At 45.0% G+C, this 41,346-nt stretch carries 40 protein-coding genes (1 of these 40 cut by a window edge); 16 read left to right on the top strand and 24 right to left on the bottom strand.

Features of this window, described 5'->3' with window-relative positions:
- The 10 genes from ACLHG7_RS14065 to ACLHG7_RS14020 form a co-directional block, all read right to left on the bottom strand.
- A partial coding sequence (locus ACLHG7_RS14065) for a sigma-54 interaction domain-containing protein (protein ID WP_410211607.1) occupies positions 1-821 on the bottom strand: 821 nt, incomplete at its 3' end.
- 163 nt (positions 822-984) lie between these two features.
- Positions 985-1,749, bottom strand: a complete 765-nt coding sequence (locus ACLHG7_RS14060) for an ABC transporter ATP-binding protein (protein ID WP_410211606.1) — start codon at positions 1,747-1,749, stop codon at positions 985-987.
- Between the two features lie 12 nt (positions 1,750-1,761).
- Entirely contained in the window at positions 1,762-3,087 is a 1,326-nt protein-coding gene (locus ACLHG7_RS14055) for an ABC transporter substrate-binding protein (protein ID WP_410211605.1), read from the bottom strand.
- Between the two features lie 60 nt (positions 3,088-3,147).
- On the bottom strand, positions 3,148-4,218 hold the full coding sequence (locus tag ACLHG7_RS14050; protein WP_410211604.1) for a branched-chain amino acid ABC transporter permease: 1,071 nt from the start codon (positions 4,216-4,218) through the stop codon (positions 3,148-3,150).
- Between the two features lie 3 nt (positions 4,219-4,221).
- Positions 4,222-5,103: a branched-chain amino acid ABC transporter permease gene (locus ACLHG7_RS14045; protein WP_410211603.1), complete on the bottom strand. Its 882-nt coding sequence runs from the start codon at positions 5,101-5,103 to the stop codon at positions 4,222-4,224.
- Between the two features lie 20 nt (positions 5,104-5,123).
- A complete protein-coding gene (locus tag ACLHG7_RS14040; protein ID WP_410211602.1) occupies positions 5,124-5,930 on the bottom strand; it encodes an ABC transporter ATP-binding protein in 807 nt (268 codons plus the stop codon).
- A gap of 4 nt (positions 5,931-5,934) precedes the next feature.
- The gene (locus ACLHG7_RS14035; RefSeq protein WP_410211601.1) at positions 5,935-7,119 is read right to left on the bottom strand and encodes an AMP-binding protein; all 1,185 of its coding nucleotides are present in this window, start codon (positions 7,117-7,119) and stop codon (positions 5,935-5,937) included.
- A 50-nt stretch (positions 7,120-7,169) separates the two neighbouring features.
- Positions 7,170-8,282 (bottom strand): dimethylsulfone monooxygenase SfnG, encoded by a 1,113-nt coding sequence (gene sfnG / locus ACLHG7_RS14030; RefSeq protein WP_410211600.1) that lies wholly within the window; start codon positions 8,280-8,282, stop codon positions 7,170-7,172.
- 27 nt (positions 8,283-8,309) lie between these two features.
- Positions 8,310-8,897 carry an FMN reductase gene (gene msuE, locus ACLHG7_RS14025; RefSeq protein WP_410211599.1) on the bottom strand — a complete coding sequence of 196 codons (588 nt, stop codon included), beginning with the start codon at positions 8,895-8,897 and terminating at the stop codon, positions 8,310-8,312.
- Between the two features lie 87 nt (positions 8,898-8,984).
- Positions 8,985-10,181 (bottom strand): acyl-CoA dehydrogenase family protein, encoded by a 1,197-nt coding sequence (locus tag ACLHG7_RS14020; RefSeq protein WP_410211598.1) that lies wholly within the window; start codon positions 10,179-10,181, stop codon positions 8,985-8,987.
- 283 nt (positions 10,182-10,464) lie between these two features.
- Between ACLHG7_RS14020 and ACLHG7_RS14015 the strand changes: the two genes are divergently transcribed.
- Positions 10,465-11,568 carry a DUF6670 family protein gene (locus ACLHG7_RS14015; RefSeq protein WP_410211597.1) on the top strand — a complete coding sequence of 368 codons (1,104 nt, stop codon included), beginning with the start codon at positions 10,465-10,467 and terminating at the stop codon, positions 11,566-11,568.
- A gap of 70 nt (positions 11,569-11,638) precedes the next feature.
- On the opposite strand, the gene ACLHG7_RS14010 is transcribed toward ACLHG7_RS14015, so the two are convergent.
- A complete protein-coding gene (locus ACLHG7_RS14010; RefSeq protein WP_410211596.1) occupies positions 11,639-12,502 on the bottom strand; it encodes a LysR family transcriptional regulator in 864 nt (287 codons plus the stop codon).
- Between the two features lie 207 nt (positions 12,503-12,709).
- Between ACLHG7_RS14010 and ACLHG7_RS14005 the strand changes: the two genes are divergently transcribed.
- A complete protein-coding gene (locus ACLHG7_RS14005; RefSeq protein WP_410211595.1) occupies positions 12,710-14,269 on the top strand; it encodes an MFS transporter in 1,560 nt (519 codons plus the stop codon).
- Positions 14,270-14,328: 59 nt separating this feature from the next.
- On the opposite strand, the gene ACLHG7_RS14000 is transcribed toward ACLHG7_RS14005, so the two are convergent.
- Positions 14,329-15,198 carry a transporter gene (locus ACLHG7_RS14000; RefSeq protein ID WP_410211594.1) on the bottom strand — a complete coding sequence of 290 codons (870 nt, stop codon included), beginning with the start codon at positions 15,196-15,198 and terminating at the stop codon, positions 14,329-14,331.
- 54 nt (positions 15,199-15,252) lie between these two features.
- Entirely contained in the window at positions 15,253-16,431 is a 1,179-nt protein-coding gene (locus ACLHG7_RS13995; protein ID WP_410211593.1) for an acyl-CoA dehydrogenase family protein, read from the bottom strand.
- Positions 16,432-16,976: 545 nt separating this feature from the next.
- Here ACLHG7_RS13995 and ACLHG7_RS13990 point away from each other — a divergent pair.
- Both ACLHG7_RS13990 and ACLHG7_RS13985 read left to right on the top strand, forming a co-directional pair.
- A complete protein-coding gene (locus tag ACLHG7_RS13990; RefSeq protein ID WP_410211592.1) occupies positions 16,977-17,387 on the top strand; it encodes a cupin domain-containing protein in 411 nt (136 codons plus the stop codon).
- Between the two features lie 158 nt (positions 17,388-17,545).
- Positions 17,546-18,166, top strand: coding sequence for a LysE family translocator (locus tag ACLHG7_RS13985; protein ID WP_410211591.1), 621 nt, complete (start codon positions 17,546-17,548; stop codon positions 18,164-18,166).
- Positions 18,167-18,201: 35 nt separating this feature from the next.
- On the opposite strand, the gene ACLHG7_RS13980 is transcribed toward ACLHG7_RS13985, so the two are convergent.
- Positions 18,202-19,539 carry a solute carrier family 23 protein gene (locus ACLHG7_RS13980; protein WP_410211590.1) on the bottom strand — a complete coding sequence of 446 codons (1,338 nt, stop codon included), beginning with the start codon at positions 19,537-19,539 and terminating at the stop codon, positions 18,202-18,204.
- Between the two features lie 541 nt (positions 19,540-20,080).
- Between ACLHG7_RS13980 and rutR the strand changes: the two genes are divergently transcribed.
- The gene (gene rutR / locus ACLHG7_RS13975; protein ID WP_410211589.1) at positions 20,081-20,836 is read left to right on the top strand and encodes an HTH-type transcriptional regulator RutR; all 756 of its coding nucleotides are present in this window, start codon (positions 20,081-20,083) and stop codon (positions 20,834-20,836) included.
- 51 nt (positions 20,837-20,887) lie between these two features.
- Here rutR and ACLHG7_RS13970 read toward each other — a convergent pair whose 3' ends face one another.
- The 7 genes from ACLHG7_RS13970 to ACLHG7_RS13940 all read right to left on the bottom strand — a co-directional run bounded on the left by ACLHG7_RS13970 (position 20,888) and on the right by ACLHG7_RS13940 (position 28,444).
- On the bottom strand, positions 20,888-22,231 hold the full coding sequence (locus ACLHG7_RS13970; protein WP_410211588.1) for a DUF3108 domain-containing protein: 1,344 nt from the start codon (positions 22,229-22,231) through the stop codon (positions 20,888-20,890).
- A 115-nt stretch (positions 22,232-22,346) separates the two neighbouring features.
- Entirely contained in the window at positions 22,347-22,898 is a 552-nt protein-coding gene (locus ACLHG7_RS13965; RefSeq protein WP_410211587.1) for a DUF2799 domain-containing protein, read from the bottom strand.
- A gap of 66 nt (positions 22,899-22,964) precedes the next feature.
- Positions 22,965-23,981, bottom strand: a complete 1,017-nt coding sequence (gene holA / locus ACLHG7_RS13960) for a DNA polymerase III subunit delta (protein ID WP_410211586.1) — start codon at positions 23,979-23,981, stop codon at positions 22,965-22,967.
- A 60-nt stretch (positions 23,982-24,041) separates the two neighbouring features.
- On the bottom strand, positions 24,042-24,560 hold the full coding sequence (gene lptE / locus ACLHG7_RS13955; RefSeq protein WP_410211585.1) for an LPS assembly lipoprotein LptE: 519 nt from the start codon (positions 24,558-24,560) through the stop codon (positions 24,042-24,044).
- A gap of 120 nt (positions 24,561-24,680) precedes the next feature.
- Positions 24,681-27,323, bottom strand: coding sequence for a leucine--tRNA ligase (gene leuS, locus ACLHG7_RS13950; RefSeq protein WP_410211584.1), 2,643 nt, complete (start codon positions 27,321-27,323; stop codon positions 24,681-24,683).
- A 166-nt stretch (positions 27,324-27,489) separates the two neighbouring features.
- Positions 27,490-27,963, bottom strand: a complete 474-nt coding sequence (locus ACLHG7_RS13945) for a DUF4124 domain-containing protein (protein ID WP_410211583.1) — start codon at positions 27,961-27,963, stop codon at positions 27,490-27,492.
- A 112-nt stretch (positions 27,964-28,075) separates the two neighbouring features.
- Positions 28,076-28,444 (bottom strand): hypothetical protein, encoded by a 369-nt coding sequence (locus tag ACLHG7_RS13940; RefSeq protein ID WP_410211582.1) that lies wholly within the window; start codon positions 28,442-28,444, stop codon positions 28,076-28,078.
- Positions 28,445-28,923: 479 nt separating this feature from the next.
- Between ACLHG7_RS13940 and ACLHG7_RS13935 the strand changes: the two genes are divergently transcribed.
- From ACLHG7_RS13935 to ACLHG7_RS13895, 9 genes are all read left to right on the top strand, one after another.
- Positions 28,924-30,705 (top strand): acetolactate synthase 3 large subunit, encoded by a 1,782-nt coding sequence (locus ACLHG7_RS13935; RefSeq protein ID WP_410211581.1) that lies wholly within the window; start codon positions 28,924-28,926, stop codon positions 30,703-30,705.
- Positions 30,705-31,196, top strand: coding sequence for an acetolactate synthase small subunit (gene ilvN / locus ACLHG7_RS13930; RefSeq protein WP_114898347.1), 492 nt, complete (start codon positions 30,705-30,707; stop codon positions 31,194-31,196). Before ACLHG7_RS13935 ends, ilvN begins: the two co-directional genes overlap by 1 nt.
- Before the next feature lie 280 nt (positions 31,197-31,476).
- Complete coding sequence (gene ilvC, locus ACLHG7_RS13925) at positions 31,477-32,493, top strand: ketol-acid reductoisomerase (protein ID WP_114898348.1); 1,017 nt, start codon at positions 31,477-31,479, stop codon at positions 32,491-32,493.
- A 194-nt stretch (positions 32,494-32,687) separates the two neighbouring features.
- Positions 32,688-33,359, top strand: coding sequence for a head GIN domain-containing protein (locus tag ACLHG7_RS13920; RefSeq protein ID WP_410211580.1), 672 nt, complete (start codon positions 32,688-32,690; stop codon positions 33,357-33,359).
- A 46-nt stretch (positions 33,360-33,405) separates the two neighbouring features.
- A complete protein-coding gene (locus ACLHG7_RS13915) occupies positions 33,406-34,083 on the top strand; it encodes a head GIN domain-containing protein (protein ID WP_410211579.1) in 678 nt (225 codons plus the stop codon).
- A 184-nt stretch (positions 34,084-34,267) separates the two neighbouring features.
- Positions 34,268-35,041, top strand: a complete 774-nt coding sequence (locus ACLHG7_RS13910) for a DUF4282 domain-containing protein (protein WP_410211578.1) — start codon at positions 34,268-34,270, stop codon at positions 35,039-35,041.
- A gap of 195 nt (positions 35,042-35,236) precedes the next feature.
- Positions 35,237-36,646: a glycosyltransferase family 4 protein gene (locus tag ACLHG7_RS13905; RefSeq protein WP_410211577.1), complete on the top strand. Its 1,410-nt coding sequence runs from the start codon at positions 35,237-35,239 to the stop codon at positions 36,644-36,646.
- Positions 36,643-37,179, top strand: coding sequence for a phosphatase PAP2 family protein (locus ACLHG7_RS13900; RefSeq protein ID WP_410211576.1), 537 nt, complete (start codon positions 36,643-36,645; stop codon positions 37,177-37,179). Before ACLHG7_RS13905 ends, ACLHG7_RS13900 begins: the two co-directional genes overlap by 4 nt.
- Positions 37,180-37,320: 141 nt before the next feature.
- The gene (locus ACLHG7_RS13895; RefSeq protein WP_410211575.1) at positions 37,321-37,818 is read left to right on the top strand and encodes a hypothetical protein; all 498 of its coding nucleotides are present in this window, start codon (positions 37,321-37,323) and stop codon (positions 37,816-37,818) included.
- 38 nt (positions 37,819-37,856) lie between these two features.
- Here the strand turns inward: ACLHG7_RS13895 and ACLHG7_RS13890 are convergent, their stop codons facing one another.
- From ACLHG7_RS13890 to crcB, 3 genes are all read right to left on the bottom strand, one after another.
- Positions 37,857-39,101: a Bcr/CflA family multidrug efflux MFS transporter gene (locus tag ACLHG7_RS13890; protein WP_410211574.1), complete on the bottom strand. Its 1,245-nt coding sequence runs from the start codon at positions 39,099-39,101 to the stop codon at positions 37,857-37,859.
- Between the two features lie 148 nt (positions 39,102-39,249).
- Complete coding sequence (locus ACLHG7_RS13885) at positions 39,250-39,525, bottom strand: hypothetical protein (protein ID WP_410211573.1); 276 nt, start codon at positions 39,523-39,525, stop codon at positions 39,250-39,252.
- A 192-nt stretch (positions 39,526-39,717) separates the two neighbouring features.
- Positions 39,718-40,086 (bottom strand): fluoride efflux transporter CrcB, encoded by a 369-nt coding sequence (gene crcB, locus ACLHG7_RS13880; RefSeq protein WP_410211572.1) that lies wholly within the window; start codon positions 40,084-40,086, stop codon positions 39,718-39,720.
- A gap of 158 nt (positions 40,087-40,244) precedes the next feature.
- Here crcB and gcvH point away from each other — a divergent pair, with 158 nt between their 5' ends.
- Together gcvH and ACLHG7_RS13870 are read left to right on the top strand one after the other, a co-directional pair.
- Positions 40,245-40,622, top strand: a complete 378-nt coding sequence (gcvH, locus tag ACLHG7_RS13875; protein WP_114898359.1) for a glycine cleavage system protein GcvH — start codon at positions 40,245-40,247, stop codon at positions 40,620-40,622.
- Between the two features lie 185 nt (positions 40,623-40,807).
- Positions 40,808-41,346, top strand: the 5' portion of a protein-coding gene (locus tag ACLHG7_RS13870) for a PLP-dependent transferase (protein ID WP_410211571.1). Its footprint extends 688 nt past the window's final position; only the first 539 of its 1,227 coding nucleotides appear in the window; it begins with the start codon at positions 40,808-40,810; its stop codon lies off the right edge, out of view.

Here is a 41,346-nt window from a genome sequence, read left to right as displayed (position 1 = left end):
GACTGCTGGGTGCGTAGCTCGGAGCTACCCATTTGCAAATCTTCGGGTTTGATGACGGAATCTTGGCAGACGAGGAGGGCATAGTGAATGACATTCTCTAACTCACGAATATTTCCTGGCCAATTATGTGATAGCAGCGCTTTATTCGAACTTTCAGAGAAGGTCGCTGGGGCATAGTGTAGACGGCTGGTATAGTCGCGTAGAAAGAATTCAGCCAGCGGTAAAATGTCCCCTGGACGTTCACGTAGTGGAGAGAGTTCGATTGAGGCTACGCGCAAGCGATAATATAAATCTTCGCGGAACTTGCCTGCAGCTACGGCGTTCTCCAAGTGTATATTGGTTGCTGCCACCACTCGGACATTTACAGGCTTTGCCTTACGTGAGCCCAAGCGGACAACTTCACGTTCCTGAAGGACGCGCAGAAGTTTTACTTGCATGTTTAAAGGAAGGTCACCAATTTCATCCAAGAATAAAGTACCGCCATCGGCTGCTTCAAACCAACCTGCTTTCGCATCGGTTGCGCCAGTAAACGCACCGCGTTCATGACCAAAAAGTTCGCTTTCGACCAATGTTTCTGAGAAAGCGCCACAGTTGACCGCAAGAAAAGGCCCTTGGTTACGCCGACTTAAAGTGTGGATATGACGTGCAACCAGTTCTTTTCCTGTTCCTGTTTCACTCATAATCAGGACATTGGCTTCACTGGGGGCAAGTCTTTCAATTTTCGCTAAAATTGCACGCGATTTTGCATCTTCAAAGACCAGCGCCTTTGCGCGAATTGAAGTATTGAGCGAACGTGCATTGGGATAGGTGAGCAATGCCATGAAGTGCGGCCTTATCTTAAGTATTTTCTAAGATACCAAATAACCTTTTATAGCTGAACCAAGAATATATGATTACCTTATGAGGTTATTGGTAAGGAGATTAAAGGATATTTACCAGTAGTGTTCATCATCGCAAGCTATCGTGTTTAGGGTTGCTCTCATCTTAAACGTGCGCTTTTTTAGACGATCTAGCGCCTCCAAGATAAGCAGCTTGAAGATGATCTTGTTGATTGAGTGTCGCTGCTTGACCCGAATGACGGACTTCACCATTTTCAATAAGATATGCAAAATCCGCATACTGTAGAGCCAAACGTGCATTTTGTTCAGCAATTAAAAAGCTAATGCCTTGTTGCTGATTGAGTGTATGCACAATTGCAAAAATTTCCTCGACAATCTTCGGTGCCAAACCCATTGAGGGTTCATCCAGAAGAATTAATTTGGGGTGGGTCATAAGCGCGCGACCGATTGCAATCATCTGTTGTTCACCGCCAGAGGTATAGCCTGCCTGGGTATCTCGCCGCTCCTTAAGGCGCGGGAAGTATTGATAGATCTTTTCAATACCCGTACGAATATCACTACGCGAAGGATTATTGACAAAGGTCCCTGAGCGAAGATTTTCTTCAACGGTAAGATGAGGAAAACAGCGGCGTCCTTCGAGAACTTGCACGAGACCGCGTTTAACTAAAGCTGCAGCATCTGTATGGGTGATATCTTGGTTTTGATAACGAATCTGCCCGCGTGTTAAGCTCCCGCGTTCAGATTTAACGAGCCGGGAGATGGTTTTCAATGTCGTGCTTTTACCGGCACCATTGGCACCGAGTAGAGCAACAATTGAACCCTCTGTAACATTGATGGAAATATCACGGACAGCCAAAATGGCTTGATCGTAAACTACTTCAATCTGTTGCACTTCGAGCAGATTCGTCATCAGATTGCTCCTTTATTTTTCAATCTTGCAATTGCGAGGAGTGATGCCTTTTTCCTTCGCGTATTGCTGAGCCGACGTTTCAATAATTGGACGCAGTAATGCACGATCCGCTTGAATCCAGTTACTGATCACATTCCACTTGCTACCATCCCATTGCTGGAAGCGTACGGCACCACCCCCTTCATGATCGGAGCATGACAGTTTGAGGGGTTGTACAAGTCCTAAGGCACCGAGTTCAGTCAAGCGTTTGTTATCGATATTCAAGTGTTCAAAACCCCAGCGGACTTCTTCGCCAGTCAGAGGACGCTTGCCATATTTTGCTTGTGCCACACGAACCGCTTCAACATTCAGGATTCCGTTCACCACACCCAGATTGTAATAGACTGTGCCAAAACGTTTAGGATCGCTCAAGTTACCTTTACCAGCATCTACTACATTTTTCTTGATGTCTTGCAGGACAGGGAAATTGGTGCCTGATGGATGGGTAGTAATGGAGATGAAACCTTTCGCGGCATCGCCTGCTGGGGCTGCGTCTTCTTCGGAGTTACTCCAAATATTGCCGATAATATGGTTAGCAGGGAAGCCAACCTTCTTAGCTGTTTTTAAGGCGACAGGATTCATTACACCCCAACCACGTAAGATGACCCAATCCGGTTGAATACGGCGGATGTTCAGCCATTGTGATTGTTGTTCATTGCCCGGGTGGGGAACTTCGATCTGAGTGGCTTCAAAACCGTATTTTTTGGCGAGGATATCAATGACTGGAATGGTTTCTTTGCCATAGGGCGAGCCGTGATATAGCACAACAATTTTCTTGCCTTTAAGCTTGGCTAAGCCGCCAGACTGCTGCCCAATATAGTTTACGATCGCAGAGACTTCGCTATACGGGTTGAGCTGTAGCGGGAAGACATAAGGAAAAACGCTGCCATCTGTTGAATCGGTACGACCGTGATTGATGGTAATCAGTGGGATTTTATCTGCAGTGGAGCGTTCAAGCGTTGCATAAGCAATACCTACGGATAACGGATTGGTCGCAGCGACAGGTGCACCATTAAGCCCTTTTTTTAAGCGTTCGTAGCATTCCACACCTTTTTCAACGACATATTCGGTTTCACATTCTGACCATGTGAGTTTGACGCCATTGACGCCACCATGTGCGTTGACATCTTGTAGATAGTCAATAAATCCGCCAAAAAATCCGCTACCCCCAGCAGCATAAGGACCGACCCGATAGCTTTGCAGCGGAAAGTATTGCTCATTGGCCGCATGCGCTGCTTGACCTGCTAATAGGCCGACAGCAACGGTCAGGGCCGCGAGTTGAAGACGTGAAGATGACATTATAGACTCCTGATTAATAATGAAATTTTAGGTTAGTGTTGATTGTTATGACGTAAAGCTTTAATAACGCAAAGGCCACAGCTTGAGGCGTTCTCTTAAATGGCGCCAAAGCCGTGCGAGACCATCTGGTTCTTTGATCAGAAAGAAAATGATCAAACTCCCAAAAATGATTTTTTGTAGATTTTGTAATAGCGCTTGATCAGCCCCCTGCCCGAATAAGGCGGTGCTGCCCAGACTCAACGTAATGGGTAAAAGAACGATGAACGCAGCACCTAAAAAGCTGCCAGAAATGCTACCCAGCCCCCCAATAATGATGATGAACAAAATTTGAAAAGATCGACTAAGGTCAAAACCATCCGGTTCGACAGTGCCGAGGTAGGCGAATGCCCAAAGTGCTCCTGCGATGCCGAGATAAAACGAACTGATTGCGAATGCCAGTAATTTGGTTCGTAAAATGGGAATACCAATACTTGCCGCTGCGGTATCCATATCACGAACCGCCATCCAGTTGCGCCCCAAAGGACTGTGAATGAGGCGATGGGCTGCAAAGCCGAGCAGAATAACGATGCCGAGGGTTAATACATATCGACCTGAAGGGGTATTGAAATCCTGCCCAAAAATCTCAAGTTTCGGGGCACCAATCACACCTGATGCGCTGTAATTCGAAAACCAGCCATATTGTGTCAACAGCCAAGGAACAAAGAATTGTGCCGCAAGGGTAGAAACGATGAGATAAAAACCTTTGATTCGAAGACTGGGTAGCCCAATCAATACGCCAAAGAGTGCTGTCACGATACCACCTAGGAAGAAGCTCACGAGTAGTGCAATTCCAGGAATACGCAGTTGAAAGTTATAAGCTGCAAATGCGCCAACGGCCATAAGAGCGGCAGAGCCCAGAGACAACTGCCCTGCATAACCGGTCAGAATATTGAGTCCTAATCCTGCAAGTCCCAGCACTAAAAAAGGAACTAGAATGGCGCTAAACCAGTAGTCTGTGCCAATGTGTGGAACTACGATCAAGGCAAATGCCAGTACCGCCCAAAACAACCAACGATCCTGTTTAAGGCGAAATAAACGATGCTCAGAACGGTAATCAGTAGTGATCTGTCTGGCTTGATTAAAGAAAATCATGGTTTAGACTCTCGCTACCGTTTTTTCACCAAACAAACCGGATGGTCTGATGAGCAGGAAAATGATCGCAAGGGCATAGGGAAACCAGTTCTCAAGCCCTCCACCGATGATGCCGCCCAGATAAATTTCTGCGAGTTTTTCTGAAGCACCAACAATAAGACCACCCACAATGGCACCGCTGATCGAGGTAAAGCCACCGATGATGAGGACGGGGAGAGCTTTAAGGACGATCAATGATAAGGAGAATTGCACGCCTAAACGGGCGCCCCAGAGTAAACCCGCAACCAGCGCAACAAATCCTGCCACCGTCCAGACGATAATCCAGATGTGGTTGAGGCGAATACCAATGGACTGTGCGGCAAGGGGATCATCAGCAACCGCACGTAGAGATAAACCAAAGCGTGTTTTGCTAAACAGCAGTGACAATGCGATCACCAGAAGTCCTGCGACCACGGCTGAAAACAAATCCAGCTTGCTGATCAGGATGCCAAAAAACTCAATGGGTTCATCGGGTATACCCAGCTCTAGACCATGAACTTGTGTTCCCCATACTGTTTGGGCTAAGCCTTCAATGATGTAGCTTAAGCCCAGTGTGGCCATGAAGAGCGTGATTACAGAGCGATTGATTAAATGCCGTAATACTAAGCGCTCAATTAAAACTGCAAGGATAAAGAGAACAACTACGGTAATGGCAAAGGCTTGCCAAAATGCAAGTCCCCGTTCAACTAAACTGACAAAGGTCAGCGCCGAGAACAGTACTAAGGCACCTTGTGCAAAATTGAAGACTCCCGAAGCACGGTAGATCAATACAAAGCCGATGGCGACCAAGGAATACATAATCCCTGCAAGCAGTCCACCAACTAGTACCTCTATAAAGAAATTCATAAACCCCTCAAACGATTTAATTAATGTCTGGTTTCTAACTGTTGTTTTTCGATAGGACTCTGGCCGAGATAGGCAGCAAGAACGTCAGGGTTCTGCCGAATTTCATCTGCGGTGCCATCACCGATTTTTCGGCCATAATCCAGAACAATGATGTGATCTGAAAGCGCCATCACGATGCCGATATCATGTTCAATAATGACAACCGTCGTTCCCAGCTCTCGATTCACATCACGGATTAAACGCGCCATATCCTGTTTTTCATCGCTATTCATCCCTGCCATGGGTTCATCAAGAAGTAGCAAACTCGGTTCTGCTGCAAGTGCGCGCGCAAGTTCAACACGCTTTTGTAAACCGTACGAGAGCGTACTGACGATGCTGTGCCGCCAAGGTTCAAGATGTAAGAACGCAATGATTTCTTCTGCACTTTGACGCTGAGCGTTTGCTTCTCGTTTTGCACGGGGGAGCCCTAGGAGGTATTCAGGCCATGTTGCGCTGATCTTTAGAGTGCGACCTGTCAGCACGTTGTCTAGTACGCTCATTTTTTTGAATAAGGCAAGATTCTGAAAGGTTCTGGAAATCCCAAGTTTGGCCGCGAGTTGTGGTCGATGGGACTTAAGATGTTGACCGTCCAGCGTAATTTTTCCACGATGCGGCTGATAGATTCCATTGATGATATTGAGCAGTGAGCTTTTCCCAGCACCATTCGGACCGATCAGTGAGCAGATCTCGCCACGAGCCACGGCGATGTCTAAATCTTGAATGACTTGAAGTCCGCCAAAGGTCAGAGAAATTCCTTCAAGTTTTAATAGAGGAGTTTGCTGGGTCACGACATCATCTCAACAATGGATTGCTTGGGTTGGGTTCAGATTGCTGTTTGTTTTTTTGTAGTTCGGATTGCAGCGTCTGTACGGGTGATGTTTGAGCTGGATGAGACTGTGTAACCCCTGTGGCGGCGAGTCTTTTGATACGAATGCCGAGACTGGCATAAAAATCTGCATGAGCTTTTGCTAACGGCTCACCGATTAATAACGCAGTCCTAAGACGTGCAAAACCAAGGTTCTCTCGTAAGACCCGGCGAATTAATCGCGTTAATATCCATGCCAGTGGGTTGTGAGTTTCTTGATTCCACGCCCATGTATAAATACGATAGGCTAGCGTTCCTGTCGTTGGTAGTTTCTGTTCAGCTAAATGAGCGACGCGTGCAAAGGTCGCATTTGTACCGAGCACGAGAGATGGGGATAGTTCTCGGCGATCATTGTCGCGTGTGGCAAGATTTTCCGGAAAGTTCAAGCGAAATCCGGCGACAAGCCATGGCGCAACTAAATAGCGTGCTTGTCCAGCGGTCGCAAATGCTCTGGCTGCAAGAGCATCTTCTTTATGAGTCAGCCCAGTTTGCTCAATCAGATGCTTTGCTTCATTAATCAGACGTTGATGGCTAAGTTTTTGATGAATAAGGCTGCCTTCGCTATCGAGTCCATAAAATACAAATGCAAATGCCTCTGGTTTGATTTGAACGCTTGGCAGCTCGACATAACTTGTTAACAGCTGATCGACTGATAATAAGCTGGGGAGCTTGTAGTGACTCAGTCCACGGGAATTTGCGTAAAGAATCAGTTGAGGTGAAATCTGACTTTCAATAAGCTGATCGACTTCAGCTTGACCTTCACTGAAGATAAATTTGGGGTTGATCCCTTTGAGTAGTACTTGCAGCTCATCATGGGTGAGATCTGGATCCAGAGGTTGTACTGTTCCTCCGAGTGACTGCACAGCAAGCGCCAATAGCAAAGCCTCTACACGAGGTCGGCTTAGCAGCAGCAAGCTTGAGTCGGCACTAAATCCCAAGCTGGCAAGAGCACTTGCGTAGCGCTGTGTTTGATTCAATAAATCTTGCCATGTCCATTCTTGCCAGATTCCAAGTCGTTTATGACGCAGGGCAACATGACGAGGCCGCAGAATGACCTGATTGCGCAAAAGCTCAGGAAGCGTTTGCGGCAGCTTTGGTGTGATTTCAGGCATTCTGGATTCCTCCCTACTCAGATTCATTGAGCAGTTGTGTGGTGACAGTTTTAGGCAGATTTACGTTGTTCTTCAGCCGCTTCCAGTTCACGAATTAAGGGCAGTACGTTTTTGCCAAAGTACTCAACTTCTTCATGAAAATGCAGGAATGCAGACAACACTAAGTCGACTCCAGCGGCTTTTAGGGCAATAATCCGTTCCGCAATCTGCAGTGGTGTTCCAATCAAATTGGTTTTGAAGCCGTCGTTGTATTGCACTAAGTCTTCAAAACTCGATTTAGCCCAGTTTCCTTCGCCTTCAGGGGATGACTTTCCAGCCTGTTTGGCGGCATCACCAAAAGCATTAACCGCCTCAGGATCTGCTTTTTCGATGATTTCAGCGAGCACTGCGCGTGCTTCTTCTTCCGTATCTCGAGCAATGATGAACGCATTGACACCCACCTTAACGCTATGGTTGTTTGCGGCAGCTTTTGCACGAATATCATCGACTTGAGTTTTGATGCCTTCAACGGTATTACCATTGGTGAAGTACCAGTCGGATACACGAGACGCCATATCGCGCGCAGCGCGTGAGCTCCCGCCCTGAAAGATTTCAGGATGCGGATGTTGTTGGAGTGGTTTAGGTTTTAAGGTGTAGTTATTAAAGCGATAGAAGTCGCCACTAAAGCTGAAGTTATCCGTAGTCCAAATGCCTTTTAGTGCACGGATAAACTCTTCAGAACGGCGATAACGCTCATCATGCTCTAGCCAATGCTCACCGATAGCCGTGAATTCACCTTTAAACCAACCACTGACGATATTGACGGCGATACGGCCATTGGTCAGTTGGTCGATGGTGGCAAGTTGCTTGGCTGCAACAGCTGGATTCCATGGGCCAGGTAGCAAGGCTGCGATCACTTTGAGTTTTTTGGTCGCAGCAAGCAGTGCGTGGCTAAAGGCGACGGGTTCGTGCTGAAAGTCGGCACCATAACCCGCTGTAAAGCGGATTTGCGAAAGGGCATATTCGAAGCCATTTTCTTCCGCGAGTTGTGCCAGTTTGATGTTGTAATCAATGTCCCAACTGGTACGTTGTTCGATTTTACTGACAACGAGTCCACCGCTGACATTAGGAACCCAATAGGCAAATTTAATCGGATCGGCTTGAGTAGTGTTATGAGTGCTCATGATGAATTTCCTTTTAAAAATAATTTGTTAAAGTTGGGCGAGAAAGGGTTGACGTAACACCGCTTGCTTACGTGGGTCGGGCTGGAGTAACCAAGGCAAAGCACGGTTGACTGCAAGTTCAATACGGTTTTGCAGTGCATCGTTATTGATTCGATAGTCGGTAAAGTCTTTGTCTGTGCCATAGACACCGATCGGCAGCGTCAATGATTGGAAGAAGCTGAATAGCGGTCGTAGTTGATGATCGATGACCAAGGCGTGCCGCTCACTGCCGCCTGTTGCTGCGAGTAAAATAGGGGTATCGATCAACGACTCATGGTCAACAAAATCAAAGAAATGTTTGAACAGCCCTGTATATGACCCACGGTAAACGGGTGAGCCTACAACTAAGAAGTCTGCGACCTCGATGGCTTGGATTTGAGCATAGATATGAGTAGGCAGATCTGTACGTGATACCACATTGGCCAGTTGTGGCGCGATATCGCTTAATTTGACAAACTGGACTTCGATTGGCAGCGCAACGGATAGTTCACTGACAATGGCTTCGACCAAGGCATCGGTTTTTGAAGGTTTATGCAGTGCGCCTGATACTGCGACGACTTTAAGGGGCTTGCTCATTTTGTTACTCCGTACATATTAAAAATTCAGTTAAAACAAACAAAAAGCATGAATGAAATTCCATAATCGCTGCTAAATCAGCAACCACTACGAGTAAAAGGTTGGTCTGGGTGGTTGATCATTGAGTGTCCAATCCCCAAGTTCGCGAATCTTGTAATCAATGGGATCATGGAGGGTATAAGTCCGTAGGTTGCGCCAGAATCGATCGAAGCCGAGTTCTGCTGCTGTTGATCGTGCGCCCATGATGTCGAAGATACGGGTTGTGATATCGAGGCCACCACGTCCTGAAACGACTTTTGCGGTTGCAATCGCGATGGCAACTTCGGCGCGTTCACTTTCGGTTAGGCGGGTATCGCGTGCCCATGCACGATCAAGTAGTTCTGCCGCACGATTATTTAAGGCTCTGGCGGATTCCAGCGTCACCCAGAACTCGCCACTGCGCTCAAGCGCATAAGGATCATTGGGTTGACGGTCCGCAGTGGATAGAAGCCAACGACGTGCTTGGGTTTGGGTGTAGTGTTTGGCCGAGTTAAATGCACCCTCAGCAATGCCTAAGTAGACATTGGAGAGGATCAACTGGGCAATCAGTGGGCGAAGCGTGGCAAAGGTATTACCCAGTGGACCAGGATTAACCAGAATTTCATTTTCTTCTACGCGTACTCGATTGAAATCAGCACTACCACTGTCAGTTTGGCGCTGACCAATATTGCTCCAGTCTTCGTAGAGGGTGATCCCTGCGCGTTGCGTTGGGATTGCGGCAATGACAAGGCGGTCTAGGCCATCCTGGCGTGCTGAAGCGATTAGCATGTCTGAGTCAAGAGCACCTGAGCAAAAGCTCTTTTTACCGGTAAAGTCGCGCCATCCTTCGTGTTGGACACTGACGGTTCGGGTATCAAGAGGGTTGAGAGCATTACCCCAAAACCAGTTTTGAGACACTGTTTGCTCAAAGAGATATTCCCACTGTTCAGGACTGCCAAAGAGGCGAACCGTGGCAAGCATGAGATGCTGGAAGGCATAAACATGTGCAATGGAACTATCGGCACGGGCAATAATCCGGACGGTCTCTAGCGTCTCTGCCCAGCTACCACCCAGACCACCGTATTGAGTCGGGATACTGAGCGTGAGTAAGCTACTGTCACGGATGATGTCTCGTTCAGCTTTAGGGGTACCGCCGATACGATCACGTTCGATCGCAGTTTGCGCTAACCATTCAGATAGAGATGTCGCAATCAAAATTGGACTATCCGTCACGACAGTAGGTTTCTTGGGTTGGTTAACAGACATGAAATGCTCCACAGCAAAAACAACGGTGCTTAGTTGTCTTTACTATTGCAGAGAGCGTGCCAGTTTTAATATATTGATTTTATTGATATAAAATATTAAATGTTGCTGAGGAAACAGCGATTATTGTTGAAGAGGTGTTGCTTTGGCAACAGTTGGTCTGCTGATTATTTTGCTTTATAGGTAGACCCTACAGACTTTGATGAGATGGCGTTCTGGTCAAAAGCTTCGTGTTTAAGTGCGATATGCTGCATATTCCTGATCAATAATGTATGGAGAGCTGCACGTGAATCAAAATTTAGAGCCTGTCTTGGGCACGCATAAAGCCATGGTACTACTGGCGAATGCATTGACTAAAGTAGGCTTGCCATTACTAGACAGTGCTGTGAAAGCATCTACGGTTCCTTTTACAACTCCTGAAATGATCCGCCCAAATATCCATTCCAAATATTATGGCTGGACACACTATGGTATCTTCTTTCCTGATTTGCCAACGCCTCATAAATATTGCAATATCATGACTTTGCTAGGGGCTACGGGAGCTACTATTTTTGATAATGATTATTTGATTAAGACTGACCCTCGGGATACGGCAACGTTTTTTTCTTCAACGGCAGCTAAAGGTGTTTACCATTATCAAGCCTACTCAATCGCAAATGAATGCCAGATAGTTGAAGAGGGCTCGCTGATTCAGTTTGGAGATCATCTCACCATTTCGGGGACTTATCCTGAATATCACGTTCGTGCGACCTATGGTGATTTTCAGCTAGATGTCGCTATCCAGTGTACGGATCAGGTGGGGTGGTTTTTACGTAATGTGATCTATGATCATTTCAGCTTACTCGCCAAATGCTCTGGAACGATGACGTATGCAGGTGTCACGACACCCATTGAGCGTCTATGCACATTTGAATATGCACGCTGTGTCAGTCCACATTCCGTGACCAAAAAGATTCTGCCAGATTCATGGAAACTGCCGATTGATTTCTTCACTTATCAGATTATTAATGCAGATGAATCAACGCAGATTTTGCTGACGGACGCACGTTCGCTTGGGACATCCGCTTTCAAGGGGATTCATATCCGTAGCCTGACGGGAGATGCACAGATTCATGTCAATGATGTCGACTTTAAGATCACTGCATATCAAGATAAGCCAGCTATCGACTCTGAAGGTCGAACCATGCGTTTACCAAAGACATTCTCATGGGTTGTCAGAGATAAAGGTCAAGCCATTTTAAGCATTAACTGTACGATTGATGCGGAATGGCGATATGGGCATGGGCGAGGCTATGCCAGTTGTTATCGTTTTACAGGAGAGTTCAATGGCAAGTCGTTTGACGGTCAAGGGTATATTGAATATATCGATTGTGAAACGTTGAGTCAGTGAATGTAGAAATAGCCATCTTGTTTCACTTACGGAGTCATCAATGTCCAATTGCACGCGATGACTCTGTTTACTATTTTAATGGCAAGCGATTGGTGCTTCCTCGAAAAGAGGCGACCAGGGTCTGGAGCGCGCCGCGGACTGATGGATCCACTAGACGAGAGTGCAGAACGACTTCCGAGTCTGGAAGTGCAGGAAAACCATATAGATGCCCCACTTCGACCGTATCTGCGGGTGCAACACTATGAGCAACGGCAGCTACGGCCAGACCGGCTGAAATGGCGGTTCCAATCGCCGTCATACCCCCTCCAATAAACACTTCAGTCCAAGCAATCTCAGCTTGATCAAGGATTTGTGTCACTAGAGTCCTGACTCGGCAGGAACGATCTAAAGAGGCAAGTCGTAAAGGCTTACCGACACAATACTCCCAGTGCGGAGCAGCGAACCAGCCAAAACGTTCTCGAATCAATAATTCTCCTTCTCGAGGATCATCCTCGCGGCGCACGATAACTGCGTCCAATTCCCGTTTATCGTAAGCATTCATGAGATTACAAGGGGAATCAATATGGATTTTAATGATTAATGAGGGATTGTAGTCATTCAGGTGGGCAAGCAATGTGGGGAGGCCAGGGCTAGTGACTTGGTCACTGATACCCAATGAAAGGGGTCTTAAGCCTGTCGATAGGCTGGATAAGGCAAGCTCATGAGCGCGAATGAAGTTGCGTGCAGGATTAAGGAAAGCACTGCCATGCATAGACAACTGAACTCGTCTGGGGGTTCGCTCCAAGAGGCGATAACCTAGGCTATCCTCTAAACGTTTAACCTTAACGCTGATCGCTGCTTGAGATGTCCCAATAGCCTGGGCAGCCTTGGTAAAGCTCCCTAGATCCGCGACCAATACAAAAGCTTGAACAGCCTCAACGTCCAGTACACTCACAGTTAGTTATCCATATTTGTTATGACTGAAATAGCTATACATATGTTTATATTATTATCCATTCTTTGCATACTAGCGTCAACACCGCGGCAACTGAAAACGGCTGTTGAATATATGGCAGAGCAAAGCATTGTTGTTTCTTTAATAGATGCTCTTTTCTATGCGTATTCTTCGAATAAAGTTCACTTTAAAATAGGTAGAAGCGCTATGACTTTTTCCTCCTCAAAAATGAGTACACATGCTCATCCACGTCAAAATATGATTGCACTCGTTGCGATTTGTTTAGCAACGTTGATGTTTTCTTTAGAAATTTCCAGCGTGCCCGTGATCTTGCCGACACTTGAGGTTTTATGGCATGCAGAATTTAAAGATATGCAATGGATTATGAATGCCTACACGATTGGTTGTACGACAATCCTGATGGCAGCAGGAACTTTGGCTGATCGTTTTGGGCGAAAGCGTATTTTAATCATCACATTAATTTTATTTGGGATCGCTTCGCTCATTTGTGGCTTGGCTCAGAATGTCAACGTATTGATCTGGGGACGATTCTTCCAAGGTATTAGTGGCGGCGCAATGCTCATTTGCCAGATTGCAGCGCTCTCTCATCAGTTTCAGGAAGGAGCAGAACGTAGCCGCGCATTTGCCATATGGGGAGTGATCTTAGGTATAGGCTTAGGGTTTGGCCCCATCATCGGTAGCATGATCATTGCGCTACTCAATTGGCAGTGGGTATTGTTGATCCATGTGCCGATAGCTGCTATTGCTGTCTTACTTGTCTCCACTCATGTGATTGAGTCCAAAGATCCTGATGCCAAAAAACTGGATATCTGGGGAGTTGTGACGTTATCTCTTTCTGTATTCGGCTTTGCCTACTTTATCACTCAGGGGCCAGAACTTGGTTTTGGCAGTACTACAGCGCTTGCCATATTCGTTGCATCAATCTTTGGTTTGTTTCTCTTCTGGACGGTTGAACAGAAGAATCCTTATCCGATGTTTGATTTCTCTGTCTTTAGAGCTCGTAATTTCTCGGGTGCGATTATGGGATCAATCGGCATGAATTTTAGTTTCTGGCCATTTATCATCTATTTACCGATTTATTTTCAGAGCGGGCTTGGATATGACGTTGTATCAACTGGCCTTTCATTACTAGCCTATACGCTTCCAACGCTGGTGATCCCTCCAGTGGCAGAGAGACTATCACTGCGTTATCAATCCGGAATCATTATTCCATTGGGGTTGTTCACTATCGGGCTTGGTTTTATGTTGATGTGGTTTGGTGCGAGTGTGACCCATGTCAGTTGGCTCACTATGCTGCCAGGTTGTGCCTTGGCTGGAGTGGGATTAGGTCTAACCAATACTCCGGTTACTAATACTGCCACAGCTGCTGTATCAAGCTCTCGTGCAGGAATGGCATCAGGAATCGACATGAGTGCACGCTTGATCACCTTAGCGATTAACATTGCATTGATGGGGTTCATTTTGCAAGTTGGTGTGATGTCCTATCTCAAGAGTGCATTAAATACGGCCTTTAACCCCACACAATTGCTGTTATTGTCCACAAAAATAGCATCGGGGAGTTTAACGTCGCTTACACAGAGCTTTCCTGCGTTGTCTGTATTGGATTCAACAGGAGTGATAGCGCATGCTGCATTAAACAGAGGCTTTACGCTGGTTATGCTGTATGGTGGACTCGGCGTCTGGATATTAGCTTTTCTAAGCTTCTTGATCTTTAATGTTAAGAGACGTCAGGTTGTTATCAACTGATGATATAAAAAAGAGCATGAAATGCTCTTTTTTATATATATGCACTTCTCAATAAGATTTTAAAAGATTTGCAGCAATCTGAAGTTCAGACGATTGTCTTCTTTAAAGCCGTTCTCAACTTTAATATCACGGCCATAGGTCAAGATAAATTGCGTTTTAGGCGCGACCCAAAAGGCACTGCCGAGCCAAAATTTACTTTGAGTCGTTGCATCACTTTTAATACCATTTTGTTTGGTCTCACCGGCATCCGCATAGGAGATCCCGGCACGGAGGTCTGCTTTAGGGCTCAAGAAATAGCGTGCATTGGTTTGAACCTGATAACCCAAATCCTGTTTTAACGTACCGCCAACGGCATCAGAGTTATCGCCATAAACAGTGACATCCCCTGCAACATCCCAGGCAATATCCGGTGTTAGACGGGTAGAGTAGGCAACTTGTAGTGTCCCTTTATAGCGATTTTCGCCCAAATTTAAGGCTTTGTTACGGTCATAGCTGCCTGTTGGCAAGTAGAGATAGGGGGCGATTGCAAAGTAAGTGTGATTGACCGTGTCATTCACCAGCCACGTTGGAATCGCCAGAATCGCGTCACCAAATCCGCTGGCTTTGCCTAGTCCACTGGCATCGTCTTTGGCTTTAAGTTGGCCAAAAGGCAGTAGGATTTGAGGCAGTGTTAATATGCCACCAATATCGGTGTAATGCACCAGACGCGCAATACCGATATTCGAGTCGAGTTCATTATGTCCTGCAACTTTGTCACTACCGCTATAAAGACTGCCGCGCTCTGCATGCTGAAGATAGAGTAGTCCTGCGGTCGTGCCCGCAGGCGCAGTGTCATAGTCCCCCGCATCAAGATCAATGGCTTGAGCGAAAGGTGAGATTGCCGCAGTAATGGTGAGTAACGCAATGCTGAGTTGTTTAGTCTGAATCATGATTGTTTGTCCCCAAGACAAAATTAAAAAAAAGGAAATGGTTTAGTTAAGAATTTATTCGCCGCCAGCTTCAAATAGCTCAAGTGGTAAGCCAACCTGACCTTTGCCAATCCACTCACGGGCGATGTTGTTGGATGGACCCATGCCAATACCAGCGCGTGCATCCCGGAAGAGACGTTCGAGCAGGCCACGCTTGTAGCCATAACCGCCACTGATATCGAGCGCGAGACGTGCAACTTTGTTGGCAACCTCAGCCGCATGAACCTTGAATTCTGTGAGCGGTAGTAGGATTTCACCTTGAGGGCGTCCTGCTGCTTCAAGTTCATTGAGTTGACGTGCAAGGTCTGCTTGCCATGGGCCTAAGCTTGAAACAAGAATTTTGGCTTCGCCGATTTGTTGGCGGAGAACTTGATAATCTGACAGGCTGCGATTGAAGTCTTGATGGGTGGTACGGGTTGCATACTTGACCACTTCTTCCAGTGCTGCTCTAGCAACGCCATGCCAAACTGCGCCTAAGCCGATTAAATAAACAGGCGAAACACCGTGATAGATGATGTCTTTGCCTTGGTTTTCTTCTCCTAGGCGATCTTTTTGCGGTACGTTGACGTTTTCATAGCGGATCGGACCACTGTGATTACCATGAACGCCCAGCGCTTCCCATACACCTGATTTGATGCCCGGATGCTTACCATCTGCGATAAAGAATGAAATCTCTGTTGGTCCTTTTGCTCCAGGGGTACGCGTTTGTACAAGATAATAATCTGCTTGACCTGAACTCGTGGTAAAGGATTTTTCAGCATTTAAAAGATAGTCATCACCATCTCGCGAGGCTTCACTAAAGTTGTACCACCAGTGACCACCAGATGCTTTTTCACTGGTTGAGTAGGTGCCGACTAGACCATCACGCGCAGTTTTGAGCCAGCGTGTCTTCTGATCTTCATTGCCGTAGAGCTGAATAGTTTTAAATGCGCCTGAGTGCATAACATAAACCAAACCAGTTGATGCACAGGCATGTCCAATTTCTTCAGAGGCTATCGCAAAAGAAACAAAATCGAGTCCAAGTCCACCGTCTTGTTTAGATAAAAAAATGCTATTCCAACCTGCTTTTGCCAAAGCATTTAAGTTTTGGCGAGGGTAGGTATAGGTTTCATCGATATGCGCTGCATTCGGGCGGATGGATTCATCTGCCAGTTTGCGAATATCAGTACGTACGCTGTTGTAATCGATCGTCATGGTTATCTCCGTTGAGTTTAAAAAATAAGGGATGAAATGCTGGTCATTTCGGGGAGGGGATAACCAGCACGCCATGCACTACGGATAGAGCAATCGATATGCCAAATTTAATTCATTGTTTTTAATAGTTTATTTTTAGTGACTAGGATGAGTTGCTGATCAACATGCAATAGTTTGTTGAAATGATGCTGCTGTGGAAGCAAATTGAAAAATTACGGGTGTTGGCTGAGCAACAATACGGACTGCTTGCCAAAAATTTAGCCAAAAAACGATCTATATTGCTTTTGAGTCTTAATTTATCGTTATATTTTCGGAGGATCTGCGCAGAGGTGTTGCTACAGCAACAGATTCGAGAAAGTGATGGGCGCTAGTTGCTGCTCCGATGGCACGTCAAGTGATTCAACAATATCTTTTTATCCATATATTCCCTATCGAATAAATGGATTGACCTTAAAAAAATTACTGTTTAGTTTGTTCATAACAGATTGATCTACCGATGAGAGGGCGTAATGAAAGTATTTCCCATCTTCATGATATTGATTTCTATGAGGGTAAGCGCAGAGCCCTTAGTGCTGCATCCTGATCAGTTGTCGGCAATTACCGTCTCTCCAGGTGTGACTCTCAAAGAGCTAACGGGACGTAGTGCTCCAGACACAGCAAAAAGTGATCTTAATAGCGTTGCTTTATTTCATCTAGAACCCGGTAGAGCCAGCGCATGGAGCTATAACAAAATTGGAGAAGAGTCCTTTTTCATTTTAAAGGGTCATGGCATGATTTGGACTGGCAACTACTCGCAGGCAGTGAAAGCAGGCTCATTTATCTTGGTTCCACCCAGCACAGTGCGCTCCATCCGAGCTGCCCAGAATGAGTCATTAGAGTTTTATGCGATCACTTCACCCGCATGGAGTAAAGAGGATGATGTCTTGACCTCTGCACCTGAGGGTGCACCTCAGTAGCCGCACTTTTTTGAGCACGGCCCTAATGCCAATTGATAATATAACCATATGTGAATTTGTACCTTCAGTTGACAGAGCTCCGCATGTGTTTATTCTTTTCATTGACTGAAAGTGCAAATGGTCTTGCTTTGCATCATTAATTTATAAAAGAAAAATTTATGTTCGACATTCAAAACTATGGCAGCTTTATTGCCGCAATCATGATTTTCCAATTGATCCCTGGTCCTGCCACATTCGCTATCTTAAACGCAACATCCAAAAATGGACTAAGCGCAGGGTTTGCGGCCGTTGTTGGGACGCTGCTGGGTGATTTATGTTTTATGGTTGCCGCAGTGGTTGGTTTAGCCGCAATCATGCAAGCCAATCCAATCATCTTTCAAGGGCTCCAGTGGTTTGGTGCTGGTTATTTGTTGTGGATGGGGTTTCAGCTTATAAGCACGAAAGTGCAAAGTCTATCAACTCGTCCTGAGCCTGTTAAATCGGCTTGGGTCTATTTTAGACAAGCATTTGCCGTGTGCATGACAAATCCCAAAGCAGTTTTGTTCTTCGTTGCCTTTTTTCCTCTTTTTTTGCATCCTGAATCATCACGTTTGACATTATTGATCATGATGCTACATGTAACAATTTTGAGTTTTCTTTATCAGGCAGGTTTGGTGCTGATTGGCAATCAAATTTCGATTCGTTTGAAGTCCGTTCCTTCAGCAGGCAAAATCGCCAGCAGGGTTGCTGGCGGTGCGCTGATTTGTTTTGCCGTGAAACTAGCGATTCATAATCTATAATTCGCCAAGAAACACTGACTAAAACAGAGCAGTCTTTATGAGATCACGGGGTGATTAGATGTTGCATTACTTTTATGACTGCTATTGGAGCGCCAATTCAATAGGGCGTATAAGGCGATGGCAATAAACGTCGCCGTACCAATTCCACCGAGATTGAAATGACCGATGTGAAATGCAAAATTACCAGCACCGCAAACCAGAGTCACTGCGGCGACAAGGAGATTACAGTTATCACTAAAATCAACCTTATTCTGAATCCAAATTCGGGCACCCGCAACTGCGATTAAACCAAACACCACAATTGCAGTCCCCCCTAGAATAGATGCAGGGATGGTATGAATAAGGGCGCCAAATTTAGGGGAGAGTCCCAGAAAAATCGCTACTCCAGCAGCGGCGACAAAGACCAGGCTTGAGTAGACGCGCGTAGCCGCCATAACGCCTATATTTTCTGCATAGGTGGTCATCGCTGTACCTCCAACCGAGCCGGAAAGAGTCGTTGATAAACCATCTGCAAAAAAAGCACGACCAATATAGGGATCGAGATTTTGTCCCGTCATCGCGCTAACCGCTTTGATGTGACCAAGATTTTCCGCAACCAGAATAATCGCAACCGGCGCAATCATGATCATGGCATTGAGATCAAAGACAGGTTGGCTAAATTGCGGAATCCCAAACCAAGCCGCATGGGCTACACCAGTGAAGTCTATGGGTTGACCAAAGCCAAGCCCATTGGTTAATACGATATAAACAATATAAGAGGCAATGAGTCCCAGTAGAATGAGCAATCGCTGCACTAGCCCGCGAGTGAAGATCGCGATACCGCTGATGGACAGCACGGTAATCAGCGCGATGATGGTATCAAAGTCCGACCCAGAAACATCCTTTACTGCAATCGGTGCTAAATTTAAACCGATTGCCATCACGACAGCACCAGTCACAACAGGTGGCATGAGACGCTCGACCCAACGGGTACCGATTGCCATCACTACGAGACCGATGAATGCATACAGGAGCCCGCAAGCTATTGTTCCGCCTAATGCAATGCCGAGATTAGGGTTCGTACCTTGTCCAGCGTATCCGGTGACCGTAATGACTGCACCAATTACAGCGAAGCTTGATCCTAAATAACTTGGAACACGGCCACCAACCAATAAAAAAAATAATAAAGTGCCGAAACCAGAGATAAAGATCATGAGATTAGGGTCAAATCCCATCAGCAAGGGGGCAAGTACTGTTGCACCAAACATTGCAAAGGTGTGTTGTAGTCCCATAAGAAGGGTTTGTGGCCATGGCAAACGTTCATCTGTAGCGATGACTTGACCATCTTGATGCGTTCGACGGATGCTCCAATCAGGGAACCATTTTGTTGCCATTGTTTTCTCCAATGATACGAGCCGTAATAGATGATTACATTGTGGCTCATGATGGGGTTTATGCTAAAAGCGGGTATCGCCTATGCATAAAACTTAAATCACTCAAACATTTAGGAAAAAATAAAATGGCGATCAGCCATATTTAATTTATCCATATCCTAAAAAGTTGATATTTCAACCCTTTGGGTAAAGCAGCAGTTTGATCTACCGTATTTCGATACGACAATAATGCTAAGACTCATAAAAAAGTGCTATAGCACATCATCAGTTCGAAACGACATATGAGTATCGTCGCCAGCTTTGGTCAAATCATAGCGAATTAATCTTGACCAAATGGACTATTTTTTAAGTGTGAAAAGTCGATGGACGATCAGATGAAAATGTAATGTTGATTTGAAAATTTTAATTAGATTGTTTTTTGACCAAACATTAAATGAAATGACAAAAAAAAGAATTATTATTTGATCAATATTGTAGAAAAGTGATCGAAAGTGCGCAGTTTATGGCATCATGCGGTTTTAAGCTGGGGAGCCTAAATATAATGGACAATAATGAGTTAAACGAATCGCAATCTGGTGTGACTGCTGCTAAACCGATACGCGCCATGACCAAAAAAAAATTAGTAAAGGCTGATAGTTCAGTCCAAGCGGATGGTACAGAGTCGAGCTCTTTATCACCGTCTCGTCGTCAACGTTCAGTTGAACTGAAGACGAAAGCGATTAAAGATTCTGCGTTAGCTGTTTTTTCCATGTATGGATTCCATGGGAGTAGCCTTGAACAGATCGCTGAACTCGCAGGCGTTTCCAAAGCAAATCTGCTGTATTACTTCTCATCAAAAGATGATCTATACCTGTACGTACTTAGAGACATTTTATCGGTTTGGATGGCGCCTTTTGAAGCGCTATCTGCAGATCAGGATGCAGTATCATCCATTAAAGAATATATCAAACAAAAACTTGAAGTTTCTCGTGACTATCCACAAGCTTCACGTTTGTTTTGTTTAGAAATGATCCAAGGCGCACCACTTCTGAAATCACTGCTTGAAGGTAAGTTGCGCAAGCAAGTTCGCGAGAAAGCCAAAGTGATCAAGGCTTGGAGTGATGCTGGTCAAATTGCGCCGATTGACCCATTCCATTTGATTTTTACCTTATGGGCAACCACGCAGCATTATGCAGATTTTCATGTTCAAATCGAAGCGATTACTGGAAAAACACTCGATAATGATCGTTTTCTGAAAAGTACGGTAGAGAATATTCAATCTTTAATCATTAATGGTTTACGTCCGCGTAGCGAGTAAACCCGAATGGTTAAGTCAAAAAACCCGCTATGTTAAGCGGGTTTTTTTAGCTCAAAATTCCTCAGTCGTTTTAATAGCATCAGGTAGTTCTGCAGGTGCTTTCGTTTCTGCTTCACTTGCGGCTGCATCAATTTCAGCTTGGCGTTTTTTACCAAAAATGACGGTACCCTCAATCGCAAGCGAGCTCAAACTTTGTTCTATAACTTCACTGCCACGAGTCACTTTGACTTTGACCGGCATATTACGGTAGTCCGGTGCAAGCCATATGTCGGTTGTTATCGGTGAACCGCTGGTGTTGACACCATGAATATGCAAGGTCCGGACCTTCCCGACAGGGAGTTTAAGCAGTTCTTCATCAAGGAGTTCAAAGTGTAGGTTATAAATTCCCGTTCCCAATGTCAGTTGCATGTCTTGTGATTTATCACCATATGCCAAAGCCATTTGAAAACCGATGCTAGCAACATCTTGAATCTTCGTATTGAAGGGAAGCTGTTTTAAATTGCTGGGCTTGCCATAATTGATTATTTTTGCATTGTGGTCAAAATCGACCATACGAATGACATTGCTATTCAGCAGAACACGGAACTGATTGGGCTGTAGTCCTTGTTCTGTTATGGCACCATCACTGGTTACACGAACCTTGAAGCCTAAAGCACTGGCCTTATCCGTAATGCTATAACGTCGACCTTCCATACGCCATTCACTATTCATATTCAGGCTAAAACCATAGCCCGAGGTCTTATAGTTGGCTTGAATTTCCACTGGAAAGGGTGGGGGGGCATCCGATGGTAAGTTTGGCTTAGCTACTGGTTGAGCCGGCGCAACAGAAGGTTCTACATGGACTGTAGTATTGTCGATAAGGGTATTTTTTTGTAAGTCATAGGTTTGTTCACTGTCGTCGTCGTCAAGTGATACAGGACCACTAGGTGATGTCTCAGGTGTTGCGATTAATTTGTCATATAAATCATAATCAGGTTTTGTTTCACCCTTATGGGTCCCTTTAGCCGTTACTTTTTTTGTTTTGCTTGCAGTCGTAGCCTTTGGAACTTCTGAGCGAACCTTTTCTTTAGGGGGCTTTGCAGGTGCGGTAGGCTGATCTTGAATCAGTCTGATGGTCATGATCTCAGAACGTTTTGTTGGTTCGTTATTAGATTTTTGGCCGAGGTTAAGGCTTACTTTAGGTACAGCTTTGGCTTTTTTGCGTGCAAGAACTTCATCTGGGGTTTCTGGATGAATCAATTGAGTGATTTTTTCTCGCAAAGTGTTAATAATATCTTGCCATGACATATCCAAGACTACAGGGATTCCGACGATCAGATGCAGCACAAGCGAAAGTATCAGTGCACTGATGACTAAAAGTCTTCTTTTAGGTGTACGTCTAGCGGAGGTCAGCATATGTCAGCGTTTAGATGAGTATCTATCATGGAGTCTGGTTGCAGAGTGTAGCAAACGTAAATCGTATTTGTGTTGTCTTCATTTAAGTGCCTTACAATTCTCGCGTTAGATATTCTTATAGGGCACCTAACATAATACGTGCCTGCCGAAGTTCAATCACGGCATCTTGAAGTTCATTGGTGAGTTGATATTGTCGCCGTCTAATTTCCTTACTCCGTGTTTCACTTGTTTTTTTGTCTTGTAGTTCATTGCTTAATGAGTTTTGTTCACTATGGAGTTGATCAATTTTCTGATTCGCCTGGTAAACACGTTGTCCCGCCTGGGCAAAGGGGTAGAGGCCGTTTTGCAGCGGCAATGGACAGACATCAAGATGATTACGCCCAGCCAGTGCATCATCTAGGATCCGATGAGGCTGACAATAGTAGCCGACTCCTTGTGCATAACCGAGGCGATAGGCATGGATATTATTGGGGGTGACGACGACTGTATTTTTGCTGCAACTATCCACGCGATCACCAATATTATCAACTCGACCAGCATTTCCGTCTTGTTGACCAATTTTGTTCCAATCAGCAGTTTGGCATTCACCCGCGCTCATCGTTTGGCATCCTGTTAATAAGGCGCTAGAAATAATTACCGTAATCGTCAACTGTTGTTGAATATTCATTATTCGATTTACTCCTCTCACAAATCCTTATTGTTGAGAAACTTTTAGAGATTACGTGCATTGTTTTTATATGGTTTGTCGTGCACTTATTTTTGCGTCAAATAACTGGAGTCCAGCCAAAGCCAGACTGGCTTGCAAGAGCAAATCTTTAGGTTTTTCTAGACCAACGCCCTTAATGGACTGATCACAGCGCAGGAGTAACTCGAGCCAACTTGTCGTCTGTGTACGTTTAATCCGGCGCATGGTTTTTTGATAAAGACTTTGACGGTTAGACCAAATGCCTAAAGACTGATAATTCGGATTGGGGTTATCCAGCAACTGAAGAATAAGACGCATTTCTTTAGAGATCGTCCATAGAATCAAAGATTCAGCTTCGCCAGATTCAAATAAGTAATTTAGAATTTTGACCGTACGTTCGATATCACCCAGTAATGCTGCATCGGATAAATCAAATAAGCTGTAACGTGATTGATCCGAGAGGGCTGGAAGTAGTTTTTCAATATCAATTTGTTCATCAGGCTCACTTAAAAACGATAGGCGAATGAGCGCTTGATGTGCCGCGAGTAGATTATTTTCGGTTTGGGAAATCAGCATCTTCCATGCTTCAGATGTGAGCTCAACCTTCAATGTTTTGGCTTGCGTTGCCAGAAAGTCTTGTCGCTCTCGATCATTTTGTAGTGCGAGAGAAACGACCAATCCGTTGGCATCTAGCAATTGAAAGAATTTCGTTTTTTGAGCCGTGTGATCCTGTTTAGGCATATTGATGATCAGAATGTTGTCACCTGGCGATTGAATAAATCGCTCCAGTGCAGCCATTCCTGCCGCATCTGGCTTATGGTTTCCGTGTATTTCAAGTGCCATGGTACTTGAAAATAGCGACAAATTATCGAGCTGGCCCAGCGCTTCACGCCAGTCTGCACTACTGGTTAAATCCACACGTTGGCGCTCTATATTCTGTTCACGCCAATATTTTCTGCATTGATCAAGCAGACTTTGCGCAAGCAAGGGCTCATCGCCATGCATCAGCCATGCGCCAGAAGCACCGCTGATGCGTTTGCTTGCATTGAGATAGTCTGCTTTCATACAGTTACCATCAAGAGATTATTCCAGCCCAAAACACAAGGTTAGGCGTCTGACGAATCATCAACTCGCTGCTTGCAATGCTGGCAAGCGGCCCGTGGATACTTGTCTGACGATTTGTCGGGCAGCATCTTGGTAAAGCTCAGTTTGTAGCATGGTCGATTGCTGATCTGAGATACTGACCGTGTTGCGATTATACTGATAGCTACGGCGCGAAGTGACTGTTCTGGTTGCTGTAATCGCTTCACCTTGTGCATTTTCCAGGCGATAGTCTGCTTCGACACCAATTTGAATTTCAGTCAATGAACCTGTGAGTTCTTGGCGAGTTGGTCTTACGGCGAGTACATGTAAACGCGGTGAACCTGAATCATCCAGTTTAACATTGAGCGCCGTGAGCTCTGCGCGGATCCACGCTTTCAGTTGTGTACCTTCAGGAACAATGACTTGTAAGTTACGATAGGCTTCGGGCATTGCAAAGTTGCCACTGCCGCGTAGATGAAAGCCGCATGCACCAAGTAATATAGCCATCGAAAATACGATGATGACTCGAAGGTTGTGTTGAACACTGTGCGTGATCGTCATGGCTTTGCTCATCATTGTTGTATTCATATCCACTTAAAGTGGCGAGAATCCAGTTTTTAGACGCTCACCGTTAAATATTAATATTGCAGCGAGTCTAATCGCTGCAGCAGATTAAAACGATTACAGTACCAGATTCACCAGGCGGTTTTTAACGACAATTTCTTTTTTTGGTGTACTGGTTAAAAATTTTTGAATGTCAGGCAATGCTTTTGCCAAAGCCTTTAGTTCCTCATCGCCGATATCTAGTGCGACATCGAGCTTACCGCGTAGTTTCCCATTGATTTGTACCATAATCGTTTGGTTGGCACGAACTAAAGCGCTTTCATCAACCTCAGGAAATAATGCAGTAGTCACATCAATGTTGAATTTTGATAATAAATCTTGGGCAAGATGTGGAGCAAAAGGGGCAAGCATAATCAACAGACCGATCAGCGCCTCGCGCTCAACAATCTGTTCATTCTGATTTTTTGCTTCAAATTTGCCAATCGCATTCGACAGTTCCATTAAAGCTGCAATTGCGGTGTTAAAGGACTGACGACGTTCAATATCATCAGCGATTTTTTGAATTGTTTCATGTAACTTTCTGCGTAAATCACGCGTTGATTCAGAGAAGGCCACATCACGACTGAGAGTAAGCGAAGAAAGATCAGTTTGAACAGATTCTAAATGCTGTGTGGTTTGACGCCAAACACGTTTTAGGAAACGGTTTGAACCTTCAACTCCCGCATCTGACCATTCTAAAGACTGATCAGGTGGAGCCGCAAACATCATAAAGATACGCGCAGTGTCGGCACCAAACTTATCAATAATTGCCTGAGGATCTACGCCATTATTTTTGGATTTGGACATTTTTTCCATACCACCAATAATGACTGACTGACCATCAGCAGTGAGCGTCGCTGACAAAATACGACTACGCTCATCTTTCTCAAGTGTTACATCGGCAGGGTTGATCCATGTTTTTTTACCTGCATCATCTTCACGATAAAATGTATCCGCCAAGACCATGCCTTGTGTGAGGAGACGAGTAAATGGTTCATTGCCTTGAACTACGCCTTCATCACGCATGAGTTTATGGAAGAAGCGTGCATAGAGTAGATGCAAAATCGCATGCTCTACACCACCTACATACTGATCGACAGGCAACCAACTTTGAGCAGCCTGTGGGTCGACTAAACCGTTTTGATATTCTGGCGAGGCGTAGCGTGCGTAGTACCAACTGGATTCGACAAAAGTATCCAGCGTATCGGTTTCGCGCTTGGCTGCTTGACCACAGGTCGGACAAGTTGTCTCATAAAATGATGGCATTTTTACTAAAGGATTGCCTGAGCCGTCAGGGACAACATCAGTAGGCAGCACCACGGGTAACTGATCTTCTGGAACGGGTACCTGTCCACAAGAAGGACAGTTAATCATTGGAATTGGGCAGCCCCAATAACGTTGACGCGATACGCCCCAATCCCGCAGACGGAATTGAACGCGACCTTTAGCTTGATCTTGAGGTTCAAGTTTTTCCAAAAGTTTGACAAATGCACCATCAAAGTCTAGACCATTTAATTCGCCGGAATTGATTAACGAGCCGCGTTCGGTATAAGGCGCATTTGCAGTATCAAAATCATCGGGTGCTTGGATGACTTGCTTGATTGGCAAATTATATTTTTGAGCAAATTCAAAGTCGCGTTCGTCATGAGCAGGTACGGCCATGACCGCACCTGAACCATAGCTCATCAGTACATAGTTTGCGACCCAGACTGGAATATTTTCGCCAGTCATGGGGTGTTGAACAAATAGACCGGTTGCCATGCCTTTCTTTTCAGCCGTCGCTAGATCTGCTTCTGCAACTGAACCCATGCGACATTCGTCATTAAAGGCTTTGAGTGCTGGATTGTTTTCAGCGGCTTTGACCGCGAGCGGGTGCTCAGCGGCGACTGCAACATAGGTGACACCCATAAACGTATCAGGACGTGTGGTATAAACAGTCAAATTGCCGTGTTCAGAAGGGAAGGTTAAGTCCATACCAGTGGAGCGACCGATCCAGTTCTTCTGCATCGCAACAACTTGTGGAGGCCAGTCGGTGAGTGTATCGAGATCATCCAGTAACTCTTGCGCGTAATCGGTAATACGGAAGTAGTACATCGGAATATCGCGTTTTTCAACCAATGCCCCTGAACGCCAGCCACGACCATCAATCACTTGTTCGTTAGCAAGGACTGTTTGATCGACAGGATCCCAATTGACTGTGGAAAGCTTGCGATAAATTAAGCCTTTTTTATAAAGTTGAACAAACAGCCATTGTTCCCAACGATAGTATTCTGGCGTGCATGTGGCAATCTCACGATTCCAATCAACAGATAACCCTAAGGACTTGAGCTGATTACGCATGTAGTCGATGTTTTCAAAGGTCCATTTGGCCGGTGCAACTTGATGTGCAATCGCAGCATTTTCAGCAGGTAGACCAAAAGCATCCCAACCCATTGGTTGTAGAACATTTTCGCCTTTCAAACGATAAAAACGACTGATGACATCGCCAATGGTGTAATTTCGAACATGGCCCATGTGTAGTTTCCCTGATGGATAAGGAAACATAGATAAGATATAGCGATTTTTTTTGCTTTGATCAGGCGTATTGCTAACCGCGAATGATTGGCGAGCATGCCAGTCCGCTTGAATACGCGGCTCTATCTCGCTCGGTTGATACTCCACAGGGCTAGCTTGTGAGAGGGTCTGAGTATTTTGGTTCGGGGTCAACACGGTATCTGTCATGGTACAAAAAGCTATGTCAAAAAGAGATTTGCCATAGCATAGCCGATACCATGCCGAGATTGGGAGTTGCTAAGGTTGGATTAGCATTTTTTTTGCGCATTGGGTAGTTTTTTGCTGTACCTAACGAATTGAGCAGGGTACAGCGGTGGTAAAACGCTTTTATCTTTTATTTCGGACAGTCATTTTGTATTTGGGTGGTTTGTTGCTGTATGCGACTAGCCTTATCTTCTTCGGTTAAGTAAACGCGTTCGCCATCTGCGCCATACGTGCGTAAACGTTGTCCACTTTGAAGTTGAGTCAAAGAGGCTTTTAGTTGCACGCATGCATCGCTGTTTTTTCTACGTCGTTCAGCATCTGCTGCGGCTTCTTCTTTGGATTTGGCTGCTGCTTTTTCATCTGCGGCGACTGCTTTTTGGTTTGCCGAGGAAAGAGCAGACAGTTTTTTGATTTCACTAGCGCTATCTGTAGGGACATGCGTATTAACATCTAATTTCTTGACTTGTTTTTGAGGAGGCGGTGTTTGAGTGTAATGGGTCGAACCCTGTTCATCAGTCCATTTATAAAAAGGTTGGGCATAGCTCATCCCCACACTCATGATTAGCGTTATAACAGGTGTGAGGGTCAGTATCCATTTTTTCATGAGCTAATCCTTGCTTTAAATGTTGTGGTGTTTTAACCATTAATTCGTAGTACTAAAAAGGATTAATGGCATCTTTTACAATATATTCCTTAGACTAGTTGGCTAGCCTCATTCATTTGGCTACCGCTACAGCACCTTCTGTGATGGGCGATGCATTTGTCGGCGCTGGATTAACTGGCGCTGCTATTTCAGGAGCCCCAGCAGGGATTTTGGCTGTTGTGTCTGCAGCTTTAGATGTTACAGATGGTACAGGCGTGATGTGATGACTAACAGAAACCGTTTTAAATTTCTTTTTATTGCATCCCGTCTCCGGTGCAAGCGTGTAGCTCACTGAACCATTACTATCAATTGATTTGCAATATTGTTCCGCATGAGCAACACCAATCGATGTTGTACATAGACTTAGCACTAAAACTGACATAGAAAAAAACTGTGCAGCCCGTCCGTGGCTCATTTTATTAAATAGTGTGAATTCGTGCACTTAAAACACTCCTTGGATTGTGTGCGTGTATATATTAGTCAGGATTAAAGCATATTTTTGCCTAAAAAGGATGTCTTGATTTTTATAATTGTTTTGCTGGCTAGCTCTTGACTGTGGTTGTTAAATTGCCGAAAATACGGGACTGATTTTTAGATCAGTTATTAGACGTCTATGCCGCCCACCCTTTGGCGAGGATGTCTTTTAACTTTGGCGAACATCCGCTCTATCGCGAGCCGCTGTTGATGCTTGGGGCATTCTCATCCGAATGCGCTGTATGTCCTATTCTGGTCACACTTACCAGCTTACGACTTTCTGCTCTGCCGTCAAAATTCTGCTCGTCTATGAGCTTTCTATATAATTGTCTGGATTGCATACTGCTTTCTGGGCTGATGTTGTTTTTCTATTGCTTTGTTGTCAGATACAACATCGATAGAATCACAACGAATTGTTCGTCATGAGTACGACTAGGGTGAGTTAAATTGGAACATACTTCAGAAAAACAGACTGCTGCAGATACGCGCAGTACCGATAAGAAAACAGAGTTACTCTCTGGCGGCGATATGCTGATCCGCGCACTGGCTGATGAAGGCGTTGAGTACGTCTTTGGTTATCCAGGTGGCGCCGTACTGCATATTTACGATGCGATGTTTCGCCAAGATAAAGTCCAGCATATTCTCGTGCGTCACGAGCAAGCTGCGGGTCATATGGCCGATGCATATTCGCGTTCAACCGGTAAAACTGGTGTGGTTCTTGTTACCTCAGGCCCAGGTGCGACCAATACAGTGACCGCGATTGCAACAGCCTATATGGATTCGATTCCTATGGTTGTTATTTCAGGTCAGGTTCCTTCGCATCTGATCGGTGAAGACGCTTTCCAAGAAACCGATATGATCGGTGTTTCTCGTCCAATCGTAAAGCATAGCTTCCAAGTTCGTCACGCCAGTGAAATTCCGATGATCGTCAAAAAGGCGTTCTATATCGCGGGTAGTGGTCGTCCAGGTCCAGTCGTTATCGACATTCCAAAAGATGTGACGAATCCTGTCGACAAATTTGCTTACGAATACCCAGAAAAAGTCAAACTACGCTCATATCTGCCGCCAGGTCGTGGTCATGCAGGTCAGATTCGTAAAGCGATTGATGAGCTTCTCGCTGCCAAGCGTCCGATTATTTATGCGGGCGGCGGTGTTGTACAGGGCAATGCGTCACATCATCTGACTGAACTTGCTCATTTATTGAATTATCCAGTCACCAATACGCTGATGGGCTTGGGTGCATTCCCAGGTACTGACCCACAGTTTGTCGGTATGCTCGGTATGCACGGCACTTATGAAGCCAATATGACGATGCACCATGCGGATGTCATCTTGTGTATTGGTGCGCGCTTCGACGACCGTGTGACCAATAATCCGGCCAAATTCTGCCCAGATGCCAAGATCATTCACATTGATATCGACCCTGCCGCGATTTCAAAAACCATCATGGCGCATATTCCTATCGTTGGTGCGGTTGAACCTGTATTGGCGGAAATGTTGACCCAGTTGAAACAATTGGGTGTCAACAAACCAAACCCAACTGAAATTGGTAATTGGTGGAGCCAAATCAACGAGTGGCGTAAGCGTCATGGACTGCGTTACGACGCGCCTGCTGCAGGTGAAATGAAGCCTCAGCAAGTCGTTGAGATGCTGCACAAAATAACCAATGGAAAAGCCATCATCACCTCAGACGTTGGTCAGCATCAAATGTTTGCTGCGTTGTATTACAAATACGACGAACCACGTCAGTGGATTAACTCTGGTGGTCTAGGCACCATGGGTGTGGGCTTACCTTATGCAATGGGTTGTAAACTCGCATTCCCAGAGCGCGACGTCGTCTGTATTACTGGCGAAGGCTCGATTCAGATGAACATCCAAGAGCTGTCAACCTGCTTACAATATAACTTGCCTGTTAAGATTTTGTGCTTAAACAACCGTTCACTCGGGATGGTGAAGCAATGGCAAGATATGCAATACGAGGGTCGTCATTCAAGCTCGTACATGGAATCTTTGCCTGACTTTGTAAAACTGGTTGAGGCTTATGGTCATGTCGGTATGAAAATCACCGACCCTGCACAGTTAGAAAGCAAAATGGCAGAAGCCATGGCGATGAAAGACCGTCTGGTCTATATGGATGTTTACGTTGATCCGAAGGAACACGTTTACCCGATGCAAATCGCTCAGCAATCCATGCGCGATATGTGGCTTAGAAAAGGGGAGCGCACATAATGCGTCATATTATTTCTGTATTGGTTGAAAACGAAGCGGGCGCCTTGTCACGTTTGGTTGGTTTGTTTAGTCAACGTGGTTATAACATTGAAACACTGAACGTTGCACCGACTGAAGATGAGACGTTGTCACGCCTGACACTGACTACCTATGGTAATGAGCACAAAATTGAGCAAATTACCAAGCAACTGAACAAGCTGATTGAGGTGGTCAAGGTTGTAGATCTTTCCGAAGGTTCACATATCGAACGCGAACTGATGCTGATTAAGCTCAAAGCGATTGGTGCTGCACGTGCAGAAATCAAACGTACAGCTGATATCTTCCGTGCCCAAATCGTTGATGTCACGCCAACGACTTATACGATTCAGATTGCTGGTGCGACCGATAAGTTGGACGGTTTTATTGAGGCCCTCGCTGAAAACACTATTCTTGAAGTGGTGCGTTCTGGTGTTCTGGGTGTTGCGCGCGGTGAAAAAGTACTGAGCGTTTAATCGATTACTGAAAACCCCAGAGTCCTTTGGTCGAATAACCTTTTGATCGAAGGAAACACTTTATAAAAGTTAGTCTTTGGGATGCATTTTTAGGCATATTTTGAGGTTTAAACACTAAAATCTTGCCATTCGTCGCTGCAATTTAGTCGTATAACTGTTAAATTGCGCGCCATAAATGAATACTGCTTTAAATGTTTTAAACGAGATATTTCTCTACATTGTTTTTTTAATGATAGTTGCCTATTTGTTTTTTCACTAAAGATTTACTGGAGTTTGCTGCATGAACATTTTTTATGATAAAGATTGTGATCTTTCCCTGATTCAAGCTAAAAAAGTAGCCATCATTGGTTATGGTTCACAAGGTCATGCCCATGCACTGAACTTGAAAGATTCTGGTGTTGATGTTGTTGTCGGTCTGCGTGCAGGTTCAACCTCATGGATCAAAGCAGAAAACTCAGGCTTAAAAGTTAGCGAAGTGAAAGACGCGGTTGCATCTGCTGATGTTGTTATGATTCTGACTCCAGATGAATTCCAGTCAAAATTGTACCGTGATGAAATCGAACCAAACCTGAAAAAAGGCGGCACATTGGCGTTCGCACATGGTTTTGCGGTTCATTATAACCAAGTTGTACCACGTGCTGACTTAGACGTGATTATGGTTGCACCAAAAGCACCAGGCCACACTGTACGTTCAGAATACGTTCGTGGCGGCGGCGTTCCTGATCTGGTTGCGATTTACCAAGACGCTTCTGGTAAAGCACGTGATTTAGCACTGGCTTATGCATCAGGTGTGGGTGGTGGTCGTACGGGTATCATTGAAACCACATTCAAAGACGAAACCGAAACTGACTTGTTCGGGGAACAAGCGGTTCTGTGTGGTGGTGCTGTTGAGCTGGTTAAAATGGGCTATGAAACGCTGGTTGAAGCAGGTTACGCTCCAGAAATGGCTTATTTTGAATGTCTGCATGAGTTGAAATTGATTGTTGATTTGATGTTCGAAGGCGGTATCGCTGACATGAACTACTCAATTTCTAACAACGCAGAATACGGCGAATACGTCACTGGTACTGAGGTTATCAATGAACAATCACGTGTTGCAATGCGCAACGCACTGAAACGTATTCAATCTGGAGAATACGCAAAAATGTTCATCGCTGAAGGCGCTGCAAACTATCCATCCATGACTGCACGTCGTCGTAACAATGCAGCACATGGTATCGAAGTGACTGGTACTAAACTGCGTGCCATGATGCCTTGGATCCAAGCCAACAAGATCGTTGATAAAACCAAGAACTAAGATTCTGGTTTGATCAAATGATAAAAAATCCCGCTGAATAGGCGGGATTTTTTATTGCGTGAATGATGGGTTGTGGTAGTGTTGTGCTATAAGTTTTGTAAGATTACGCGCATTATCAATTAACTTGGCACATATTCCGCATGGTTCTTTGCGGATGATATTTCTTCACTCAACCGATATTAGAGATCATTCTCATGAAACCTAACATGCTACTCACAGCGATGCTGATCACCATCCCCTTATTGATGTCTGGTTGTAAAATTACGATAGGGGATAGCTCAAGTGATGAGGTGAAAGGATCAGGAAAGATCGTGACGGAGTCGCGAAAAATCGCTGATTTTACCGCGATCGATATTGAGGGTGCCGCTAATGTTAAGCTTCGTCAAGGTGCTGTGCAGTCCATTACGATTTTCGGTGATGATAATATTGTGCCGTTGATCACCACGAGCGTGAGCAATGGAAAACTCACCATTAATAACTCAAAAAGTTATTCGAGTGATCATAATGTGGATCTGGTGATTGTTGTACCTAAGATCGAAGCATTAACTGTAGAAGGATTTAGTCAAGTTGACCTGAAGGAAATTAGCAGTAAAAAATTAGACGTTAAAATTGATGGTGCCAGTGTGATTGGCGTACAAGGGGCTGTGGATAGCTTTGATGCAGAGGTGAATGGTGCAGGCAGTATCGATGCTGGGAAGCTGATCGCAAAGGCGGTTACAGCAGAAGTGTCTGGCGCAGGATCAATCAAAGTGAATGCGGTTGATTCTTTAGATGCCAGTGTGAGCGGCGTTGGAAAGGTGACCTACGCAGGTGATCCAAAGTTGAAGACGAATATTTCAGGATTAGGCAGTATCAAAAAGATTTAATTTAAGCCAGTAAATTTTTTTTTAACACATGATTAGAGATCAACTTATGTCTATCATCAAGCGGAGCCAAGTGATGGCTATCGTTTTTTCCTTTTCTATCCCATTTGGATTAGCAGGGTGCAAAATTGGGCTTGATGATCTTGTGAGTGTCAAAGGATCGGGAACAACGCTGACCCAGACTCGTACGCTTGGCAGTTTTTCTGCCATCGATCTTGAGGGGGCAACAGACATCCAGATTACCCAAGGTGCAGTTCAATCCGTGCGTGTCACGGCCGATGATAATATTGCCCCGCTGATTACCACGACGGTTAAAAATGGTCGATTAATTATCAGTAGTACTAAAAGTTATTCGACACAGAATGACGTTAGAGTCACGGTTGTTGTGCCTAAGATCGAAGCTATCGAAATCAATGGATCAGGGGATGTAGAGTTGAGCGCGATTTCCACAAGCAAATTGAAGACAACCGTATCTGGTTCGGGAAATATCACCGCTGAGGGACGAGTGGATACTTTTACTGCGATTGTCAATGGTAGTGGCGATATTGATGCTGAAAAACTTTTGGCTAAAAATGCCACGGTCAGAGTGACGGGTTCTGGTTCGGTCGTGTTAAACAGCTCTGATACACTGGATGCCGACGTCACTGGTAGTGGGGATATCTCGTATGATGGTGCGGCAAAAGTGAAAGCGAGTATTACGGGTTCAGGCAGTGTGGATCATCTCTAATTGATCTTGAAGAGGGATTTAGCTGGGTGGTTTGTGATGAGGTATAAATCGCGATTTAAACTGTGTAATTCGTCGGACACTTATACAATATCACTTTGCCGAATCGTTTATATTGTGTAGCATCATCGGTAAGATTTAAAGGAAAGAATCCGCTTGTTTTTTCGCCGCACGTTGTGAATTTCGCATGGGATTTATGGGTGTAGAAAAACTGCATACCTATCACGAGCATAGCCATCCCATGAAGCATTTATATCAGTTGGTGAAGCGCACTGCGCTTGTTTTTGTTGATTTCTCATTTAACCAACGCGTTACGATTCTACAGCTCGTTCCGGTACTCTATTTTTTACTTCTTATTGCTTCAGCGGGTATTACCACGCACTTTGTCTGGTCTGCATTTGATGATTCGGCACTGCGTGGATGGTTATATGCGGTTGCGTCTCCGGTCATTTTTATTGTGATGGCGGCAATCTGCCGCGTGCTGCTTGAGTTGCTCATCATCATCGGTCAAGTGGCACAGGATATTAGTGTAGTCTCCAGTATGAGCTCTGCCATTAAGCAAATGTCCTCTGACACACAAGCCATCGCGGCGATGGGGCGTTCGCTGGATGAAATTTCTTTTGATATTAAAAATATCGCTGGTATGCGCGGATCTCTGACGCAGATTGCTAATGTAGTTGAGCATATTGAGACGATCGCAGAGATGAGTGTATCTATAGAGAAGATTTCAGCACTCGGGGAGAATGTTGATTTAATTTCAACGGTTCAACAATCGATTGAGAAAATTGCCGATTTAGGGGCACATATACAGGCGATTGCAGAAATGCGCTATTCCCTAGAGAAAATCTCCGCGTTGACCGATAATATTGAAGCCATTGCAAAAATGAGTGAGGCGCTTGATAAAATTTCAGAAATCGGTGATGTGGTTTCTAAATTAAGACGTGTGCCTTTTATGCGATGAGGGAGTTTTTGCATATAAATAGTTTAAAATTAGTAACTTAGTGAAAAGCAAGTTTAAGCCTGAGCTTGAAGTTTTAAAATAAAGATAAAAAACAACAACCGTAAACCGTCATCATCCCGTCATCAAATCGTCAACTGGCTGTAAAGTGTACGGCGTAATATTCATTGATAATATGAATAAGAGTCTAACTCATCAATGAATGCTGTCACTTATGGTTTGATGCGAAGCAATCCAGGTGAAAAAGGTTTGCTAAAAGAAGTCGAGGTGCCGCAAAGCGAAGCACTACGAGACGATTCAGCCCAGCACTATTCGGTTCAGCCCCTAATTCCTCCCTATGATAATCAAAGTGAACACTATCCATTTGAATCAGAAAAACCCCTACGCATAGCGCTGGTCACCGAAACTTGGCCACCAGAGATCAACGGTGTGGCGCACTCGGTATTTCAATTGGCCTCGGGTTTAAGAGACAACGGTCATTCATTGTTTCTTATTCGTCCGCAGCAGGTTCTTTCTTCTATCAACTCTCCGGCAGAGCAGGAGTTGTTGGTTCGCGGATTTGCAATCCCACGCTATCGCGCATTACAGTTTGGCGCACCTGCGTATTATCATATTAAAGAGGCTTTAAAAAGCTATCAACCTGATGTGGTCCACATCGTCACTGAAGGGCCACTTGGTCTTGCGGCTCTCTTCGCAGCAAGACATTCGGGCATTCCAGTATCAAGTGGATTCCATTCCCCATTCCACGAGTTCAGTACGCATTTTGGTCTGGGTTTATTGTTGACACCTATCATTGCTTATCTGCGATTTTTCCATAATCGCACTGATATGACTTGTGTACCGAGTGAAAAAACACGAGCACAACTACAGACACTGGGTATCCGTGATCTTGCTGTCGTCTCACGTGGTGTCAATGTCGCTCAGTTTAGTCCTGTGCATCGTGATATGGCTCTTCGTCAATCTTGGGGCGTCAGTGAGCACTCTACAGTTCTACTGTATGTTGGGCGGCTATCTCCTGAGAAAAATATTGATTTGGTCATCGCAGCATATCGCGAGCTACAACTTGCTCAGCCTCTTCGTGCAGTGCAATTGGTTCTCGTTGGGGACGGCCCGGATCGTGCCCGACTCGAGAAGCTTGCACCTGATGCGATTTTTGCCGGAATGAAAACGGGTAGTGCATTAGGGCAACACTATGCCAGCGCGGATGTATTTGTGTTTGCAAGTCAGGTGGAGACGTTTGGAAATGTTGTTCTTGAAGCCATGGCCAGTGGATTACCGGTGCTTGCTTTTGATGATGCAGCAGCGGGTCAGGTCGTCGAGACCAATCACACAGGTTGGTTATGTGAATTGAAGAATGAGCTGAAATTTGCGCAGCTTGCCGGACAGTTACCAAAACAGAATCGTTTACAAGAAATGGGCAAGTACGCCTGCGAACGCGTACAGGCTATGGGCTGGCAACAAGCTGTGGGTCAATTAGAACAAGTGCTTCAACAGGTTAAACAGCAGCACGGTAAGCGAACACACACAGCATTAAATGAATCCATATCATTTGATGGCACTGGAAACTCACAGACTCCGCAAACCATAAAACAGGAGGAATTATCATGAGTCGTTGGCAATCGACAGTACTCCAAGTCCAGGATTGGGATTTATATTGGTGCCTACGCTTGAATCGCTATTCTACGCGTCAAGCCGTTGCACGGACTTTTAAGCTGATTAGCCGTTTGGGTGATGGTTGGTTCTGGTATGGACTGACACTTGTTATTCTGTCTATTTACGGGATGCATGCATTACCTCTATTAGGTCAAGCATGGCTCACCAGTATTACGGGTTTAGTGATTTATAAGCTTCTAAAACATAAGACATTACGTCCACGTCCATATCAGGTTCATCAAGCGGTGATGCTCGGTGAGCGTCCATTGGATCACTTTAGTTTTCCTTCGGGGCATACCTTACATGCCGTTTTATTCACGGTCATGCTTGGAACTGATTTCCCAGTCTTGCTTCCGATTCTTGTCCCGTTTATGTTGCTCGTTGCATTGTCACGTGTCATTTTGGGTTTGCACTACCCAACGGATGTGATTATGGGTGCCGTGATTGGAGCAACACTTTCGGGGCTTTCACTTTGCTTCATGCTGTAGAGGCTGATTTCAGTGTCATTCCGCATGAGTTCTATTCAAAGCTCATGCGGAATATAATGATGTGCTCTTCATTTATAAATATTTAATCCAAAAAATGCGTTACTATACAGACAATATAAGTTGTCAATATAGCCCTACTTCATGAATGATTTATCGCAAACCTTTCTTGTGTCATTTCAAAATTCTGCCGTCGCTTTGGCAGTTTTGGGTTCAGGGGGACTTCTTTTGATAGGCCTCCTAACGGGGGTATGGAAGTATCTTGCGATCATGAGTAGTGAGAAATCTCGTGCGCCTTACTATGTCGATATCGCACATCGTGCCTCACTGATGTACTCGTTCAGCGCACTTGTACTTGCTGTGCTGGCAGGATTATCGGTCTGGTCGCCAATCCATAATTTTTGGGCAGTTACAGCTAACTTGGTCTATTTTGTCGCTGCGATTAGTACCTATGTGATTCATGGTGCTCTGCGCGATACCTCCAATCAATTGGCAAGACCTCATCGATTGGGCAAGGCGACCTTACCGAATATTTTGATTTCAGGATTTATGTGGTCGCTCATTGTGGCTGAAGTTGGCGGAACGGTGGTGCTTTTATCGGGTGCCACAGTCCGTTTATGGCCAGTTATTACACAGGTTTGATTGTGAAATATATTCTAATTAAAAAAAGCTTGGCAAGTTTATAGCATCGCCAAGCGTTTATTTTTCATAATAATCAATGTCACGAATCCAAAACTCATGAATGCACAAGTGACGATAACCAATGCCAGATTGGCGAGTATGCTAAACATCAGTCCGTGTACAACCAAGCCCATGACGAGACTCAAGGCAAACTGCAGTGCGCCTTGCAATGCACTGGCACTCCCAGCACGATGACCTTGTTGAGATAAAGCAAGGGCATTGCCGTTTGCACCCGTTAAACCTACTGCCGCAACAACGCCAAACAGCCCGATCATCACCAAAGGCAGTGTCGCTAGGCCTGTTACCGCGAGACCCAACAACCACAAGCCGCTGATGGTCTGCAAAATGACCCCTGCATGAAGAAGCTGCAAGATGTGAAAGCGTCCAACCAAACGCCCATTCACCTGTGACATGCCAATGACACCCAATGCATTGACCCCAAAGTACCAACCAAAGTTTTGTGGCAAAACACCAAAATGATCAATCAGCAGAGCGGATGCGGCCCCGATGTAAGAAAACATCGCCGCATAGGAGAAGCTTCCAACCAATGCAGGTGTTCGAAAGCTTGCATCTTTCAGGAGTCTTCCGTAAGTCACAAAGACATTTTTGAGATTGAGCGTCTGGCGTTTTTCTTGATGTAAGGTTTCCTTAAACCCAAAATGGATTGCCACTAAACTGATGAAGCCCACGGCTGCTAACATCGTGAAGATGCTGTGCCAGCTAAAGTGAATGAGCAACCAGCCACCCAGTAATGGTGCAAGAATAGGAGCAATGCCCATAATTAACACCATGCTAGAGAATGCCTTGGCGGATTGGGCTGGAGATAGACGGTCGCGAATTGCCGCACGGACGATCACCATTCCCACGCAACCGCCCAGAGCCTGAATGATTCGGGCAATTTGCATTTGCTCAAGACCTGCCGCAAAAATACAGGCTATGGATGCGAGCGTAAATAACGTTAAGCCAAAATACAAAGGCGGTTTGCGTCCAAATCGATCACTGACAGGCCCGTAAATAAGCTGACCGATGGCAAGGCCACAAAAATAAGCCGGAAGCGTCGTAGAAATGGCACCTGTGCTAACACCAAACTGATGCGCCATGCTGGGAAGAGCAGGCAAGTACATATCAATCGACAATGGCCCTAGAGCCGTCAACATGCCAAGCAGTGCAATCCAGACCATGCTATAGGAATGATGAATGGTTTGAGCAGGAGTATGCGATTGCTGTGGAAATTTAGAAGACATAACGCAAGTAGAGGCGAACAAAACGCTAGTTTAGCAATATCGAGAGGATTTTTTTAGCTTTAGCCTTGCTATTTTTGTACCATTTGGTTCAGACAAAACTAATTACAAGCTCTGAGCAACGTCAAAGCTTGTCTTTTATAACTGTTATTTAGGCGTGTGCAGGCGTTTGAATAGTGCTGAGGGGAGGCTGTGGTACAGCATTAAGATCGAAGTTAAAGAACCCCATTTGGTTGCGGATCGTGAGCGTCGAAACCATCAGTTCTTCATCGCCGTTAATTTCTGCAAATTTTTCTGCTTCGTTCAGAATGTCATTGCAATAAACAGCATCGTTGACCAGTAGCGATAGCTCGATGGTGCGATTCATTTTACGGCGCAGTTTGGATTTAAACTGTGTCAATTGATGTAATTCTTCATGAGTAAGCATCGTCTGCCTCCTTGGCATTAACGTTATTTTTTTGCTTTAGCAATTTTTAGCCTAGCGGCTTTGTTTTAATTGGTATTTTATTATAGACCTAAAGAATGACGGCTACCTTAGGTTTGTGTTTGATTTTTCAAGTGTTACTGCTTCAATATCTGTCAGCTTATGCTTACAGACTGAGGTAAAGCGGAGGCCTTTTCAAAGCGCTTTGATGGCGTTCACTAAGTAAAAACCCAGAGCGGTTGCTGTAATTGAGCCAATCACATGTAATCCAATCAAGAAAAAAGCCATCCCAATACGACCATTATTCAGCAAAGTAAAACTTTCAGCGGAAAATGTTGAAAACGTAGTGAGTCCACCCAAGAAACCTGTTGCCAGCAATAGGCGCATTTCAGTGCTGAGCTGTTGGGTGGAGGCGAGTACGAGACCCATCAAAAAACCGCCCAAGACATTAGCCAGTAAGGTTCCATAGGGAATCGCTGGATGGACTGCATTCAGCATTTGTGCAAAGAGTAGTCTGAGCATTGCCCCTAAAGCTGCGCCAATACTGACGAGGATCCACTGCATACAGACTCCAAATGGGGAAGATTGATCAAGATAGTCATCATATTTTAATGCGTTTTTAACACGGATATCGAGTAGATAAGGGTGATTTAAGGTGATGGAATAGGTAAAATATGCGCATCGACCTTTAATTAAGTACGCGCTACGCTGGAGTTTATCGTATGAACCATCCGAGTGATCTACACTATACCAAAAACCATTCATGGGTGCGTTTGGAAGGCGATATTATCGTCACGGGCATTACTGACTATGCCCAAGACCAATTGGGGGACTTAGTCTATGTTGAAGGACCTGATGTCGGCAAAAATATGACTGCAGGCGATGAAGCTGGATTTGTTGAATCGGTCAAAACTGCATCAGATATTTTTGCGCCAATCGATGGTGAAGTGATTGCCGTTAATGAACTGCTTGAAGAAGACCCAGATTTGATCAATACCGACCCTTATGGTGATGGCTGGATCTATAAAATCAAACCCGTATCCGTTGCTGATCTTGATGAACTGCTCGACGCTGATGATTATGAGCAAGTGATTGGTTAATCGATTTTAAACGTTATTGAATAGTTTTAAAAAACAGTTCAATGGGTATCGATTTTAGAACGCGATGATTGAGAGTCTATAAGAGACCCCTCGATCATCGCGTTTTTGTTGATATTCTGTTTGTTGTGACCGAAATAATGCTTTAATTCAATGATCCTTCTAATTTTTATCACTGACATTCGACCATGAACCAGCGCAACAAAAATAAGCATCAAATTACGGGTCTCATTCATCACCCATACCAAGCGCCTGATGGTTTTTCGGCAGTTCAACCCGCTATCTATAAAGCATCTACGGTGATTTTTCCTGATATTCATGCGATGCATACGCGTAACTGGCGTGTGGGCAATAATTACAGCTATGGTCTGCATGGCACGCCGACGACATTTACTTTGCAAGAACGGATTGCTTCCTTAGAGGGCGGCTTATATGGCCTTTTGGCGCCTAGTGGTTTAGCCGCCATCAGCCTGATCAACATTGCGCTGTTAAACCAAGGCAATGAAGTACTCATTCCGCAGAACTCTTATGGTCCTACCCTGGATATGGTGCGACAGGTTCTGGGTCGTTTTGGGGTCAGTGTCTGTGTTTATGATCCCATGAAGCCAGAGCTTCTTGCAGGTTTAATCCATGAGCATACCAAGCTCATCTGGCTTGAAGCAGCAGGTTCGGTGACAATGGAGTTTCCAGATTTATCGACCCTCATTCAGATTGCACGTCAGCATCA

Origin of the sequence: Aquirhabdus sp., assembly GCF_046462495.1 — a bacterium.
In the GTDB taxonomy this organism is placed as follows: Bacteria; Pseudomonadota; Gammaproteobacteria; order Pseudomonadales; family Moraxellaceae; genus Aquirhabdus.
Note: the sequence above shows the minus strand (reverse complement) of the source record. Positions and strands in the feature narration are given on the sequence as shown.

What these genes read in the sequence shown, in the direction of transcription:
- leuS (WP_410211584.1), bottom strand. Translation starts at nt 27,323, where the DNA reads ATGACAGATACCGTGTTGACCCCGAACCAAAATACTCAGACCCTCTCA.
- holA (WP_410211586.1), bottom strand. Translation starts at nt 23,981, where the DNA reads ATGAAAGCAGACTATCTCAATGCAAGCAAACGCATCAGCGGTGCTTCT.
- ACLHG7_RS14000 (WP_410211594.1), bottom strand. Translation starts at nt 15,198, where the DNA reads ATGATTCAGACTAAACAACTCAGCATTGCGTTACTCACCATTACTGCG.
- ilvN (WP_114898347.1), top strand. Translation starts at nt 30,705, where the DNA reads ATGCGTCATATTATTTCTGTATTGGTTGAAAACGAAGCGGGCGCCTTG.
- ACLHG7_RS13885 (WP_410211573.1), bottom strand. Translation starts at nt 39,525, where the DNA reads ATGCTTACTCATGAAGAATTACATCAATTGACACAGTTTAAATCCAAA.
- ACLHG7_RS14035 (WP_410211601.1), bottom strand. Translation starts at nt 7,119, where the DNA reads ATGCCTGAAATCACACCAAAGCTGCCGCAAACGCTTCCTGAGCTTTTG.
- ACLHG7_RS14005 (WP_410211595.1), top strand. Translation starts at nt 12,710, where the DNA reads ATGACTTTTTCCTCCTCAAAAATGAGTACACATGCTCATCCACGTCAA.
- ACLHG7_RS14050 (WP_410211604.1), bottom strand. Translation starts at nt 4,218, where the DNA reads ATGATTTTCTTTAATCAAGCCAGACAGATCACTACTGATTACCGTTCT.
- ACLHG7_RS13895 (WP_410211575.1), top strand. Translation starts at nt 37,321, where the DNA reads ATGAATGATTTATCGCAAACCTTTCTTGTGTCATTTCAAAATTCTGCC.
- ACLHG7_RS13965 (WP_410211587.1), bottom strand. Translation starts at nt 22,898, where the DNA reads ATGAATATTCAACAACAGTTGACGATTACGGTAATTATTTCTAGCGCC.
- ACLHG7_RS13900 (WP_410211576.1), top strand. Translation starts at nt 36,643, where the DNA reads ATGAGTCGTTGGCAATCGACAGTACTCCAAGTCCAGGATTGGGATTTA.
- ACLHG7_RS14045 (WP_410211603.1), bottom strand. Translation starts at nt 5,103, where the DNA reads ATGAATTTCTTTATAGAGGTACTAGTTGGTGGACTGCTTGCAGGGATT.
- msuE (WP_410211599.1), bottom strand. Translation starts at nt 8,897, where the DNA reads ATGAGCAAGCCCCTTAAAGTCGTCGCAGTATCAGGCGCACTGCATAAA.
- ACLHG7_RS14020 (WP_410211598.1), bottom strand. Translation starts at nt 10,181, where the DNA reads ATGTCTGTTAACCAACCCAAGAAACCTACTGTCGTGACGGATAGTCCA.
- ACLHG7_RS13910 (WP_410211578.1), top strand. Translation starts at nt 34,268, where the DNA reads ATGGGATTTATGGGTGTAGAAAAACTGCATACCTATCACGAGCATAGC.
- ACLHG7_RS13985 (WP_410211591.1), top strand. Translation starts at nt 17,546, where the DNA reads ATGTTCGACATTCAAAACTATGGCAGCTTTATTGCCGCAATCATGATT.
- sfnG (WP_410211600.1), bottom strand. Translation starts at nt 8,282, where the DNA reads ATGAGCACTCATAACACTACTCAAGCCGATCCGATTAAATTTGCCTAT.
- ACLHG7_RS13915 (WP_410211579.1), top strand. Translation starts at nt 33,406, where the DNA reads ATGTCTATCATCAAGCGGAGCCAAGTGATGGCTATCGTTTTTTCCTTT.
- lptE (WP_410211585.1), bottom strand. Translation starts at nt 24,560, where the DNA reads ATGACGATCACGCACAGTGTTCAACACAACCTTCGAGTCATCATCGTA.
- ilvC (WP_114898348.1), top strand. Translation starts at nt 31,477, where the DNA reads ATGAACATTTTTTATGATAAAGATTGTGATCTTTCCCTGATTCAAGCT.
- ACLHG7_RS14055 (WP_410211605.1), bottom strand. Translation starts at nt 3,087, where the DNA reads ATGTCATCTTCACGTCTTCAACTCGCGGCCCTGACCGTTGCTGTCGGC.
- ACLHG7_RS13890 (WP_410211574.1), bottom strand. Translation starts at nt 39,101, where the DNA reads ATGTCTTCTAAATTTCCACAGCAATCGCATACTCCTGCTCAAACCATT.
- ACLHG7_RS14060 (WP_410211606.1), bottom strand. Translation starts at nt 1,749, where the DNA reads ATGACGAATCTGCTCGAAGTGCAACAGATTGAAGTAGTTTACGATCAA.
- ACLHG7_RS13920 (WP_410211580.1), top strand. Translation starts at nt 32,688, where the DNA reads ATGAAACCTAACATGCTACTCACAGCGATGCTGATCACCATCCCCTTA.
- ACLHG7_RS13995 (WP_410211593.1), bottom strand. Translation starts at nt 16,431, where the DNA reads ATGACGATCGATTACAACAGCGTACGTACTGATATTCGCAAACTGGCA.
- ACLHG7_RS13945 (WP_410211583.1), bottom strand. Translation starts at nt 27,963, where the DNA reads ATGAAAAAATGGATACTGACCCTCACACCTGTTATAACGCTAATCATG.
- gcvH (WP_114898359.1), top strand. Translation starts at nt 40,245, where the DNA reads ATGAACCATCCGAGTGATCTACACTATACCAAAAACCATTCATGGGTG.
- ACLHG7_RS13980 (WP_410211590.1), bottom strand. Translation starts at nt 19,539, where the DNA reads ATGGCAACAAAATGGTTCCCTGATTGGAGCATCCGTCGAACGCATCAA.
- ACLHG7_RS13905 (WP_410211577.1), top strand. Translation starts at nt 35,237, where the DNA reads ATGAATGCTGTCACTTATGGTTTGATGCGAAGCAATCCAGGTGAAAAA.
- ACLHG7_RS13970 (WP_410211588.1), bottom strand. Translation starts at nt 22,231, where the DNA reads ATGCTGACCTCCGCTAGACGTACACCTAAAAGAAGACTTTTAGTCATC.
- crcB (WP_410211572.1), bottom strand. Translation starts at nt 40,086, where the DNA reads ATGCAGTGGATCCTCGTCAGTATTGGCGCAGCTTTAGGGGCAATGCTC.
- ACLHG7_RS13990 (WP_410211592.1), top strand. Translation starts at nt 16,977, where the DNA reads ATGAGGGTAAGCGCAGAGCCCTTAGTGCTGCATCCTGATCAGTTGTCG.
- rutR (WP_410211589.1), top strand. Translation starts at nt 20,081, where the DNA reads ATGGACAATAATGAGTTAAACGAATCGCAATCTGGTGTGACTGCTGCT.